Origin of the sequence: Vibrio pacinii DSM 19139 (genome assembly GCF_000711795.1) — a bacterium.
Taxonomy (GTDB): domain Bacteria; phylum Pseudomonadota; class Gammaproteobacteria; order Enterobacterales; family Vibrionaceae; genus Vibrio; species Vibrio pacinii.
Genome location: NZ_JONH01000015.1, coordinates 57,672 through 110,166, shown reverse-complemented (window position 1 = coordinate 110,166; position 52,495 = coordinate 57,672). Strand labels below are relative to the sequence as shown.

Annotated in this window: 40 protein-coding genes and 1 tRNA gene (1 of these 41 running past the window's edge); 16 read left to right on the top strand and 25 right to left on the bottom strand. The window is 46.6% G+C overall.

All coding sequences use genetic code 11. The annotated features are described in order from the left end of the window. From BS19_RS11185 to BS19_RS11155, 7 genes are all read right to left on the bottom strand, one after another. A tRNA-Ser gene (locus BS19_RS11185) sits at positions 1-93 on the bottom strand. A 183-nt stretch (positions 94-276) separates the two neighbouring features. Then, complete coding sequence (gene csrA, locus BS19_RS11180) at positions 277-474, bottom strand: carbon storage regulator CsrA (protein WP_038175355.1); 198 nt, start codon at positions 472-474, stop codon at positions 277-279. A 92-nt stretch (positions 475-566) separates the two neighbouring features. Next, a complete protein-coding gene (locus BS19_RS11175; RefSeq protein ID WP_038175354.1) occupies positions 567-1,754 on the bottom strand; it encodes an aspartate kinase in 1,188 nt (395 codons plus the stop codon). Between the two features lie 190 nt (positions 1,755-1,944). Continuing rightward, a complete protein-coding gene (alaS, locus tag BS19_RS11170) occupies positions 1,945-4,527 on the bottom strand; it encodes an alanine--tRNA ligase (RefSeq protein ID WP_038175352.1) in 2,583 nt (860 codons plus the stop codon). Positions 4,528-4,669: 142 nt separating this feature from the next. Further along, on the bottom strand, positions 4,670-5,134 hold the full coding sequence (recX, locus tag BS19_RS11165) for a recombination regulator RecX (RefSeq protein ID WP_038175351.1): 465 nt from the start codon (positions 5,132-5,134) through the stop codon (positions 4,670-4,672). 67 nt (positions 5,135-5,201) lie between these two features. Further along, positions 5,202-6,248, bottom strand: a complete 1,047-nt coding sequence (gene recA, locus BS19_RS11160; RefSeq protein WP_038175350.1) for a recombinase RecA — start codon at positions 6,246-6,248, stop codon at positions 5,202-5,204. Positions 6,249-6,442: 194 nt separating this feature from the next. Then, positions 6,443-6,922 (bottom strand): CinA family protein, encoded by a 480-nt coding sequence (locus BS19_RS11155; protein WP_038175349.1) that lies wholly within the window; start codon positions 6,920-6,922, stop codon positions 6,443-6,445. A 143-nt stretch (positions 6,923-7,065) separates the two neighbouring features. Between BS19_RS11155 and BS19_RS11150 the strand changes: the two genes are divergently transcribed. Continuing rightward, on the top strand, positions 7,066-8,592 hold the full coding sequence (locus tag BS19_RS11150; RefSeq protein WP_038175348.1) for a diguanylate cyclase domain-containing protein: 1,527 nt from the start codon (positions 7,066-7,068) through the stop codon (positions 8,590-8,592). A gap of 94 nt (positions 8,593-8,686) precedes the next feature. Continuing rightward, the gene (gene mutS, locus BS19_RS11145; RefSeq protein ID WP_038175346.1) at positions 8,687-11,248 is read left to right on the top strand and encodes a DNA mismatch repair protein MutS; all 2,562 of its coding nucleotides are present in this window, start codon (positions 8,687-8,689) and stop codon (positions 11,246-11,248) included. A gap of 70 nt (positions 11,249-11,318) precedes the next feature. On the opposite strand, the gene lptG is transcribed toward mutS, so the two are convergent. Together lptG and lptF are read right to left on the bottom strand one after the other, a co-directional pair. After that, positions 11,319-12,389, bottom strand: coding sequence for an LPS export ABC transporter permease LptG (gene lptG / locus BS19_RS11140; RefSeq protein ID WP_038175345.1), 1,071 nt, complete (start codon positions 12,387-12,389; stop codon positions 11,319-11,321). Between the two features lie 3 nt (positions 12,390-12,392). Beyond that, a complete protein-coding gene (gene lptF, locus BS19_RS11135; RefSeq protein ID WP_038175344.1) occupies positions 12,393-13,496 on the bottom strand; it encodes an LPS export ABC transporter permease LptF in 1,104 nt (367 codons plus the stop codon). 190 nt (positions 13,497-13,686) lie between these two features. Here lptF and pepA point away from each other — a divergent pair, with 190 nt between their 5' ends. The 3 genes from pepA to BS19_RS11120 all read left to right on the top strand — a co-directional run bounded on the left by pepA (position 13,687) and on the right by BS19_RS11120 (position 18,779). Beyond that, complete coding sequence (gene pepA / locus BS19_RS11130) at positions 13,687-15,207, top strand: leucyl aminopeptidase (RefSeq protein WP_038175343.1); 1,521 nt, start codon at positions 13,687-13,689, stop codon at positions 15,205-15,207. Positions 15,208-15,251: 44 nt separating this feature from the next. After that, the gene (locus BS19_RS11125) at positions 15,252-15,701 is read left to right on the top strand and encodes a DNA polymerase III subunit chi (protein ID WP_038175341.1); all 450 of its coding nucleotides are present in this window, start codon (positions 15,252-15,254) and stop codon (positions 15,699-15,701) included. Between the two features lie 207 nt (positions 15,702-15,908). Further along, positions 15,909-18,779 carry a valine--tRNA ligase gene (locus BS19_RS11120; RefSeq protein ID WP_038175340.1) on the top strand — a complete coding sequence of 957 codons (2,871 nt, stop codon included), beginning with the start codon at positions 15,909-15,911 and terminating at the stop codon, positions 18,777-18,779. 100 nt (positions 18,780-18,879) lie between these two features. On the opposite strand, the gene BS19_RS11115 is transcribed toward BS19_RS11120, so the two are convergent. The 3 genes from BS19_RS11115 to rapA form a co-directional block, all read right to left on the bottom strand. Beyond that, positions 18,880-19,842, bottom strand: a complete 963-nt coding sequence (locus BS19_RS11115; RefSeq protein WP_038175338.1) for a D-2-hydroxyacid dehydrogenase — start codon at positions 19,840-19,842, stop codon at positions 18,880-18,882. 31 nt (positions 19,843-19,873) lie between these two features. Next, positions 19,874-20,611: a bifunctional tRNA pseudouridine(32) synthase/23S rRNA pseudouridine(746) synthase RluA gene (gene rluA / locus BS19_RS11110; RefSeq protein WP_038175336.1), complete on the bottom strand. Its 738-nt coding sequence runs from the start codon at positions 20,609-20,611 to the stop codon at positions 19,874-19,876. A 131-nt stretch (positions 20,612-20,742) separates the two neighbouring features. Beyond that, the gene (gene rapA / locus BS19_RS11105; RefSeq protein WP_038175335.1) at positions 20,743-23,649 is read right to left on the bottom strand and encodes an RNA polymerase-associated protein RapA; all 2,907 of its coding nucleotides are present in this window, start codon (positions 23,647-23,649) and stop codon (positions 20,743-20,745) included. 465 nt (positions 23,650-24,114) lie between these two features. On the opposite strand from rapA, the gene BS19_RS11100 reads away from it, so the two are divergent. From BS19_RS11100 to BS19_RS11080, 5 genes are all read left to right on the top strand, one after another. After that, complete coding sequence (locus tag BS19_RS11100) at positions 24,115-25,491, top strand: PhoH family protein (protein ID WP_038175334.1); 1,377 nt, start codon at positions 24,115-24,117, stop codon at positions 25,489-25,491. Between the two features lie 118 nt (positions 25,492-25,609). Beyond that, the gene (gene argF / locus BS19_RS11095) at positions 25,610-26,614 is read left to right on the top strand and encodes an ornithine carbamoyltransferase (RefSeq protein WP_038175332.1); all 1,005 of its coding nucleotides are present in this window, start codon (positions 25,610-25,612) and stop codon (positions 26,612-26,614) included. A 255-nt stretch (positions 26,615-26,869) separates the two neighbouring features. Beyond that, positions 26,870-27,799: an aspartate carbamoyltransferase gene (gene pyrB / locus BS19_RS11090; protein ID WP_038175330.1), complete on the top strand. Its 930-nt coding sequence runs from the start codon at positions 26,870-26,872 to the stop codon at positions 27,797-27,799. A gap of 17 nt (positions 27,800-27,816) precedes the next feature. Continuing rightward, positions 27,817-28,278, top strand: a complete 462-nt coding sequence (gene pyrI, locus BS19_RS11085) for an aspartate carbamoyltransferase regulatory subunit (protein ID WP_038175328.1) — start codon at positions 27,817-27,819, stop codon at positions 28,276-28,278. Positions 28,279-28,411: 133 nt separating this feature from the next. Continuing rightward, positions 28,412-28,801: a RidA family protein gene (locus tag BS19_RS11080; protein WP_038175327.1), complete on the top strand. Its 390-nt coding sequence runs from the start codon at positions 28,412-28,414 to the stop codon at positions 28,799-28,801. Between the two features lie 71 nt (positions 28,802-28,872). On the opposite strand, the gene BS19_RS20425 is transcribed toward BS19_RS11080, so the two are convergent. Then, complete coding sequence (locus BS19_RS20425) at positions 28,873-29,049, bottom strand: hypothetical protein (protein WP_169739014.1); 177 nt, start codon at positions 29,047-29,049, stop codon at positions 28,873-28,875. Positions 29,050-29,146: 97 nt separating this feature from the next. Then, positions 29,147-30,079, bottom strand: coding sequence for a malate dehydrogenase (gene mdh, locus BS19_RS11075; protein WP_038175325.1), 933 nt, complete (start codon positions 30,077-30,079; stop codon positions 29,147-29,149). A gap of 334 nt (positions 30,080-30,413) precedes the next feature. On the opposite strand from mdh, the gene argR reads away from it, so the two are divergent. The 5 genes from argR to BS19_RS11050 all read left to right on the top strand — a co-directional run bounded on the left by argR (position 30,414) and on the right by BS19_RS11050 (position 36,057). Continuing rightward, the gene (argR, locus tag BS19_RS11070; RefSeq protein ID WP_038175324.1) at positions 30,414-30,884 is read left to right on the top strand and encodes a transcriptional regulator ArgR; all 471 of its coding nucleotides are present in this window, start codon (positions 30,414-30,416) and stop codon (positions 30,882-30,884) included. Between the two features lie 331 nt (positions 30,885-31,215). Continuing rightward, on the top strand, positions 31,216-32,184 hold the full coding sequence (locus BS19_RS11065) for a TAXI family TRAP transporter solute-binding subunit (RefSeq protein ID WP_038175323.1): 969 nt from the start codon (positions 31,216-31,218) through the stop codon (positions 32,182-32,184). 217 nt (positions 32,185-32,401) lie between these two features. Next, a complete protein-coding gene (locus tag BS19_RS11060) occupies positions 32,402-34,981 on the top strand; it encodes a TRAP transporter permease (protein WP_038175322.1) in 2,580 nt (859 codons plus the stop codon). A gap of 98 nt (positions 34,982-35,079) precedes the next feature. Next, the gene (locus BS19_RS11055) at positions 35,080-35,517 is read left to right on the top strand and encodes a universal stress protein (RefSeq protein ID WP_038175321.1); all 438 of its coding nucleotides are present in this window, start codon (positions 35,080-35,082) and stop codon (positions 35,515-35,517) included. A gap of 144 nt (positions 35,518-35,661) precedes the next feature. Then, complete coding sequence (locus BS19_RS11050) at positions 35,662-36,057, top strand: DUF2061 domain-containing protein (protein ID WP_038175360.1); 396 nt, start codon at positions 35,662-35,664, stop codon at positions 36,055-36,057. Here BS19_RS11050 and BS19_RS11045 read toward each other — a convergent pair. Both BS19_RS11045 and rraB read right to left on the bottom strand, forming a co-directional pair. After that, positions 36,045-36,848, bottom strand: a complete 804-nt coding sequence (locus BS19_RS11045; protein ID WP_038175320.1) for a glycosyl hydrolase 2 galactose-binding domain-containing protein — start codon at positions 36,846-36,848, stop codon at positions 36,045-36,047. The genes BS19_RS11050 and BS19_RS11045 overlap by 13 nt on opposite strands. 135 nt (positions 36,849-36,983) lie before the next feature. After that, positions 36,984-37,400: a ribonuclease E inhibitor RraB gene (gene rraB / locus BS19_RS11040; protein ID WP_038175319.1), complete on the bottom strand. Its 417-nt coding sequence runs from the start codon at positions 37,398-37,400 to the stop codon at positions 36,984-36,986. A 565-nt stretch (positions 37,401-37,965) separates the two neighbouring features. Between rraB and arcA the strand changes: the two genes are divergently transcribed. Further along, complete coding sequence (gene arcA / locus BS19_RS11035; protein ID WP_038175318.1) at positions 37,966-39,186, top strand: arginine deiminase; 1,221 nt, start codon at positions 37,966-37,968, stop codon at positions 39,184-39,186. 144 nt (positions 39,187-39,330) lie between these two features. Here the strand turns inward: arcA and tldD are convergent, their stop codons facing one another. From tldD to BS19_RS10990, 9 genes are all read right to left on the bottom strand, one after another. Continuing rightward, positions 39,331-40,776, bottom strand: coding sequence for a metalloprotease TldD (tldD, locus tag BS19_RS11030; protein ID WP_038175317.1), 1,446 nt, complete (start codon positions 40,774-40,776; stop codon positions 39,331-39,333). A 10-nt stretch (positions 40,777-40,786) separates the two neighbouring features. Continuing rightward, on the bottom strand, positions 40,787-41,608 hold the full coding sequence (locus tag BS19_RS11025; RefSeq protein ID WP_038175316.1) for a carbon-nitrogen hydrolase family protein: 822 nt from the start codon (positions 41,606-41,608) through the stop codon (positions 40,787-40,789). Between the two features lie 11 nt (positions 41,609-41,619). Next, positions 41,620-45,489 (bottom strand): YhdP family protein, encoded by a 3,870-nt coding sequence (locus BS19_RS11020; RefSeq protein ID WP_038175315.1) that lies wholly within the window; start codon positions 45,487-45,489, stop codon positions 41,620-41,622. A 9-nt stretch (positions 45,490-45,498) separates the two neighbouring features. Continuing rightward, a complete protein-coding gene (gene rng, locus BS19_RS11015) occupies positions 45,499-46,968 on the bottom strand; it encodes a ribonuclease G (protein ID WP_038175314.1) in 1,470 nt (489 codons plus the stop codon). 19 nt (positions 46,969-46,987) lie between these two features. After that, entirely contained in the window at positions 46,988-47,548 is a 561-nt protein-coding gene (locus BS19_RS11010) for a Maf family protein (protein WP_038175312.1), read from the bottom strand. A 3-nt stretch (positions 47,549-47,551) separates the two neighbouring features. Beyond that, positions 47,552-48,040, bottom strand: a complete 489-nt coding sequence (gene mreD / locus BS19_RS11005) for a rod shape-determining protein MreD (protein ID WP_038175311.1) — start codon at positions 48,038-48,040, stop codon at positions 47,552-47,554. Positions 48,041-48,045: 5 nt separating this feature from the next. After that, positions 48,046-48,915 carry a rod shape-determining protein MreC gene (gene mreC / locus BS19_RS11000; RefSeq protein WP_038175310.1) on the bottom strand — a complete coding sequence of 290 codons (870 nt, stop codon included), beginning with the start codon at positions 48,913-48,915 and terminating at the stop codon, positions 48,046-48,048. A 52-nt stretch (positions 48,916-48,967) separates the two neighbouring features. Next, positions 48,968-50,011 (bottom strand): rod shape-determining protein, encoded by a 1,044-nt coding sequence (locus tag BS19_RS10995; protein WP_038175307.1) that lies wholly within the window; start codon positions 50,009-50,011, stop codon positions 48,968-48,970. A gap of 152 nt (positions 50,012-50,163) precedes the next feature. Further along, positions 50,164-52,495 carry the 3' portion of a DUF6701 domain-containing protein gene (locus BS19_RS10990; protein ID WP_157631166.1) on the bottom strand. It continues 983 nt past the right edge of the window, so 2,332 of the gene's 3,315 nt are visible here — the last part of the coding sequence; the start codon falls outside the window, past its right edge — the gene reads right to left on this strand; its stop codon occupies positions 50,164-50,166.

Genomic DNA, 52,495 nt, shown 5'->3' with positions numbered 1-52,495 from the left:
TGGCGGTGAGGGAGGGATTCGAACCCTCGATACGGCTACAAACCGTATACTCCCTTAGCAGGGGAGCGCCTTCAGCCTCTCGGCCACCTCACCGTCTTGCGGAGGCACATATTACGATTTACCAAAAATATGTCAAACATTTTCTTGGCAAAAATAGCAAAAAGTCTTTCAACCGTTGGCTATTTAATCAAAGCGACGTTAATTCGCTCTTTTTACTATCAATAGTCATTTTTTGAGCACAAAAAAGGCCGACAATGTGTCAGCCTCTTGATGTAATTAGTAATTGCCTGAAGGAGCGTTACCATTACCTTTTTCTGCTTGAATGCGCATGTAGATTTCTTCACGGTGAACCGACACTTCCTTCGGAGCGTTAACGCCGATGCGTACTTGGTTACCCTTTACGCCAAGAACAGTAACAGTGACTTCATCACCAATCATAAGAGTTTCGCCAACGCGGCGAGTTAAAATTAGCATTCTGTGCTCCTTGAGTAATCTCTGATTTATCTTGCTACTAGGCTATTATCTAACAAAAGTTATATTTTCGTAAACTCAATTATGGCTCGAATTTAACCCAAAAACGCTTGTTTTTGCTGACATTCGACAGCCTGCGCAGAAGTTATGTAAGCATCATGCAGTATGTTAGCCGCTTTGTCGACATATTCAGGTGACAGTACTAACATCAGTGAACGCACGTTTAGCGCATAATGCTCGACATCGATCCCCTGCTCTGTCAGTAGAGTATGTGACCTTTCAATCAATCCCTCGACCTGAAGGCCAACGGCCGTTAACAAGCTTACCGATTCACTATTACGGATTTTATCGTTGAAAACCAGTTCAAGCTTTGCATAAGCGTCGTGTTTTATCACCACACCTACCCATTCTGCATGCTCGATCACATTCCAGATAGCGACGCCCAGCATTTGACACTGCTTCTTCAAGCTGGCCAGCACTTCTTTTTCAATTTTGATCACACACATATCACGTTGAATCGCAAGACCGCAAATATCTGACTGACACTCTTCGCCTTTGACCAAACTGCCATCATCGGTGTTAAACGTCGACAGCACTCGCAAAGGCACATTGTTTTTCCATGCATATTGCACCGATGGCAAATGGAGTACTTTGGCACCTTTGCGCGCCATCTCTTCCATCGAAGGAAAATCAATCACCGTCAGTTTTTGCGCCGATTTGACGATGCGTGGATCGCAAGTATAAACGCCGTCCACATCGGTGAAAATTTGGCATTCATCGGCACGCAGCGCTCCGGCTAACGTAACCGCACTGGTGTCAGACCCGCCACGGCCAAGCGTGGTGATATCCCCATTATCATTGATACCTTGAAAACCCGCGACGATCACTATCTGATTTTGTTCTAATAGTGCTTCTATCGTCGACGTATCAATATGTTTAATCGTTGCATCATTGTGTTGATTGTCTGTCACAATGTTTGCTTGTGCTCCGGTAAGTGAGCGTGCAGCATAACCCAACTTATTTAGCGTCATTGCTAATAGGGCCATTGATACTTGCTCACCAGCAGAGAGCAAAACATCAAGTTCTCGCGCGGTGGGGACACTGTCGACTTGTTTCGCCAGTCCCATCAATCTATTTGTTTCGCCAGACATAGCAGAAACAACGACAACAACTTGATTACCATCATTTTTCGCCTTAATGATGTGTTCGGCAACCGTATGAATTCGTTCAATTGAACCCACCGACGTTCCGCCAAACTTTTGCACGATAAGGGGCTTTTTCACCAGTCTTCACCTTCCCAAGACCAAAGTCTCATTAGAGCTGCGACGATATTGATTCTGTTCGCAGTCGTTTAACACAAAGACCAAGTCGCCTAACGGAGCACGATTGAATTGCTCAATTAAACCACTTGGTCGCATAAAAAATGACGCTCAACCAAAAACTGATTGAGCGTATTGATTACTTATTCCAATATTAGAGGCGCTCTTCAAGCCAAGGTTGAACCGTTTTGATTGCCGCCGGTAATGCTGCGACATCGGTACCACCCGCTTGAGCCATATCAGGTCGGCCGCCACCTTTACCACCGACTTGTTCTGCAACCATTTTCACCAAATCGCCCGCTTTGACTTTGCCGGTCAGATCTTTAGTGACACCAGCAATCAGGCCAACTTTGTCGCCCGTGGCATTGGCAAGCAGTACAACCCCGCTCCCCATTTGGTTTTTAATATCATCAACCATGGTGCGTAGGTTTTTGCTGTCAGCGCCATTGAGTGCAGCAATAAGGACTTTAGTACCATTCACTTCGATGGTTTTGCCCATGATATTGGCACTTTCTGCAGCCGCCATCTTGTCTTTCAGCTTTTGCAGCTCTTTTTCTAATGCTTTGGCTTTTTGTGCCGACTCTGCCAGCTTCTCTTCGTACTTAGCGTTTTGTGCTTCAATCGCGTCTAGCGCCGCTTCGCCCGTCACCGCTTCGATACGGCGAACGCCTGCAGCTATACCGCTTTCAGAGATAATTTTGAACAGACCAATATCACCAGTGCTCGATGCATGGATACCGCCACACAGCTCGGTAGAAAAATCGCCCATCGATAGAACACGAACTTCGTCATCGTATTTCTCACCGAATAACGCCATGGCTCCTTTTTGCTTAGCCGACTCAATATCCATGATATTGGTTTCAATCACTAGGTTACGACGTACTTGTGAATTAACCAGACGCTCAACTTCTTTCAGTTCAGCCGGCGTGACCGCTTCAAGGTGAGAGAAGTCAAAACGAAGATTGTCGGCTTTAACTAAAGAGCCTTTCTGGGTAACGTGCTCACCAAGTACTTTGCGTAGCGCAGCATGTAATAAGTGCGTCGCTGAGTGGTTCAGTGAAATAGCGGCACGGCGCTCAGCATCAACGATCGCCGTCGCTTGGTCGCCTTTGGCCACAACACCTTCAGCTAATAGACCGTGATGAGCAATCGCATTACCCAGTCTTTGGGTATCTTTAACCTTAAATAGACCTGATTCGGTCTTAATCACTCCGGCATCACCACACTGGCCGCCTGACTCTGCGTAGAACGGCGTTTCACTAAGAATAAGGATCGCTTTATCGCCAGCAGATAACGACTCTACCGCGTCACCGTCAACAAAGATTTCTGCAACCGTACTGCTGCCTTCTGTGCCGGTGTAACCGCAGAATTCAGATTGGGCGTCAGTTTTTATTACCGCGTTATAATCAGTACCAAACTGGCCTGCTTCACGAGCTCGTTGACGCTGCGCTTCCATCGCTTTTTCGAAGCCTTGTTCGTCGATAGCAAAGTCACGTTCACGTGCAACATCATTGGTCAGATCAGCCGGAAAACCGTAAGTATCGTAAAGTTTGAACACCGTTTCACCGTCGAGCACTTTACCGTCTAATTCATCTAACGCTTCGTTAAGAATCGCCATACCACGCTCTAGCGTGCGACCGAAGTTCTCTTCTTCGATACGTAGTACTTTCTCAACAATGGCTTGTTGTCTCGCGAGTTCTTCACCCGCCGTCCCCATAACATTGGCTAAAACACCAACGAGTTTATGGAAGAAAACACCATTGGCACCGAGCTTGTTTCCGTGACGGACCGCACGACGGATGATACGACGCAATACGTAGCCACGACCTTCGTTTGACGGCATTACGCCATCTACGATAAGGAACGCACATGAACGGATGTGATCAGCCACAACGCGCAATGACTGGTTTGATAGATCATCATGACCAGTTACTTCCGCAGCGGCTTTAATCAAGGTTTGGAAAACATCGATTTCGTAGTTTGAGTGAACGCCCTGCATGATGGCAGAAATACGCTCAATGCCCATACCGGTATCAACCGACGGTTTTGGCAGTGGCTCCATCGTACCGTCTGCATGACGGTTAAACTGCATGAATACGTTGTTCCAGATCTCGATGAAACGGTCGCCATCTTCTTCTGGCGTACCAGGACGACCACCCCAAATGTGCTCACCATGATCATAGAAGATTTCAGTACATGGGCCACAAGGGCCAGTATCACCCATTGTCCAGAAGTTATCAGACTCGTACTGCTTGCCGCCTTCTTTGTCACCAATACGAACAATGCGATCAGCTGGCACGCCGACTTTCTTGTTCCAGATCTCAAATGCTTCATCGTCTGTCTGGTAAACAGTAACGAGCAGGCGCTCTTTAGGTAGCTGTAGCGTCTCAGTCAAAAACTCCCAAGCAAACGCAATCGCGTCTTCTTTGAAGTAATCACCGAAGCTGAAATTACCGAGCATTTCGAAGAAGGTATGGTGACGAGCAGTGAAACCAACGTTTTCTAAATCGTTGTGTTTACCACCTGCACGTACACAACGCTGAGCCGTTGTTGCTCGAGTGTAGGCACGTTTTTCTGCGCCTAAGAAGCAATCTTTGAATTGGTTCATACCTGCGTTAGTAAATAGCAAGGTTGGGTCGTTATGCGGTACTAACGATGAACTTTCTACAATTTGGTGTCCTTTGCTCTCAAAGAATTTGAGGAACGCGTTACGAACCTCATCAGTGCTCATGTACATGCAGCTCTTCCTAAAAATAGTCGAGTTAGAATTTTGCGCTATTGTAGATCATGGTTAACGCTACGACTAGTTTTCTCGCAGAAAAGAACGGATAGGAACCAGAATTGACTTTGGATCATCAAATTGGGTAGTTAAGTGGAAATTACTCCGGATCCTCACTGCTTAATGCATAGTGAATTTGATCAAAGCTGTAACCACGGTATTGCAAAAAGCGCACTTGCTTGGCGTACTCTTTTTGATCGTTGGCTTTATGACCCTTGAACTTTTTCTCTGCCGCACTTTTTGCCCGCTCGAACCAATCTTGTGGCTCTTGTTGCAATGCACAAGCGATCACCGCTTCAGACACACGCTTTTGGCTTAATTCCTGACGAATACGTCGTTCACCGTGGCCTTTGTAGACATGTTGTCTAATCTGACTCTTAGCGTAACGAAGATCATTAAGATAATGATTATCGAGACAATAATTTACCGCCAGATCGATCTCATCCTCTGGATAACCTTTTAAGGCTAACTTCTGATACAGCTCATATTCGCCGTGATCACGACGACTTAATAGCTGCATTGCTGCGTCTTTACTCGACAGCGTAGTAGGTTTACGTTCAAACATATCTTTGCGACCTAATAAAACAAAGCCCCGCGTTAGCAGGGCTTAGTATTGTTAAGTTAAGTTTATTTTACAACTCTTCTTGCTCTGGCATTTTGCCAAGTTCTGCATCGTCAGACTTAACTTCAACCGGTGCAAGCAACATTTCACGTAACTTGGCATCAATGGCTTGCGCAGCCGCTGGATTTTCACGGAGATACTTGCCAGCGTTAGCTTTACCCTGACCAATTTTGTCACCGTTGTAGCTATACCAAGCACCCGCTTTTTCGACCAGCTTGTGCTTCACGCCTAAGTCGATTAGCTCACCTTCACGGTTGAAGCCTTGGCCATAAAGAATTTGTGTCTCTGCCTGTTTAAATGGCGCTGCGATCTTGTTCTTAACCACTTTGATGCGAGTTTCATTGCCCACAACTTCGTCACCATCTTTGATAGAACCAGTACGACGAATATCAAGGCGAACTGAAGCATAAAACTTAAGCGCATTACCACCCGTTGTCGTTTCTGGGTTACCAAACATCACACCAATCTTCATACGAATTTGGTTAATGAAGATACACATACAGTTAGACTGCTTGAGGTTACCCGTTAACTTACGCATTGCTTGAGAAAGCATACGAGCCTGCAAACCCATGTGGCTATCGCCCATTTCACCTTCGATTTCGGCTTTCGGGGTCAATGCTGCCACAGAGTCAATGACCATGACATCAATCGCACCTGATCGCGCTAACGCGTCACAGATTTCAAGTGCTTGCTCGCCAGTATCTGGTTGAGATACAAGTAGCGCGTCAATATCAACACCCAGTTTCTTCGCATAAATAGGATCAAGCGCGTGTTCAGCATCAATGAAGGCACAGGTTTTACCGACACGTTGAGCGGCAGCAATCAGTTCTAGCGTTAAGGTTGTTTTACCTGAAGACTCAGGGCCATAAACCTCAACAATACGCCCCATAGGAAGGCCGCCAGCACCCAGTGCAATATCAAGAGAAAGAGAGCCTGTAGAAATAGTCTCTACGTCCATTGTGCGGTTGTCGCCAAGGCGCATAATTGAGCCTTTGCCGAATTGCTTTTCAATCTGACCTAGCGCAGCGGCAAGCGCTTTCTGTTTGTTCTCGTTCATCACTTTCTCCAAATGATTCATCTGATGCTGATGACTATCAATCTAACTCTTCCGTTCAGCGGTATATTGCTAAACAATCAATGCAAGTCATTATACTGTTGATTCATACAGTGTCTATAGCTTGGCTAACATTTTTTGCTTTTTAAACCTATCCAACTGATTTAAATAACTTTAAAATACAAACACTTCAATTATCACTTAAGACGGTTTAGTTGTTCATACAGTACTTTTATGGCTAACTCGACCGCTTGCTGGCGCACCTGCTGACGATCACCATCAAGTTGGTAAGTACGTACCTCTAACCAGCCCTGCTTGTTTGCCCAAGCAAAACAAACACTACCAACGGGCTTTTGCTCTGTTCCTCCGCCAGGACCTGCAATCCCACTAATAGAGACCCCAATAGTCGCATTAGATCGCTGCAATGCGCCTAGTACCATCTCTTTGACCGTCTCTTCACTGACCGCGCCATGTTGGGCTAACGTCTCTGCGTGTACACCCAGCATTTCCATTTTCGCTTCATTGCTATACGAAACATACGCTCTATCAAACCACTGCGAACTGCCCGCAATATCGGTAATGGCCGTCGCAACGCCTCCTCCAGTACAGGACTCAGCAGTCACCAGTATTTCTCCGCTCGCCAGTAATCGTTCACCCAAACTCTTTGCACTGTCCATATTCATTTCTCATTATTGCTTGGTCAATCGAGACAAATACTCTATCACCATCACTGTTATTTTATGAAAAACTGTCGTTTGTCATCTAAACTCGAATTTGATATGCAACTAACAACATTCAATCATTTTGTCAGGGATAGGGAATGTATAATCAGTTTCGTCGTTCACAGCGCTCTTACCTTTTTATCGTTTTGATAGCTATTTTTGCTAATTTTCTGCTAGCCACTTACATCTATCACAAAACTCAATCGCTTAAGACACTACGTGACCAAATCAATGACCAATATGTTACTCAAATCACCATCAGCCAAACGATTTCGACCATAGAAAGAGAGCTCGGCTATGGGGGATTTATCCATCACTTTAAAAATTTCGTGATACGACGTGATAGCCAATACTTTGAACGTGCTCGTGATAAGTATCTGCTACTCAAAAGTAATATTTACCTGCTCGAGACGTTAATTAGCGACCCTATATTGCGAGCCAATGTTGATGTGTTGAACGCGACATTAGAGGAGTATTACCAAAAACTACTAATGGCCCAACAAACTGGTCTCGAAAAGCCAGTTGCCGAGCTTGATAATATGGTTTTAGTCAACGACTCTCGAGCTCTTAAAGCATTGACTGACATACAAGAGAGTGTGTTGCCTAAAGTAGACAAAATTCTGACGTCATCCAAAGGTAAACTCGATCAAATCAACGCCTATATGTGGCTATTTAACTTATTACTTTTTCCACTGATTATACTAACCACTTGGTTTATTTTACGTGCAATCAAACATTCAAATTATCTGCTACAAGAGTTGGGGGAAATCTTTGATGTTTCCCCTGACGGCATTCTTTATATCGATGAAGGTGGTCACATTCTTGCCGCCAACAAGATGGCCTGCCAGATATTTGAATACAATATCGAAGAATTTAAACACCTTCGTGTCGAAGATTTGATTGACCCAAACCTTAAGCACAAGCACCTCCAATATCGCCATGATTTTCAAGCGAAGCAACAGTCACGCTTGATGACAGATAAGAGACAAAAAATCTTGGGATTGACTAAAAGCGGTAAGCATGTCGAAGTACAGATCGCCATCTCTTCGACCATTATTGATGATAAACAGCGCACTGTGTGTGTCGTGCGTGACATGAGCGAGAAAAATGCCCTTCAACAAGTGGCTGAAGTGGACTACTTAACCCACCTGTTCAATCGACGTAATATCGATCAGTTGTTATTCAAGGAGTTGGCGCGTTCCGAACGCAACCAGACCCCCGTGTCACTGATGCTAATTGACTTAGATAATTTCAAACAAATTAATGATGAGCGGGGCCATGCCCAAGGCGATGAGATTTTGATTCAAGTGGCCAATTTTCTACGCGAAAATACTCGTAGCTACGATTCCATTGGCCGCTGGGGTGGAGACGAATTTGTCTTGATCTCTCCTGAGTTGCATCAGCAAGACGCCTTAAATTATGCCGAGCGATTAATTGAGTCCTTTCGCGCCTCGCCAATTGGACAAGGTGCTCTCAGTCTCAGCATTGGGGTTGCAACCCACACGCCTGATACCCCTTATGACCTCAATACCTTTTTTGAACACGCCGATCAGGCTCTTTATGCCTCGAAAGGGCGAGGGAAAGATTGCGCAACCCATATCAAAGATTTGCAACCAACAAAATAATTTCGTTGGCTGAATAGATTAAGCTTTAAATTGCTCTTACTAGGACTGTTTTGATACCCTGCGAGGTAATTTAAACCGTTCGTAAACGAGTCGTATGAAAGAGCAAAAACACACACCCATGATGCTGCAATATCTCAAGCTTAAAGCTGAGAACCCAGACATTCTGCTGTTCTATCGTATGGGTGATTTTTATGAGCTGTTTTACGATGATGCCAAACGTGCGTCTCAGCTATTAGATATATCCCTGACCAAACGTGGCGCCTCTGCGGGCGAGCCGATTCCGATGGCGGGCGTACCTTTTCATGCCGTAGAAGGTTATTTAGCTAAATTGGTTCAACTTGGTGAGTCTGTCGCGATTTGTGAACAAATTGGCGACCCTGCCACCAGCAAAGGACCGGTAGAACGTAAAGTGGTACGCATTGTCACGCCTGGTACTGTGACTGACGAAGCGCTGCTTTCTGAGCGTCTCGACAACCTTATTGCCGCCATTTACCACCACGATGGTCAATTTGGTTATGCGACGTTAGATATAACCTCTGGCCGTTTTCAACTGATGGAGCCACAAAGTGAAGAGGCGATGGCGGCAGAGCTTCAACGCACTTCACCACGAGAGCTGCTGTTTCCAGAAGACTTTGAACCGGTTGAACTCATGTCGGCACGCAACGGCAATCGTCGTCGTCCGGTATGGGAATTTGAATTAGACACTGCAAAACAGCAACTCAATCAACAATTTGGTACTCGTGATTTGGTTGGTTTTGGGGTTGAACAAGCTACTCTCGGCTTGTGCGCTGCGGGCTGTTTGATTCAATACGTTAAAGACACTCAACGTACTGCGTTGCCGCACATCCGTTCATTGACATTTGATCGCCAAGATCACTCCGTCATTCTTGATGCCGCAACACGTCGTAACCTTGAAATTACCCATAATCTTTCAGGTGGCATCGACAATACCTTGTCAGAGGTGCTTGATCATACCGCAACCGCAATGGGCAGCCGCATGCTCAAGCGTTGGTTGCACCAACCAATGCGTGATATCGACACGCTCAATCAACGTTTGGATGCGATTGGCGAGCTAAAGGATCTCACGCTATTTAGTGAGCTTTATCCGGTATTGAAGCAAGTCGGCGATATTGAACGTATTTTAGCACGCCTCGCATTGCGTAGCGCCAGACCGCGCGACATGGCTCGCTTACGTTTTGCTATGCAGCAACTGCCTGAACTGAGTGAGATCATGAGTTCAGTCAATCATCCTTACTTGAGTAAATTGGCCCAATTTACCGCACCGATGGATGAAGTTTGTCAGTTATTAGAGCGAGCCGTCAAAGAGAATCCTCCGGTTGTGATTCGTGATGGCGGTGTGATTGCATCAGGTTATAACGAAGAGCTCGATGAGTGGCGTAAGCTGGCAGATGGTGCGACGGAATACCTAGATAAAATGGAGCAAGAAGAGCGAGAACGCCATGGTATCGATACGCTCAAGGTCGGTTACAACAACGTTCACGGTTTCTTTATTCAAGTCAGTCGTGGTCAAAGCCATCTGGTTCCGCCTCATTATGTTCGCCGTCAAACGCTAAAAAATGCCGAGCGTTATATCATTCCTGAGCTCAAAGAACATGAAGATAAGGTGCTTAGCTCTAAGTCAAAAGCCCTCGCGCTCGAAAAGCAGCTATGGGAGGCGTTATTTGATTTACTGCTTCCACACCTAGAACAAATGCAAAACCTCGCGTCAGCGCTGTCGCAAATCGATGTATTACAAAACCTTGCCGAGCGTGCAGATAGCCTAGATTACTGCCGCCCAACACTGAGCAAAAAAGTGGGTATCCATATTCAAAATGGCCGCCATCCCGTCGTCGAGCAAGTGATGGACGAGCCGTTTATCGCCAATCCGATTGAGCTCAACCCGCAACGTAAAATGCTAATTATTACCGGCCCGAACATGGGCGGTAAATCGACCTATATGCGCCAAACCGCTTTGATTGCACTAATGGCACACATTGGCTCTTATGTTCCCGCCGAGTCAGCAACTATCGGTTCAATTGATCGCATTTTTACTCGTATCGGCGCATCGGATGATCTCGCCTCTGGCCGCTCGACGTTCATGGTCGAAATGACAGAGACCGCAAATATCTTGCACAATGCAACCGCAAACAGCTTAGTGTTGATGGATGAGATCGGCCGCGGCACCAGTACTTATGATGGTCTCTCTTTGGCTTGGGCAAGTGCCGAATGGCTGGCAAAGCAAATTGGTTCAATGACACTGTTTGCTACCCACTACTTTGAATTGACGGAATTACCTAACTTATTGCCAGACTTGGCCAACGTCCACCTTGATGCGGTTGAACACGGTGACAGCATCGCCTTCATGCATGCCGTGCAAGAAGGCGCGGCGAGTAAATCTTACGGTTTAGCCGTTGCAAGTTTAGCTGGCGTGCCAAAAAGCGTGATTAAAAATGCCCGCGCCAAGCTGACTCAATTAGAGCAAATTGGTCAAGTGACGGACGGCGCGCCGACAAACAGTAACGTCGATATTGCCAATCAACTTAGTCTGATACCAGAACCAAGCGAAATTGAGCAAGCATTGGCCAATATTGTCCCTGACGATCTGACGCCAAGGCAAGCTCTTGAAGAGCTGTATCGTCTGAAAAAACTCTTATAAGCATACAAAAACGGCAGCCATCAGGCTGCCGTTCTTCTATCAGGTCATGTCCGTTACCAAGTCATGTCCGTCACAATTTACGCCGCAGTAACAATAAGGCGATGGTCAAAAATACCATGCTTGGCATCACAGCCCCGAACACTGGCGGAATGTTATACACCAAGCTTAACGGCCCAAAGAACTCACTAGAAATATAGAAAGTAAAGCCAGCAATAACCCCTGACAGAATACGCGCGCCCATGGTCACGCTGCGCAGCGGCCCAAAGATAAAGGACAACGCCATCAGCATCATCACCCCAATCGAAAACGGCTGAGTCACTTTACGCCAAAATGCCAACTCATAACGCGCCGGATCTTGCTCTGAGGCTTTCAAGTAGGTCACATAGTCATATAATCCAGCCAGTGATAGCTCTTCTGGCTTTACCGTCACCACTGCAAGCTTGTCGGGAGCCAACGATGTAGTCCAACGATACTCAGGCAAGCTCTGCTTAGCGATTTCGATTTCGTCTGCCATCTCGGTGATCTGGACATCTTTCATTATCCACGTGTTGTTCGCGTCGTACTCCACTTCGGCAGCATGAACCACGCTCTTAAGATGTTTATTGTCATCGAAACGCCACATATTCATGACGTAGATCTTGTCATCTTCGACCTTACCAATAAAAATAAAGTCATTCGCATCTCGCGCCCACACGCCAGTACGCACCGATAAAATAGCGCCGTTCGAGGTCGCAAACGCACGTAAATCACGCGCCATTTTCTGCGCTTGTGGCGCGCCCCACTGGCCTAATAAAGTCACTGCAATCATTAACGGCACTGCGGTTTTCAGCACAGACATGCCGATGTTGAGTTTCGAAAAACCAGCCGCTTGCATTACCACCAGCTCTGAACTCGACGCTAGCATGCCCAAACCAATCAGTGCGCCAAGTAGCGCAGCCATTGGAAAAAACATTTCAATATCACGCGGAATACTGAGTAAAACGAACAACAACGCCTGGATGAGGTCATAGGTTCCCTCTCCCACTTTACGCAACTGCTCAACGTATTTAATGATTGCAGACAAGCCCACAAAGGTCGCTAGTACTAATGAAGTGGTCGCAATGATGGTTTTGCCGATATAAAGATCGAGAATTTTAAACACGACTTACGCTGCCTTTTTTCTTTGTCTTAATTTGTCTTTAAAGCGGCGAACAGGAATGCTGTCCATCGAGTTAATCCCAATTGCGGTAAGCAGTAATGCCGCATTAATTGGCCACATCCCTATTACCGCAGGGATAGTTCCATCTTCTAATGCTGACTTTGTCGCACTAATGGAGAGGAAGTAAGCCAGGTAGATCAGAATCGCTGGGCCCATTTTAGCAAAGCGCCCCTGACGTGGATTAACAGCAGACAGAGGTACAACCAACATGGTCAGCAAGGGAATACATACCACCAGCGAGATACGCCACTGCAATTCAGCTTGTGCACGCGGATCATGATTTTTGATTAGCTCCAGAGTCGGAATGGCTTCCCAGTCACGACCTTTGGGCTTAACGTCACGCTGACCTATCAAACCTTCATATTGATCAAACTCGGTAATCATATAATCAACGCGGGTCGGTACTCCTTCGTAGCGCGTCCCTTGGTACATACGAATCACTTGGCGACCATCACTAAGTTGTTTCACTTCTCCAGATTGAGAAAAAGAAACACTCGGTAAAATAGAGTCTCGCGGGCGCATTTGCGCGACAAACACATGTTTGAGCTGCTTGCCGTCAATATCATCAATAAACACCACAGAAGAGCCATCTGGTGTCCCTTGAAAGTGGCCTTTTTTCAGCAAATCTACGCTATTTTCTGCTTCGACTTCTTCTTGTAACTGCACTAGCTTGTCTTGACTGTAAGGTGAGAAGACAAACGAGTTAAAGCCGGCGATCACACCAGTAATCACCGCCAAATACAATGCAGCGCGAATCAAGAACTTATTGCCAATACCAGTGGCATTCATCACGGTAATTTCACTTTCTGCGTACAAACGGCCGAAAGTCAGCAAGATCCCTAAAAACAGGCTCAGAGGCAGCATCAATAATCCCATTGATGGCATACTCAAGGCGACGTAATGCATCACCAAACTAGCGGGAATATCACCATCAGATGCATCAGCCAGTACTTTGATCAATTTTTGGCTTAGGAACACGAGAAAAAGGATAAAAAATATCGCTAATTGGCTTTTGAGTGTCTCGCGGATCAAATATCTAACAATAATCACGCTGAAATTACCTATACAAAACTTGTTTTTTTAATTGAATCACTATAATTTCCCGTTAAACCTTTTATTTTATAAATTTTTGGCTAACTGTTAATGCGCTTATTTAAGGATAGTTCCGAGTAAGGAATCAACAAGTAAGATGCATTATCTAACATTTAGTTCTATTTGTCTTCAGGATGTAGGAGTACGCATGGAGTTCAGTGTAAAAAGTGGCAGTCCAGAGAAACAGCGCAGTGCATGTATCGTTGTGGGTGTGTTCGAGCCACGTCGCCTTTCTCCAGTTGCTGAGCAGCTCGATAAAATCAGCGATGGCTATATTAGTTCACTGCTTCGCCGTGGTGATCTGGAAGGAAAACCGGGGCAAATGCTTCTGCTTCATCAAGTACCAGGCGTGCTGTCTGAACGCGTTTTATTGGTCGGTTGCGGCAAAGAGCGCGAACTTGGTGAACGTCAATACAAAGAAATCATTCAAAAAACCATTAACACGCTTAATGAAACCGGTTCGATGGAAGCGGTGTGCTTCTTAACAGAACTGCATGTTAAAGGACGCGATACCTATTGGAAAGTGCGTCAAGCCGTTGAAGCAACCAAAGATGGCTTGTACACCTTTGACCAGTTTAAAACGGTTAAGCCTGAAACACGCCGCCCATTGCGTAAGTTGGTCTTTAACGTGCCAACACGTCGTGAGCTCAACCTAGGCGAGAAAGCAATCACACACGGGCTGGCTATCTCTTCTGGTGTTAAAGCCTCGAAAGATCTCGGTAACATGCCACCAAATGTGGCAAATCCTGCTTACCTTGCCTCACAAGCTCGCCGTTTGGCAGACGATTACGAAACCGTCACGACCAAGATCATCGGTGAACAAGAGATGGAAAAACTGGGTATGACGTCATACCTAGCCGTAGGCCGAGGCTCTAAAAACGACTCTATGATGTCAATCATGGAGTACAAAGGCAACCCCGATCCAGATGCCAAGCCTATCGTTCTAGTAGGTAAAGGCCTCACGTTCGATTCAGGCGGTATTTCTCTTAAGCCAGGAGAAGGAATGGATGAGATGAAGTACGACATGTGTGGTGCTGCATCTGTATTCGGAACCATGAAAGCGCTGGCTAAGCTCAACCTGCCAATCAATGTGACGGGTATCCTTGCCGGCTGTGAAAACATGCCTGGTAGTAATGCTTACCGCCCTGGTGACATCCTCACGACTATGTCAGGTCAAACCGTTGAAGTACTCAACACCGATGCAGAAGGCCGTCTGGTTCTTTGTGATGTGTTAACGTACGTTGAGCGCTTTGAACCTGAGTGTGTGGTTGATGTTGCAACGCTGACAGGAGCGTGTGTTATCGCACTCGGTCACCACATCAGCGGCGTTATCTCAAACCATAACCCACTGTCTCATGAACTCGTCAACGCTTCTGAGCAAGCCAGTGATCGTGCTTGGCGTCTACCAATGGCAGACGAATACCATGAACAGCTCAAGAGCCCATTTGCCGATATGGCAAACATTGGTGGTCGCCCAGGTGGTACCATCACAGCCGGTTGTTTCTTGTCTAAGTTCGCCAAGAAATACCACTGGGCTCACCTTGATATCGCGGGTACCGCGTGGAAGTCAGGTGCAGCGAAAGGGTCTACGGGTCGCCCAGTCTCAATGCTTGTCCAATTCTTACTCAACCGAAGTGGCCAAGAGACTGAGGAACAAACCTCAAAATAATCAAAAGGGCCGCAAGGCCCTTTTTTGTAGGCTTAGGAAAAGTCATGGCAAATGCAACGTTTTACATCGTTCCACCTGATTCCGCTCAAGCGAGTCCGGAAGGCTTTGCGCACTATGTCCTGTTTCTCGCGCAGCATTTCGCCAAGCAAGGCGCAAAGGTCTATCTTAATTGCAACGATAAGGTACACGCCGAGCAAATCGCCGAACGATTTTGGCAAGTTGATCCCGCGCAGTTTATTGCGCACAATTTGGTCGGTGAAGGCCCTAAGTATGCAACCAATATCGAAATCGGTTACCAAGCAGTCAAGCCTTCTTGGAACAGGCAATTAGTAATAAATTTGGCCGATAATAAGACAACCTTTGCGAACAAGTTTGCTGAGGTGGTAGACTTCGTGCCTTGCGAAGAAAAAGCCAAGCAACTGGCACGAGAAAGATATAAAATCTATCGCCAAGCTGGCTATCAGCTACAAACGGTCAATATTGACCACAACTAGTGGTCAATCCTTATAGTTAAGCTCTCCATTTAGAGAGTTCACTTATAATGATTGACTAAGATTTACCATCAACCAGAAAAGATTTCCTCCAACTAGTTGGGCGAAGAACAAGGCAACACGTGCGCAAATCCCTATCATCACACGAGTGGGCTTTTGAATGCCGTTAACGCCGCTACCCGTCCAAATACGTCGAGGAAAAAGGCGACTATGGAAAAGACATATAACCCAACTTCAATCGAACAAGCTTTATACCAAGCTTGGGAAGAGAAAGGCTACTTTAAGCCACACGGTGATACTTCAAAGCAAGCTTACAGCATCATGATCCCACCACCGAACGTCACTGGTAGCCTACATATGGGCCATGCGTTCCAAGACACGATCATGGATACTCTGATCCGTGCAGAGCGCATGAAGGGTAAAAATACTCTTTGGCAAGTCGGTACTGACCACGCGGGTATCGCAACTCAAATGGTGGTTGAGCGTAAAATTGCAGCAGAAGAAGGCAAAACAAAACACGACTACGGCCGTGAAGCTTTCATCGACAAAATCTGGGAATGGAAAGCTGAATCAGGTGGCACCATCACGAAACAGCTACGTCGCCTTGGCGCATCGGTAGATTGGGATCGTGAACGATTCACAATGGATGATGGCCTTTCGGCTGCCACTCAAGAAGTGTTTGTCCGTCTTTACGAAGAAGACCTCATCTACCGTGGTAAACGCCTAGTAAACTGGGATCCGAAACTGCACACGGCGATTTCTGATCTTGAGGTAGAAAACAAAGATAAAAAGGGCCACATGTGGCACTTCCGCTACCCATTAGCGAATGGCGTTAAAACCGCAGACGGCAAAGATTACATCGTTGTTGCCACGACACGTCCAGAAACCATGCTTGGTGACACTGGCGTCGCGGTAAACCCAGAAGATCCTCGTTACAAAGATCTGATCGGTAAAGAAATCCTACTTCCTATCGTTAACCGCCTGATCCCTATCGTTGGTGATGAGCACGCCGATATGGAAAAAGGCACTGGTTGTGTGAAGATCACACCAGCGCACGACTTTAACGATTACGAAGTGGGTAAACGTCACAGCCTACCGATGATCAACATCCTAACCTTCAACGCCGACATTCGTGATGCGGCTGAAGTGTTCACCACTAACGGTGAAGAAAGCGATGTTTACTCTAGCGAGCTGCCGGCTAAATACCAAGGTATGGAGCGCTTTGCAGCACGTAAAGCGATCGTAGCTGAGTTTGATGAACTGGGCTTACTCGAAGAAGTGAAAGATCACGACTTAACCGTACCTTACGGCGATCGTGGTGGTGTGGTTATCGAACCAATGCTGACTGACCAATGGTACGTTCGCACCGCTCCATTGGCTGAGCCAGCGGTTAAAGCCGTAGAAGATGGCCAGATCCAGTTTGTTCCTAAGCAGTACGAAAACATGTACTTTGCATGGATGCGTGACGTTCAAGATTGGTGTATCTCTCGTCAACTTTGGTGGGGACACCGCATCCCAGCATGGTACGACAACCACGGCAAAGTTTACGTTGGTCGCAGCGAACAAGAAGTTCGTGAAAAGAACAACCTCGCGCCTGTTGTTGTGCTGAAACAAGACGACGACGTGTTGGATACCTGGTTCTCTTCTGCCCTATGGACATTCGGTACACAAGGCTGGCCTGAAGATACTGAAGCGCTGAAAACCTTCCACCCATCTGATGTGTTGGTTTCAGGTTTCGACATCATCTTCTTCTGGGTTGCTCGTATGATCATGATGACGATGCACTTCTGTAAAGATGAACAAGGCAATGCGCAAGTACCTTTTAAAACCGTTTACATGACTGGCCTTATCCGTGATGAGAACGGTGACAAAATGTCTAAGTCTAAGGGCAACGTCCTTGACCCTATCGACATGATCGACGGTATTGATCTTGAATCTCTGGTTGAAAAGCGTTGTGGCAACATGATGCAGCCGCAACTTGCGAAGAAGATTGAAAAGAACACACGTAAAACCTTTGAAAATGGTATCGAACCCTACGGCACCGATGCCCTGCGTTTCACCCTAGCAGCCATGGCTTCAACCGGCCGTGACATCAACTGGGACATGAAGCGTCTTGAAGGTTACCGTAACTTCTGTAACAAGCTATGGAACGCGAGCCGTTACGTACTAATGAATACAGAAGAACACGACTGTGGTATGTCGCTGTCTGCCAAAGACCGTGCAAACATGGAATTCTCTCTGGCTGATAAGTGGATTGAGTCTCAGTTTGAAGTGGCTGCAAAAGAGTTTAACGCTCACCTAGACAACTACCGTCTAGATATGGCAGCGAACACTTTGTACGAGTTCATTTGGAACCAGTTCTGTGACTGGTATCTAGAGCTAACAAAACCGGTTCTTTGGAAAGGTGATGCAGCCCAACAGCAAGCAACACGCTACACCTTGATTACGGTTCTTGAGAAGACACTGCGTCTTGCTCACCCAGTACTTCCTTACATCACAGAATCAATCTGGCAGAGCGTTAAGCCGCTCATTGATGGTGTGGAAGGCGACACAATCATGCTACAAGCGCTGCCTCAGTACGACGAAGCCAACTTCCACCAAGAAGCACTCGACGACATCGAGTGGGTCAAAGCGTTCATCACTAGTATTCGTAACCTACGTGCCGAGTACGACATTGCACCAGGCAAACCGCTAGACGTGATGCTAAAAGCAAGCGAGCAAGATGCTGCGCGCCTAGAAGCAAACCGCAAAGTACTGATGGCGTTAGCTAAACTTGAGCAAATCACGCTGGTATCTGAAGGTGACACACTACCGGCATGTGCAACGGCACTGGTTGCTAAGTCTGAACTATTGATCCCGATGGCAGGCCTTATCGACAAAGATGCAGAGCTTGCGCGCCTTGATGGCGAAATCAACAAGACTCACGGTGAAATCAAACGCATCGAAGGCAAGCTAGGCAACGAAGGTTTCGTTGCTAAAGCCCCTGAAGCGGTTGTCGCTAAAGAGCGTGAAAAGCTTGAAGGTTACAAAGAGACGCTAGTGAAGCTTGAAGAGCAAAAGACCACCATCGCTGCACTATAATTGAGTTGCAACACGATAGTTGATCTGTAACATACTGAAATAAAAGGGCCAGTCATCGCGACTGGCCCTTTTTACGTGTGTGTCCCATTCTAAAATAGGATTACACCACTCGATTATGCTCTCGACCTTCAATAAAGGCGCCAATATTGTCGATAAGAATATTGGCTAAGTTTTGAATCGCAGAATCACTGCCCCATGCCACATGAGGCGTGAGAAGCAAATTTGGTAAGTGCATATTAGCAATTAAGGAGTTGGACTCATCAGCAGGTTCGTCGGTAAACACATCAATCCCTGCACCACGAATAGTGCCATGTTTTAACGCATCGACTAACGCCTCTTCATCAACCAAGCCACCGCGCCCAGCATTAATCACAATCGAGCTCGGCTTCATACTCGCAAGCTCATGACGACCAATCAAATGGCGCGTCTCATCATTGAGTGGACAATGCAGCGTCACCACATCTGACATCGTCAATAAACGCTCAAACGAGATATACCCCTGACGACACTGGCGTTGCCCTTTGCGTTCAGCAAACAGCACATTCATTCCCACTGACTTCGCCAACTCGGCCGTCGCTTGACCTAAAGCGCCACTGCCAATGATACCCAGTGTCGATCCTGCCACATCACTGATGGGATGAGTAAAGAAACAGAACTGCTTATGTCGCTGCCACTCTCCAGCGGCAATGTCATTATGATACCCCTTCAAATTGCGCTTGAGAGCAAAGATCATCGCCAGCACGTGCTCTGGAACCGACTGGGTGGCATACCCACGAATGTTGGTTACGGCAATCCCAAACTCTTGGCACGCTTCGATATCGACATTGTTAAAGCCTGTTGCGGCGATCGCGATCATCTTAAGATTCGGCAACTGCATCAATATCGCACGATCAAGAACCACTTTATTGGTGATCACGATATCCGCTTGCTGGAGACGATCAACAACCTCGCCAGGCGCGGTCAGATCATACTCTCGCCATTGATGATCAAAAGGCAGATGGGGCAAATCAATTCGAGTTGGGATCGTAGCACGATCAAGAAAGACAATAGTCGGCAGCGTCATGGAACCTCCGTGTCGCTGCCTTGGAAATAGGTTATGGGTGTGGCAGCGTTTTATAGTCTGGTAATTCTCGCACAGGTGCGAAAAAGTGAAAGATAATCGCTTCCGCTTCAAGATAGAAGTCACAAGGAACAAACAGACTACGCAAACTATTGCATTTTGGGTGGTAGAAACTCAGTTCAGCGGCGTGCAATTCTAATCGATTAGAAAAATCAAACGCCTCATCTTGGGCGTAAAACTCATCACCAACAATCGCATGTCCTAGCGCTTGCATATGAACACGCAATTGGTGTGAGCGCCCTGTAATAGGCAGCAAGCGAACCAAGGTGGTTTTTGCTTCACGTTTGACCACTTGATAGCGCGTTTTAGCCTGTTTGCCTGTTTCAAAACACACTTTCTGTTTAGGACGATTAGGCCAATCGCCAATAAGCGGCAAATTAACTTCTCCCTCATCCGCCACAACATGGCCCCATACCCGCGCATAATAAACCTTGTGGGTTAAGCGGTATTGAAATTGCTTTTTCAGCGCTCGTTCAGCAAGCTTGTTTTTCGCTAGCAGCATTAACCCCGAAGTGTCCATATCAAGGCGGTGAACCACTTGAACATCGGGGTAAATATCCACTAGGCGAGACCACATACTGTCGTAATGCTCAGCTAAACGCCCAGGAACAGACAACAATCCCGACGGCTTATTCACCGCCAGAATATGCTCATCTTCAAAGACAATATCAACCCAAGGCTCAGTTGGCGGGTGGTACTCTGTCATGGCCATAAAGAAATCCGCGAAATATCAAACCAAACGTCATGTCCAATCGCAACAAAAGGATGATGAGGGAGATCCTCCACTGGAGAGAGCCCTCATCGTTTTATTCGCCGCTAGATTTTGTAAGGACGTTTATTTTTCTAGTTATGAGAAACGACAATCATACGCAGAGAGTCCAATTGATACTGAGCTTGGCTAATATAGCCAGTCAGCTCTTTGATCTGCTCATCAATCGCGATAATCTCTTCATCACGAATATTTGGATTAACGGCTTTAAGTGCTTGTAAGCGTTCCAGCTCAGCATTGAGGCTAGTTTGCATCTCTTGTTGTGCTTGGCTGCGGATCGCGGCCACTTTATCAACAATCAGAAGCTCGCCAGCGGCAATCAATTGATGCACTTGCGCTTGCACTGACGCCACCAATTTTGTCGCAATATGACGACCGATTGGGCTTAATTGACGGTTGAAGCTTTCAAACTCCACTTGTTCAGAAAGATCATTGCCTTTGCCATCCAACATGATGCGAATCGGAGTCGGCGGTAAGAAGCGGCTGATCCCACTGCGTTTCGGCGCTTGAGCATCCACTTTGTAAATCAGCTCTAACAACATAGTACCGACTGGCAGGGCTTTGTTTTTCAGCAGTGATACCGCAGAGGTGCCCACGCCTTCACTCATCAGAAGATCAATACCACCTTGAATCATTGGGTGCTCCCAACTGATAAAGTTCATATCTTCGCGAGACAGCGCTGTTTCACGATCAAAAGTGATCGTCGCCCCTTCATAAGGCAAGCCTGGATAACTTGGCACCAGCATATGTTCTGATGGCGTCACCACTAAGGCGTTCTCGCCTTTATCGTCTTGATCAAGGCCGATAGTATCGAACAGGCTTAATGCAAATGTCACTAGGTTAGTATCGCCATCTGTCGCGGCAATTGTATCAACGATTGCTTGCGCTTTTTCGCCACCATTAGAGTGCATCTCTAACAAGCGATCACGACCTTGTTCAAGCTGCGCCTTAAGCGCCTTATTCATCGCCGCCGACTCGGTAATCACCTCATCGAGATCAGAGGTATCGCCCGAGGCCAACATCTCAATTAAACGCTCAGCGAACTGGTCATACACATTACGACCAGTTGGGCACGTCTCGGCAAATGCATTGAGACCTTCATCAAACCAACGCGCCAAAATCGCTTGCGAGGTACCTTCAAGATAAGGCACATGAATATCGATATCGCGAGTCTGACCAATACGGTCCAAACGGCCGATGCGCTGTTCAAGCAAGTCAGGGTTAAAGGGTAAATCAAACATCACCAGTTGATTAGCAAACTGGAAGTTGCGACCTTCAGAGCCAATTTCACTACAAATAAGCACTTGCGCCCCGCCCTCTTCCTGAGCAAAGTAGGCGGCCGCTTTATCACGCTCAATAATCGACATGCCTTCATGGAAGACCGTTGCACGGATCCCTTCACGCTCGCGCAGCGCTTGTTCTAACTGCAGTGCGGTGCTAGAGCGTGATGCGATCACCAAAATCTTCTCACTGCGCTTCTCTTTGATCTTCTCCAATAGCCAATTGACTCGGCTATCAAACTGCCACCAGCTCGACTCTTCGCCTTCAAATTCTTGGAAAATTTCTTCTGGATAGAGGTTTTTCATCGCTCGCGCTTGAGGGCTCATCTTACCGCCGATCAGACCTGACACACGCATTGAGGTCGTGTATTGCGCAGGGATAGCCATCGGCATCAAATTAACATTACGCGTTGGGAAACCTTTAATCGCAGCACGGGTATTACGGAACAACACCCGGCCAGTACCGTGACGATCCATGAGATTATCAATCAGCTCTTGGCGCGCCGCCGCTTTGGCTTCTTCGTCACTGTCACTTTCTATAATGCGGAACAGCGGCTCGACATCTTGCTCACACAGCAATTCACTGATTTGATTTTTCGCGTCATCTGCGAGCATTTTTCCAGAGAAGAGCGCACTGACAGAGTCGGCAACGGGCGCATACTGCTCTTCTTCTTTAACAAAGGTTTCATAGTCGAAGAAACGGTCTGAATCGAGCAGGCGTAAACGGGCAAAGTGGCTCTCACGCCCAAGCTGCTCAGGCGTCGCCGTCAATAGCAACACACCTGGAGTACGTTCCGCTAACCCTTCAACCACTTGATACTCACGGCTTGGCGCATCAACGCTCCACTCTAGGTGGTGCGCTTCATCGACCACCAGCAGATCCCACTCGCCTTCAAGTGCTTGTTCAAAACGCTGACGGCTCTTACGCAGAAAATCGAGCGAACACAACACATATTGTTGAGTATCGAACGGATTATCAGCATCGGCGAACGCTTCAATACAGCGCTCTTCATCGAAAATAGAAAAGTGCAGGTTGAAGCGACGCATCATCTCAACCAACCATTGATGTTGCAGCGTTTCTGGCACCACAATCAAGATACGCTCAGCTCGGCCAGCCAATACTTGTTGGTGAATGATCATCCCCGCTTCAATGGTTTTGCCCAAACCAACCTCATCGGCCAGTAAAACACGAGGGGCATGACGACGCCCCACTTCATGAGCAATATAAAGCTGATGAGGGATCAAACCTGCACGCATGCCACATAGACCACGCATCGGGCTCTTGTGTTGCTGATATTGATTGATCAATGCACGGTAACGAAGCACAAAGTTATCCATGCGATCAATTTGACCGGCATAAAGTTTGTCTTGAGGCTTATTAAAACGAATCTGGTTGCTAAGCATGATTTCACGCAGCACCACTTCCTCGCCATTGTCTTCACGCACACCAAGGTAGCTGTATAAGCCTTGATCTTCGACTACTTGCTCAACCTTGATTGACCAACCTTCTTGGCTATCAATCACATCGCCAACATTAAAAGTGACTCGCGTTACGGGCGCATCGTTTCGAGCGTAAACTCGGTTCTCTTCCGAAGCAGCAAACATTAAAGTCACAGTACGTGCATCTAATGCTACAACGGTTCCTAAACCTAGATCGCCCTCTGTATCGCTGATCCAGCGTTGGCCCAAAGCAAATGTCATGAATCGACTACCTCATCTATTTTCTAATCAAAAACGGGTCTATAAATCTTAGCGGTTTTCACGCAACTTGAAAGGCTACTGACGGGGAAAAAGGATGTCAGCGGCTGCGTCAAAAAAGGTCGCTAATCTTACTTGAAGCTGTGATATTGGTCACGTACAAAGGCCTCAAAACGCAATATTTTTTTATCCGACTTGGGGATGACATCAAAGTGTAAGAAATCAATGGCACTTCTAGCTAAGAGTGTAGAAAAAGCACCTTATACTTATTGATGAGCCGCATCATCGCGCGTCAAGTTTATGACTGGCACATGTGATGCATTCATTAGGATGACGATCAACACGGGTTTGCATTTTTGTAGTCAAACCATCCGTGATCTGGCTACAGCTGTGCAAGCAACCGCAAGTAAACCACTTCATGCGCAAGTATGAGGGGTAAGCAAGCCGCACCGCGGCAAGGAGACGCTTATGGGTGATACAGACCGGAAGCTATTTGTCCTAGACACAAACATTCTTCTTCACGAACCGCTCGCCATTTACTCTTTTAAAGAACATGACGTCATCATTCCGATGACCGTACTTGAAGAACTTGATCGTATCAAAGACAGTAAACGTGATGTCGCGCGTGATGCACGTGTTGCGATTCGCGCCTTAGAGGCGATGTTTAAAGACGCAACGCCAGATGAAATATCCGACGGCATTCCCATCAACAGAGATCATACCACCACAGGCCATGTCGCTATTTTAGCTGATTTTGAACTGCACGAGACCATCAAGGCCTTTGCCGACAAGGCTGGCGACAATCGCATTTTGAATGGTGTGCTTTACTTGCAAAACAAGCGTGCGCCGCGCGAAGTCATCTTAGTGACTAAAGACATCAACATGCGGTTACGTGCCAAAGGGGCTGGCGTGCGTTTTGTTGAAGACTACCGCACTGACCAATTGATCGATGATGTTCAGTACCTCACCAAAGGCTTTCAACAAATCGAAGGCGAATTCTGGAGTAACGTGCAAGACGTCGAAAGTCGCAACCTCGCTGGACGTACCTACCATACACTTGATAGACAAACGTTTGAGCCTACCTATATTAATCAATATGTGATTGATGAAGAGAGTGACTTCGCTGGCCGCGTCGAAGAGATTGAACAAGACAAAGTGACCATCAAAGATCTGAGTCGCGAAAGATTGATGCACCGCCGCGCATGGGATATCACGCCGAAGAATATCTACCAAGGCATGGCACTTGATGCGTTACTCGATCCAGATATTGATCTCGTGATCCTGACCGGCGCTGCTGGTAGTGGTAAAACCTTACTCGCGCTCGCTTCCGCACTCGAACAGACCATAGAGAAAGGTATGTTTGATAAGATCATTGTCACTCGAAACACGCCAGATATTGGCGAGTCGATTGGCTTCTTACCCGGTAGCGAAGAAGAGAAGATGCTGCCGTGGCTCGCCGCCGTGACCGACACGCTAGAGGCATTACATAAGCACGATCACTGCACTGAAGGCTCGCTCAAATACATTTGTGATAAAGCTAACATTCAGTTTAAGTCGATCAACTTTATGCGTGGTCGCTCGATCCAAAACGCTTTTGTTCTGCTTGATGAATGTCAAAACCTCACTGCGTCGCAGATCAAAACCATCATTACTCGCTGTGGTGAAGGAACCAAGATCGTCTGTTCAGGTAACCTAGCACAAATTGATTCTCACTACTTAACCCCGGTTACCTCTGGATTAACTTACATGGTTGAGCGCTTCAAAAGCTTTGAAGGCAGTGCCAATATCCACCTTAATGGCGTGGTACGCAGCCGCTTAGCTGAATTTGCCGAAGAGAATTTATAGTCACTTATGGTGAGATATAATTCATATCTCACCATTATTTTAAAATAAATATTCACAAACGCCGTTTAAATATGTTTAACTATCTCCATTAAATGAATTAGCATTCAAGGACTGGAGTATGGCCTTTAACCTACGTAACAGAAACTTCCTCAAATTGTTGGATTTCAGCCCTAAAGAGATCCAGTTTCTGCTCGATCTTTCTGCCGACCTGAAGAAAGCGAAATATGCCGGCACTGAGCAAAAGAAACTGGTCGGTAAAAATATCGCATTGATCTTCGAAAAGGCCTCAACTCGCACTCGCTGCGCGTTTGAAGTGGCGGCATTTGATCAAGGCGCGCAAGTCTCTTACATCGGCCCATCGGGATCGCAAATTGGTCAAAAAGAGTCAATGAAAGATACCGCTCGCGTATTGGGTCGCATGTACGACGGCATTGAATACCGTGGTTTTGGTCAAGAGATTGTCGAAGATCTCGGTCACTACGCCGGCGTTCCAGTTTGGAATGGTTTAACTAACGAGTTTCACCCAACGCAAATTCTGGCTGACTTCCTAACCATGCTTGAGCATGGACGCGGTAAACAGTTGCATCAGATTAAGTTTGCCTACCTTGGCGATGCACGCAACAATATGGGGAATTCTCTGTTAGTTGGCGCTTCCAAAATGGGCATGGATATTCGCCTTGTCGCACCAAAAGCCTTTTGGCCAGAACACGAGTTAGTCACTACCTGCCAAGCCATCGCCAAACAAACTGGCGCGAAAATCACCTTAACGGAAAACGTAGAGGAAGGAGTACAAGGGTGTGATTATCTCTATACAGATGTTTGGGTTTCTATGGGCGAAGCCCCTGAAGCTTGGGATGAACGTGTCGCCATGATGACGCCTTATCAAGTCAATATGAAGGTTATTGAGCAAACCGGTAATCCACAAGTGAAGTTTATGCACTGCTTACCGGCGTTCCATGATGATCAAACGGCGATTGGTAAACAAGTGGCACAAAAATATGGCATGAAAGGCCTCGAAGTGACTGACGAAGTCTTTGAGTCTGAGCATTCGATTGTCTTCGATGAAGCGGAGAACCGTATGCATACAATTAAAGCGGTGATGGTCGCTACACTCGGTGCGTAAACAAACAATAACCAGCACAACAAGGCCACAATGTAATCGCTTGCATTGGAAAAAGTTAGGCGTATAATGCTGCGCAATTTGTCTGGATATAGAGAAAAAAATGCCACGTAATTCGTGTTCTACACAACGTATTACACTGGGTAAGCGGAAATGCTTACCGTTGTTGGTTTTTTCTATTTCTAACGATTTTTAAAGCCTCCCGCAATGGGGGGCTTTTTTATTGCCTAAAATTCGTACTCAGATGGGAAGATGACTATGACAAACTCGCTTTACAACAAGCACATTATCTCAATTCCTGAGCTGTCGCGTGACGAGCTGGAATTAATTGTCAACACAGCAGGTGAACTGAAAGCCGAGCAAAAACCGGAGCTGATTAAGAACAAAGTGATTGCGAGCTGTTTTTTTGAACCATCCACCCGCACGCGTCTTTCATTTGAAACCGCCATCCAGCGTATCGGTGGCGATGTGATTGGTTTTGATAATGGTGGTAATACTTCACTAGCTAAGAAAGGCGAAACCTTAGCGGACTCGGTGCAGGTTATTTCTTCTTACGTTGACGCTTTTGTTATGCGCCATCCACAAGAAGGAGCCGCGCGTCTTGCCTCTGAATTCTCTAACGGCGTACCAGTCATTAACGCCGGTGATGGTGCAAACCAACATCCAACCCAAACGCTACTGGATCTGTTCTCGATTGCCGAGACTCAAGGGCGTCTAGATAACCTTAACGTTGCTTTCGTAGGTGATCTTAAATACGGCCGAACGGTTCATTCACTGACTCAAGCTCTCGCGAAGTTCAACAATATCCGCTTCTTCTTTGTTGCCCCAGAAGCATTAGCGATGCCAGATTACCTGTGTGAAGAGTTGGATGACGCCGGTATCGCTTACAGTTTGCATACCGATATGGAAACCGTGATCCCACAGCTGGATGTCCTCTATATGACGCGCGTACAGAAAGAGCGTTTTGATGAGTCAGAGTACGCTCATATAAAGTCAGCCTACATTCTTACTGCGGCGATGCTCGAAGGCGCACGTGACAATCTCAAAGTACTTCACCCGCTGCCACGCGTAGACGAAATTACCGTCGACGTCGATAAAACGCCACACGCGTACTACTTTCAGCAAGCGGAAAATGGCGTTTACGCTCGTGAAGCTCTATTGGCTTTAGTACTGAATCAAACACTGTAATCGAGGGAGAAACATCAATGGCTAAACAGACTCAATTGCAGGTTGAAGCAATTAAAAATGGTACCGTAATCGACCATATCCCGGCCCAAATTGGCATTAAAGTGCTCAAACTGTTCTCAATGGACAAATCACAGCAACGTGTCACGGTCGGCTTAAACCTTCCCTCTTCTGAACTTGGACACAAAGATCTACTTAAGATTGAGAATGTGTTTATTAGTGAAGAACAAGCCAGTAAATTGGCCCTTTACGCACCACATGCAACCGTCAATCAAATTGAAGATTATAAAGTCGTCAAGAAGCTAGCGCTGGAGCTTCCTGAGCAAGTTAATAATGTGTTTGAGTGCCCAAACACTAACTGCATCAGCCACGACGAGCCTGTAGAAAGCAGCTTTAAAGTGGTCGAAAAGAAACAAGATATTCGCCTCAAGTGTAAATACTGCGAAAAGGTATTCTCGCGCGATATCGTGACTGAGCGTTAAGCAACCCCGGCGCAATAAACCAACAAAAATGTCGATCCTTGCTCGTGATGAGTGAGGATTTTTTCTTTACCCCGACTGGGTTTCGCGGCACACTAAATGCCTGAATTTTGACCCTAACCGATGGAATATAATAATGACTAAAGTGCTTCACACAGAATCTGCCCCAGCAGCAATCGGCCCATATGTACAAGGTGTTGACCTAGGCAATATGGTCCTGACTTCAGGCCAAATCCCGGTGAATCCTGCCACTGGTGAAGTGTCTGCCGATATCGCAGAACAAGCACGTCAATCACTTGAGAATGTAAAAGCGGTTGTAGAAGCATCTGGTCTTTCAGTGACTGATATCGTAAAAATGACAGTCTTCGTTAAAGATCTAAACGACTTCGGTACCGTCAATGAGGTGTACGGCAAGTTCTTTGATGAGCACAACGTTGCCAACTACCCAGCACGTTCATGTGTTGAAGTAGCACGTCTGCCAAAAGATGTCGGTATCGAAATTGAAGCGATCGCAGTGCGCAAGTAAACAGCACACAAAAACCAAAAAGCGAGCCACGTGCTCGCTTTTAAACCACTACGATTTATTAATCCTAATTTTTAGCTGGGTTGACACCGAGAACTATCAATCAGTTGACTAACCTCGACAGCCAGTTGTCTCTGAGAAGACTGCTCTTCAATCAATACTGAATTGGTTGCTCTATCAACCACCAGCACCTTGCCAATTCCCTGCGCACACTCGACCAACATGCCTTGTTTTACCTGACAGATTTCCATCTTCACTCTCCTCTTGTCTACATTCCTTACGTGCGACAAAAGTAAAAGATCAAAAAAGCCGACGCGAACGTCGGCTTCTGATTGAAATCAATCTGGCTTACTTGACGAAATCAACGCCTGTTTGAATGTCGCCATTTAGCGTTTCAAGCATGCCATCCAGTGCAGATTTTTCGAAATCACTCAGCTCACCGTAGCTCAAGATCTCTTCAACACCTTCTTTACCCAGTTTAACGGGTTGCGCGAAGAACGGAGCGTGCTCACCATTACCTTCAATGTAGGCGTACTCTATAACTTCTTCACCTTGCAATGCTTTGACTAAAGCAAGACCAAAGCGACATGCCGCTTGACCCATAGAAAGGGTTGCACTGCCGCCGCCCGCTTTCGCTTCAACCACTTCCGTGCCAGCATTTTGAATACGTTTTGTTAGCGCTTCAATTTCTTCAGCGGTAAATTCAACACCTTCGACTTGAGAAAGTAGCGGTAGGATCGTCACGCCAGAGTGGCCACCGATAACAGGAACACGAACCTCACCTGGATCTTTGTCTTTTAGAGCAGCAACAAAGGTTTCAGAACGGATCACATCAAGAGTAGTAATGCCGAATAGACGGCGCTTGTCATACACACCGGCTTGCTTGAGCACTTCAGCCGCAATCGGCACAGTCGTATTAACAGGGTTGGTAATGATGCCCACGAGCGCTTTTGGACAAACATCCGCAATGCGTTGAGCAAGCGATTTAACGATACCCGCGTTAACGTTAAATAGATCTGCACGGTCCATACCTGGCTTACGCGCCACACCTGCAGAAATCAGTACCACGTCTGCACCTTCAAGTGCTGGCGTTGGATCTTCACCCGCATAGCCTTTGATAGATACAGGCGTCGGGATGTGGCTAAGATCAGCCGCTACACCAGGGGTCACTGGTGCGATATCGTAAAGGGCTAAATCTGAACCCGCTGGAAGACGGTTTTTAAGTAGAAGGGCGAGGGCTTGACCGATGCCACCAGCGGCACCAATAACAGCTACTTTCATCGTAGTTCTCCTTGAGAAGATTCTCTTATATATGTTTTGTAGGGCAATTTTTAATCGGGCACGCTCAAGCTAAACCAATCACATCCTGATTACAATCAATTAACGTCAGCTTTGCGACCTTGCGCAACCAGACAAAAACGTGCTACACAATAGGTGGCTATTATGTGCTTCTTCACCTTGAATGACAAAGGGTTAGGTCGTATTTCTTAGCGTGATATTGTGTCAATTTACAGTGATACGTTAGACAGATTTGGCTGTTACCATTGGCACTAACTGCATAGCTATGCGAGAATATTCACTTGCTTTTTATACCCACAAACATAGAAAGAACATCATGCGCCATTCTGAAAAACAAGATAACCTCGTTCGCGCTTTTAAAGCCCTATTAAAAGAAGAGCGTTTCGGTTCCCAAGGCGATATTGTCGAAGCCCTCAAGAATGAAGGATTCGACAATATCAACCAATCTAAAGTGTCACGTATGTTGACTAAGTTTGGTGCCGTTCGAACACGTAATGCCAAAATGGAAATGGTCTACTGCTTGCCAGCAGAATTGGGCGTGCCAACAGTTTCAAGCTCATTACGTGAATTGGTACTCGATATTGACCACAACAATGCACTGGTTGTGATTCATACCGGTCCTGGCGCTGCGCAACTGATCGCTCGCTTGTTAGACTCATTGGGCAAATCAGAAGGCATACTTGGCGTCGTTGCCGGTGATGATACGATATTTATTACCCCAACCTTGTCGATTACAACAGAGCAACTGTTCGCTTCCGTTTGCGACCTTTTTGAGTACACAGGCTAAGCAAAAATTGCCGCTCAAAGGGGTATACACGTCGTCGCTTTGACGGCGTGACTTAGATCACATCTTAAAAAAATCACACTTAAGCACTAACTAAGAGCTAACCTACTGATTTTAAATAAAGTAAATATTAAAACATTCCTACCACATTCACGTTGCATATAGGCATATTGACTATATTTTTTAACACGCGTGTAATTATGTGCCAATTTTTTGCTATTATTCAGCCACTTTTTCAACATACGGATTGAAAAAGATGCCGTTTCCAGCACGAGGAAACTCTCTAAGCAACTACACTTGCTTAGGGTTAATAATGAATAAGGAAGGGAAATTCATGGCATTGAACAAACTTATTAAAGTTGGTGCGATTGCAGCGGCCGTTATCGGCGCTGGCGCAGTTAACGCCCAAGAGTTCATCACTATTGGTACAGGTTCAGTTACGGGTGTTTACTACCCAACTGGTGGTGCAATTTGTAAGCTAGTTAACAAAGGTCGTAAAGAACACAATATTCGTTGTTCTGTCGAGTCTACGGGCGGTTCGATCTACAACGTCAACACGATTCGCGCAGGCGAACTCGACTTCGGTATCGTTCAGTCTGACTGGCAATACCACGGCTACAACGGTACAAGTAAGTTTGCTGAGCAAGGCCCGTACAAAGATTTACGCGCCGTGTTCTCTCTACACACAGAACCATTCAACATCATCGCACGTACAGACGCTGGCATTGAAAGCGTGGCTGACCTGAAAGGTAAGCGCGTTAACATTGGTAACCCAGGCTCTGGTGACCGCGCAACAATGGGCGTGGTAATGGAAGCAATGGGCTGGACCAACGCAGACTTTAAACTTGCGTCAGAACTTAAAGGTTCTGAGCGTTCACAAGCGTTGTGTGATAACAAAATTGATGCCTTTGTCTATGTGGTTGGTCATCCAAACGGATCAATCAAAGAAGCGACAACTTCATGTGATGCGAAGCTAATTCCTGCAACGGGTGCTAAGATCGATGCCATCGTATCGAATAACCCATACTACGCCTACAGCTCAGTACCAGCAGGCATGTACCGTGGCACTGACAAAGACGTAAACAGTTTTGGTGTTGCAGCAACCATGGTTACGACAACCAACGTTTCTGATGATGTTGCTTACAACGTAGCAAAATCTGTATTCGAAAACTTCGATACGTTCAAACGCCTACACCCTGCGTTTGCAAACCTGAAAAAAGAAGACATGGTGAAAGCGGGTCTTTCGATTCCTCTACACCCAGGTGCACAGAAGTACTACAAAGAGATTGGCCTACTTAAGTAAGTCACCTTTGACCACCGAGAAGGCAACGCCTTCTCGGTGACTAATTTTAATCACAACATCTGCTTTGAGTTTTGTCCTCTTGAAACTCACCTTTTCTTTATCTCTAATAAAACTAAACAACTGAGCAATATTTCATCTTTTCACTACAATGAAAGATGCTAAATACAGGTTCTGACAATCATAAATATACGGACCGTTTATAATAAGGATTTAGTACATGTCGAAGACAACCACTCCGTCTCAAGATGTGCAAGAAATGGTAGCTCAATCCGATACAGGTGCACGCGCCCCATCAGGGCTTGCGGGTAGCATCTTATGGTTTGTGCCACTTTGTTGGTCATTATTCCAACTTTGGTACGCATCACCTTTGCCATTCATTTTCAATTTTGGCGTACTTAACGACACTGAAGCACGATCTATTCATCTCATGTTTGCCGTTTTCCTTGCGTTTACTGCTTACCCAGCGATGAAGAATTCTCCTCGCGATCATATTCCAGCGGTTGACTGGTTATTGGCGCTTGCTGGCAGCTTATCTGCCGCTTACATTTATCTTTTTTATACCGAATTGGCGGGCCGTTCGGGGGCACCGACCTCACTAGACATCATTGTGGCAGTCATTGGCATGGTGTTGTTGCTTGAAGCCACTCGCCGCGCACTCGGTCCTCCTTTAATGGTCGTGGCCGCTGTTTTCATGCTTTACACTTTTGGCGGTCCATACATGCCAGACGTGATCGCCCATAAAGGCGCTAGCCTCAACAAAGCCATGTCACACCTTTGGCTAACCACGGAAGGGGTTTTTGGCGTTGCACTTGGGGTTTCTACCTCGTTTGTTTTCTTATTTGTCCTTTTCGGCGCCATGTTAGAGCGTGCAGGAGCCGGTGCTTACTTTATTAAAGTCGCCTTCTCACTGCTTGGTCACATGCGCGGCGGCCCAGCCAAAGCTGCCGTCGTTGCATCAGGGCTATCTGGATTAGTCTCTGGTTCGTCAATAGCCAACGTAGTGACGACCGGTACTTTTACCATTCCATTGATGAAGCGCGTTGGCTTCCCTGGAACCAAAGCCGGTGCGGTCGAAGTGGCCGCTTCAACCAACGGCCAGCTAACGCCACCGATTATGGGTGCCGCCGCTTTCTTAATGGTCGAATATGTCGGCATCTCGTATGTTGAAGTGATTCGAGCCGCTATTCTGCCCGCGCTTATCTCTTACATTGCGCTTATCTATATTGTTCACTTAGAAGCATGTAAAGCTGGAATGACAGGGCTTCCACGTCGTCATACTCCGAAGCTGATTCATAGTCTATTGTCATTCACCGGCACCATTTTAGGCTTGTGCATTCTCAGTGGCGCGGTCTATTACGGTGTTGGCTGGACCAAAGATGTGTTTGGTGAAGCCGCAACATCGATCATGACAGTGGCGCTGTTACTCACTTACGTTGGTCTGGTTTCTATCTCGGCCAAATACGCCGAAGAAGGCGCACTCGAGATTGATGCCGAACTAACTGAAGTGCCCGATCCTGGTCCAACGATCAAATCGGGGCTGCATTTCTTGCTACCGATCGTTGTGTTGGTATGGTGTCTAACCGTAGAACGCTTTTCACCTGGCCTATCTGCCTTTTGGGCGACCGTGTTTATGATCTTTATTTTGATCACTCAACGTCCTCTGCTGGCGATACTTTCCAAACAAGGTTCTATTGCTCAGCAAACCAAAGTTGGTTTTGTTGATCTGGTCGAAAGCTTAGTTTCCGGCGCGCGTAACATGATTGGTATCGGTGTTGCGACCGCAGCGGCTGGCACAGTTGTGGGTGTGGTAACCTTAACCGGTATCGGCCTAGTGATGACCGACTTTGTCGAGTTCATTTCTGGCGGTAACATCATACTGATGCTGCTATTTACCGCCGTGATCAGTTTGATATTAGGCATGGGCCTGCCAACAACCGCCAACTACATAGTAGTCTCCACCTTGATGGCTCCTGTGATTGTGACCTTAGGCGCACAAAGTGGCTTGATCATTCCATTGATCGCGGTGCATTTATTCGTGTTCTACTTCGGTATTTTGGCCGATGATACTCCGCCAGTTGGTTTGGCTGCCTTTGCCGCGGCAGCAATCGCAAAATCTGATCCCATCCGTACGGGTATTCAAGGCTTTACCTACGATATTCGTACCGCTATTTTGCCATTCATGTTTATCTTCAATACCCAATTATTGTTGATGGGGATTGATACATGGTGGCATTTAATGCTCACGATCATATCTTCAATTATCGCTATGCTGATATTCTCTGCAGCAACGCAAGGTTGGTGGTTTACCAAGAACAAGTGGTGGGAAACGGTTCTATTATTGGTTCTGACCTTTACCTTCTTCCGTCCTGGCTTTTGGTGGGATCAAATTTACCCAGCTAAATTGCTCTACCCTGGCACAGAGATCGCTCAAGTTGCAGGACAAATGAATGTTGGCGAAGAGATCGAATTGCTGGTTGCTGGTGAAAATCTTGAAGGTGATTACATCTCAAAAACGGTACGTCTTCCTTTCGATGATCAAGCGACAACAGCACAAGAACGCATTGCTTCGATGGGGTTGATGCTCAACAATACCAACGGACGAATGATCGTTGATATGGTCGAGTTTGGCAGTCCGGCTGAATCTTCTGGTGTCGACTTTGATTGGGAAATTCGTTCTGTGGTCGTCGAAGCAGATAGACCAATGAAAGAGTGGGTTTTCTTACCCGCCCTATTGATTTTGATCGGCCTAGGGTTAAACCAGAAACGCCGAATCCGCAAGGAACAACTGAGCGCGTAACTTAGTCTGCCCCGCACTGGGTGTGGGGCTAAACTAATAAGATGCAATCAATCCACTCTACCGTTTTAAGCGGTAAGAGATGACATAGAGATATTACAATGTATAAACAAATTCTCGTTCCGGTCGATTTAAACGACAAAGGCTTTTCAGACAAAGCCGTTGAGCTTGCCGTGTGGCAAGCGAAGCAATCCAACGCAGTCGTCCATCTGCTCAACGTTCTGCCGGGCATCCATATGTCGATGGTTGCGACCTACTTCCCCAAAGATGCCGCAATGAAAATGAAAGCAGACGTCGAAAGCCAACTGAGAAAGTTCGCTGTGCAGCATATTGCCGAAGATGTCGTGTATAAAGTGCATGTTGCGGAAGGGAAGCCTTATGCCACCATCCTTGATTATGCAGAAAAACTCGGTGCAGATTTGATCGTAATGCCAAGTCATAAACGCTCTAAGATTGATAAAGTCGTGCTTGGTTCAGTGGCCAGTAAAGTGGTGCATAACTCTCCGATTAACGTTCTTGTCGTTAAGCCGCAAGGGTAAATACAAGCTCAAATAACACCAAAGGCGCTCATTGAGCGCCTTTTTGATTGGTATTACCTATCAAGAGTATCGGTTAAATCCACTTCATTTAATGCGAATAGTTATCAATAATAGCCCTATCCCAACCAACGATAGGCCATGATGATGAAAAAGACCGCTACTTTCGCCGCCTTACACTTTACCATCGCCCTGACGGTAGCGTACTTGCTAACCGGTGATCTTCTGCTCGGTAGTCTGATTGCCATGATTGAGCCATCGGTCAACACCGTTGCGTTTTACTTCCATGAACGTGTCTGGAGTAACAGCGTCGCACTGCGCACACTGTCTCAATCAGCCAAAGTGAAGACAACCAGCTTTGCTATCGTACACTTTAGCGTTGCATTTAGCGTGGTTTACCTAGTCACCGGTGACGCGTTTGTTGGCGGAATTATGGCCACCATCGAGCCAACGATTAATACCTTTGCCTACTACTGGCATGAAAAAGTGTGGTTACGTAAACAACATGCACGCCTTGAATGGGGCTGTATTCACAGTGCATAGTGTGTGACGCACAGATCGCGACTCAAACCAATACGAAAGCATTGAGTTTGACCATCAAGCGTCACCTCAAGCAGATACAAATCTTCACGCTTAGGATGACTCACATCGGCATAAATGGGCGCATCAATCTGGAACAACGCACTAGTGTGATTATCTCGCACATCAATCGGCAAGTGGTAGGTCATAGCGTTAAATTTAACCGACGCCGACACAAGACCTGGCGAATACGTTTTATAGTAGAGATCAACAAGGAATTCACAGCCACCGCCATGGTGCCAAATCTGTTCTGTCGCCACATGCTCTAAACGAACATTGGCAATCAACTGCAGGTAAGGAACTTGCCACACGCCGATGCGTGAGTCAGATGGAGTGTCATCTTTTGCAATCAAAGGACAAAGTGGCGCGCTCTCTGGCTCGTCCAACAACCAATCTTGCTCCTCTTCCAGAAACAAAATCTCAAAACGGTTGCGGCCTAATTGCAGATAAGGACGAATATCTTTTTTATAAACCAGCTGAGACTTATCACAATCAAAAACGGCGACGCCATTAAGACGCACTTCTGCGTAATAGTCGATCCCAGCCATCACAAGATCAATTGATGGAAACGCCAACATCGACTCATCAACATCAATATCGTGCATTAAATGCCACTCTTGCTCAGCAATCTCGCTTTCAGACAGTGTATCAGGGAGTGCTTGGCTCAATGGGGCAGGAAACGTAATGTCATCCTGAGGGATAGATAAGTCAGTCAACGGTGAGACTTGCCACAGGCCAGCAAGAGAGAGTTGCATAGTTTCAAACTTGTCTTAGATCAAAGTTTGACGATTATAATGCCAGATGAGCGTCAAAAGATAGCCAACCAAGGGACCAAAACAAAAATATCAGCCAATTGGCTGATATTCAGATTCGGTCATGAGCTCGACGGCTTACTCTTCGTCGCTGTCATCTTCTTCTGGGTAAAGCGCATCTTCGCCTTCGTAGTAAGTGCCCCAGCCGTCATAGATGATGTCGTATTTTTCAGCAAGATGGATCAGTTTTTCAACTTGCGCATCAATCGCTTCTGCGTTTAGTGTCGACTCCATGGTCGCATCACAGCAGAGTAACTTTTTGCCATCTTCGTCTTCTGTCTCTTCAGCTTCAAGGACTTCAAAGCCCATCTTGAACGCTTCAACTACCGCTTTTTCTAGTGTGTTGAAATCTTCAGCAAAAAGATGATGTTCAATATCGTACAAAGCATCTGGATCACTGCCATCTTCCAATAAGGCTTGAATGATATCGCGAGTATCTTCTTTTTGAATTTCAATTAACGCTTCAACAGATAGATATTCATCTTCATGAGACATATGTCGTGCTCCAGATAGTGACAAAATTGATCATAAGTAACAGCGGTGAAATATCGCATGGATCCAGTGAAAATACTACCTGAAATCGGCCAAGATCCAGATCTTTATCCGCAGAATTGCTAGCGATCAAGTAAGATCCACTTCACAACAATGACAATTAACATTTTTTTAGCAATGTGGTAATTCAGAACATTCTATCTGTGCGGCTAAAGCTGGTTATGCTTAGGCTTTATGCGTTTTTATCTTGTCTATTTGCATATCCCAAGCAAGGTGGGAAATGAATAAAAACATGACTATTTTAATCCACCTTGCTGATATCTGCATAGCTATGCTCGATTATAGCGGCATTTCGCATTCATGACCGCCAATCGAGACGAATAGCAACGCAGTTCAACGCCTGAGTAACAAAAGTCAACAATAGTGATAGTTCTCATAAAACCACCACACATCAGAACATATGACTAACATATCCATTTTTAGCCACTCATCCATCCATTAAATAGGCTTGCATCTTTATAACAATCTTGACATAACTAGGCTCAGGAATAATAAGTAAGGATACATGATGAGTAAGTTGTACGTAGGCTCAGAAGTTGGTCAATTAAGACGAGTATTGCTAAACCGACCTGAGCGCGCACTCACCCACCTCACCCCTTCAAACTGTCACGAATTACTGTTTGATGACGTTCTCGCTGTCGAGGCCGCTGGTGAAGAGCATGATAAGTTTGCTCAGACACTGACAAACCAAGGCGTCGAGGTGTTACTACTGCACGATCTGTTGGTTGAAACCTTAGCCGTCGAGGAAGCAAAAAGCTGGCTACTCAATACGCAAATTTCAGATTTGCGCTACGGTCCCACTTTCGCCAGAGATTTACGCCATTACTTATTAGATATGGATAACGACCATCTCGCCACAATACTGCTTGGGGGCCTGGCTTACTCAGAGCTACCCATTCAGTCCGCCTCAATGCTACCAAGTATGCATCGGCCGCTCGACTTTGTGATTGAGCCGTTACCTAATCACCTTTTCACACGCGATACCTCATGTTGGGTATACGGTGGTGTGTCGCTCAACCCAATGATGAAAGCGGCCCGTCAGCGTGAAACCAACCACCTTCGAGCCATCTATCGCTGGCATCCAGTCTTTGCTGGACAAGACTTCATCAAGTACTTTGGCGATGAAGATCTGCATTACGACAACGCGAATATTGAAGGCGGTGATGTTCTGGTTATCGGCAAGGGCGCCGTTTTGGTCGGGATGTCTGAACGGACCACGGCTCAAGGTGTTGAAAACCTTGCGGCAAACTTGTTTAAACATGGTCAGGCCAAACAAGTGATTGCAATTGAGCTACCAAAACACCGCTCTTGCATGCACCTTGATACCGTTATGACGCATATGGATATCGACACGTTTTCTGTTTACCCAGAAATCATGCGTAAAGACCTTAACACCTGGAGTTTAACCGCTAAAGATGGCGGTGAGATGAAGGTCGAAAAAGTGCCAAGCTTTATCCACGCAATCGAACAAGCGCTTGATCTTGACTACCTTAAGATCATTACCACCGGTGGTGATAGCTATGAAGCTGAACGTGAACAGTGGAATGACGCCAATAACGTACTTACGGTTAAGCCGGGAGTGGTGATCGGCTATGAGCGTAATGTTTATACCAATGAGAAATACGATAAGGCAGGCATTGAAGTGTTGACCATTCCGGGCAACGAGCTAGGACGTGGCCGTGGCGGTGCACGCTGTATGAGTTGCCCTATTGAACGTGATGGGATTTAGCGAGAAAATTTAAAGGGTTGGCACTATGTGCCAACCCTTTTCTTTTACTTTCAGGCGATTAGGAATAAACGAGAACAGTCACCGTTAATAACTTTCAACGATATCGCCGCTCTCATCTCTCGAAAGGCGAAGCATGCTCTGGCTTTACTCAGTACCACCGACCGTAATTGAATCTAACTTAAGCGTCGGCTGACCAACCCCGACAGGAATACTCTGACCCGCTTTACCACACACACCAACACCACGGTCAATGCTGAGATCGTTACCGACCATAGAGACTTGCTGCATCGCTTCAATACCAGAACCGATCAACGTGGCCCCTTTGACGGGACGAGTGATTTTTCCGTCTTCAATCAAATACGCTTCCGATGCTGAGAACACAAACTTACCTGAGGTAATATCCACTTGCCCACCACCAAAGTTCGGTGCATATAAGCCCTTCTTCACGGTTGAAATAATCTCTTCAGGAGTATGCTGTCCAGGCAACATATAGGTATTGGTCATCCGTGGCATCGGCAGATGCGCATAAGACTCACGGCGGCCATTACCCGTTGGGCTAACTCCCATCAAACGAGCATTGAGCTTATCTTGCATATAGCCTTTTAACACACCGTTTTCGATTAAGGTGTTGTATTGACCATTCACCCCTTCGTCATCGATATTAAGTGAACCACGCAGATCTTTTAGCGTACCATCATCAACGATAGTACAAAGATCAGAAGTCACCTTTTGACCAATCTTACCGCTAAAGACAGAAGCCTCTTTACGATTAAAGTCGCCTTCCAAGCCATGTCCGACCGCTTCATGGAGTAATACACCAGGCCAGCCAGAACCGAGAACAACAGGCATCGTCCCTGCAGGAGCAGCATCCGCAGCTAAATTAACCAACGCGGTACGAATTGCTTCATCGGCATATTGGTAAGCGACTTTAGCCCCTTCACTCTCACTGAGGAAAAAGTCATAGTCAAAGCGACCACCGCCACCAGCACTACCTCGCTCGCGGCGCTCACCCTGTTGTGCCAGCACACTGATCGATAAACGCACCAATGGTCGAATATCACCAGCATAGGTGCCATCGGTTGCTGCAACCAACACTTGCTCATGCACACCACTTAGACTAATCGAGACTTCTTTAATCAACGGCTCTTTAGTACGAATATAAGCATCCAACTCTTTCAGCAGTTGTGTTTTTTGTTCTTTTGCCCAACTTTCCAGTGGGTTAACAGCAGCATAGTAATGCTGATTCTCATTGCGCTTAAACGCTTGAAGCTGACCATTTTGACCTTGCTGTGCGATACCTCGCGCCGCATGGGCACTCTGCTTAAGGCCTTCGAGTTGAATCTGATCTGAGTAAGCGAAGCCAGTTTTCTCACCAGCGACCGCGCGTACACCGACACCACAATCGATGTTAAACGAGCCATCTTTAATAATGCTGTCTTCAAGCACTAACGATTCATGCCAGCTAGATTGAAAATAGATATCTGCATAATCGATTTGACGAGTTGCAATACTCGCCAACGTGTCGATGATCTCTTTTTCTCCCAAACCGGCGGGTTTTAGCAACGCATTTTCTACGTGGTTTATAGTCATATATGTGCTCTTACTCTTTTTGTAACTGGTTGCTGAATCGAGCATGCTGACGAATCGGCATGGCTGCTCTTAATTGTTCTACTTGGCTTAAGTCGATATCGACCAATATATTACCGACTTGATCGGTCAGTGAAGCGATCACCTCACCCCATGGCGAAATCACCATTGAGTGCCCCCATGTTTCACGACCGCAGGGATGGGTGCCCACTTGATTGACGGCAATCACCCAAGCTTGTGTTTCAATCGCACGCGCGCGCAGTAATGTTTGCCAGTGGGCGCGGCCAGTGACAGCCGTAAAGGCCGCTGGGACAGTGATCACATTAGCGCCTAATCGCGCCAGTTCACTATACAGTGCAGGAAAGCGTACATCATAACAGATCGTCAGGCCTAGGTGGGCAAATGGCGTGCTGTAATCGACGACTTGCTGACCTGGCGTGAACGTTTCTGACTCGCGGTAACGTTGATGACCATCGGCGACATCAACATCAAACATGTGCAACTTATCATAGTGACACACCAACTCACCCTGTGGTGAAAACAGTAAACAGGTGGTTGTTACGCCATTATTTCGGCTTATCGGCATACTGCCGATAAGTAGCCACACACCATATTCATCGGCGATACTGGCAAGCGCTTTTTGTAGTGGTCCATCAGCCAGAGGTTCAGCCACTTGATGGTAATCACTACGACTACCAAACACTAAAGCATTTTCTGGCGTGACGATCAGTTCAGCTCCCTGCTGCGCAAGCTGCATCACCTGCTGTTTAATGTACGATAAATTGAGCTCAGGGTCGGGCCCTGAGGTCATTTGTATTAAACCGACTCGTTCCATGAGTATTATCCTTATTCAATCACTGTGCGCAGTTTCTCTGGTAATTTAAATTCACCTCTACTGCGTGACAGCTCTTTAACGACAGGTGCATCTAACGGCCCTTTGACTTGATAGTCAACCTGAGTAAACACTTCAACGACAGGTGAAATCACCGTGGTAATGGCCAAAACATACAAAGCGGTCTGTGGTGCCACTGCAAAAGCCGTCAGTACTGGCAGACCTGACGTTATATCCGGTACGAACTTCACTTCGGCATCGACCATACGGGTATTTAGATTGGCTAGACCTTTGATGGTCATTTCACCGGCCACTGCATCCATCTCGATATCATTAGTAAGAAAAATACCGTTACGAATCGAGCCACTGCCAGTAATCGAATTAAATGCCATCCCTTTGTCAAACACATCACTGAAATCAAGCTGCATTTTACGAATAATCGAATCTAAACTAAATAACCCCAGCAATCTTGCCGCGCCACTGACATCAGAAATGAACCCTTTACCTAGCTTAGTAGAGACCTCGCCCGAGAGGGTATCCATCCGCCCAGACCAAGGCGAGCCATCCCATTGCACATCGGCGGTGATATCAAAAGGCGCACGTTGAATTCCGCTGGTAATACCAAAGCGCTCCATCACGTCACTGTTATTTTCGCCCGAGATGTGGATATCAAATTGAGTGTGACTTTGTGTTTCATTCAGTAACCACCAGCCCTTGATATCGGCTCGGTTGGTGCCGCTTTCAAATGTGAGATTTTTCCACTCAAGTTTATCGCCTTGACGCTGTAAATCGAGATGCGCCTTGCCAACCCGATAGCCCTGTAGCCAAAAATCATCAATGGTCAGCGTGATATTAGGAATTTGTTGATGAACCTGACGCTCAAACGCACTGATCAGTGGTCGGTCAGAATTTTCTGGCTCAAACATCAATGGTTCTTGACGCTCTTCATCCAATGCCGGGACGTAGACATGCAATCGTTCTAGCGCCACAGACAAGTCATACGGATCCAGATAATTCGCCTCGCCTTTGGCTTCTTGGCTATCCAAGCTGAGATACCAACCCAACCCTTTGCGCTTAGCGCTAAAGTCGACATCATTCCAGTCGATGCCTGCAATACGCAACTCCTTGGCATCAATATCAATTCTTGCAGGAAAAGGGATTTCAGGCGTTTTTAACTTTGCCAGTATCGCTTGAGACGGTCCTTGATCTGCACTCAACATTTCAAGCCAATCATCTAAGTCGAATGAGTCGAGCCTGATCTGCGCTTGATGACCCACCACAGGACTAATTTTAAAACTACCTTTGCCAAGTACTAAATTGGTATCGGTCAGAACAGGAACGTTCGGTCGAATATCAATTTCAGCTTGATATTTAAAGTTGGGAATTTGCACTCGCGCCGTAATGCTTTCTTGATTACCCGAAGCTTGCAGGCGAGCTTTCCCTGCCTCGCCAAACGATTTCGCTAAAGGCTGTGGTAAGTGACTACTTACCAACTTTAAATCTGCTTCGGTATCAACTTGATAGGTAAAACCGACATCATTAAGCTGGATGTCGACATCCATGCGCCATGGTGCATGACCATCAACCGGGCCTAACCAATGTTTACCAAGGTATGGCGTCAGTGGTTTGATGTCCCAATCACCAACAACATCAATTGCCACACCATAACCTTGTGCAATGTTTTCACCACTAAAATCAATCGCCACTGGCTGCGTCAGCAGTGTCGCTTCAAGGCCTGCCGCACTGACAACGTCGTTATCAAATTTCACTCGGCCCGATACCGTTTCCAGTGTCATTGGCGGCGCTTCAATCGTAACGTGATTATCGGCAAGATCGGCATAACCCCAAGCGCGAGCTTCCTTTGTACTGTCAAACGGAATATTAAGCTGAAAGCTCGACTCAACCAGACCATCGACTTGTACTGCGGTCAATGCAGCGCCAACCGAATCCACTAACGGAGATGCGGTCATGTAATCACGTACCGCATTCCCCTCGGCAACCGCTTGGGCTTCTATTTCAATATGCCCGCCCGGAGCTAAGTGTGGAATACGGCCAGTAATACGCTTCGCATCGACATCCATTAAAGTGGCACTATGAGAGTCCAAGTACATGGCGTCATTTTGGAACAGCAAATCGAGCTGAAGATCAGTAATCGATGGCCACGCGGTATCAAAGCTGAATTTTGCTTGTTTTAAGCCTACCCACGCTTGGAACATGCCATTGTTATTTTGATAGGGAAAATCGCCCAATTCCCCATACCACAGCAGTTTTGCGGTATTGACCTTACCAGCCTGAATCGCAGTACTTAAATAATCCGTGAGACTTTGACCAAGCGCTAAGGTCGGCAGATAACGCCAAGTTTCACCCGCGTTGTATAAGTCGGCTTCGGCATAGAAGGAAAGAAATGGGCTTTGGTGGTCGGGAAAATCAAGACGAAATGCCCCCAACACTTGCAGATCTGGGGTGGCGGCAGTGACTTTATCAGCCCACAAACTCCAGCCATGTTGACTATTTTGCCACACCAGATCAACTTGTCCTTGTTTGATATTCAGCGGGGCTTGAAACACCTCACCATAAGGTAACGTATCGTCAATCAATGTGACATGGGCCTGCGCCTGTTGCAGGTTACCTGCGATCGACGCTGATAACTGATGTACCTCTGGCAGCAATTCCCATTGCGACATACTGCCCTGACTAAGCTCAGCCGAATAGTGCAGATTCTCCCAGCCTCCATGAGCGGAGATCCGGATATCTTCGACCAATCCACCCAGCGACAATTTTTCGAGAAACTCATTGGCAGTATTGGATTCTGGCACCAGTTTGACGAGTGGTGTAATGGCCGCAACATCAAGCTGAGAAACGTTGATACGCCAAACATCCGGCTGCCAATCAAATGCCATGTCGAGTTCTGGCCAGGCTTTGTCATCGGTATATAAATTAAGTGAGTAAGCATTTACTTGCCAACCGCTTTTACGCGGCTCAAGTTCTAAAACACCTGACTCTAGAAACAGCTCATGGCGTTTGCCTTCTTGCCAAATCAACTCGGATGACTGCAATTCAACATAAGCGCTAACTGGTTGATTTCGTTCTAATGTTAACCAACTACTAAAGCTTACTTGGCCTTTATCAATTCCCATTTCACTTTGGAAATACTTAGTCAGCCACGGAGTAATAAGAACATTTTGCGCAGAGGCATAGAATTCACCACTGACCTCACTGAGTGAACCGTGATCGATGAAGTCAGCTTTGACTCTGGCTGAGTTAACATTACTTTGCGCAAGATTAACTTCACCATCGGCCAAATGGCGGCGGCCATCGTTTTGCCACTGTAAGTGGGTAATTTCAAGGTCGCGCGGTATACCATCAATACCTAAGAAGTGAATTTTTGACTGCTTCAGAGAAAAGCTATCTAGCTGACGCAACAGCAATTGATCAAGTTGCTCGATAACAGTTTTTTGCTCTCCCTGAGGATTAAGCTCCGGCGTATCGCTGTCAGTGACCCACTCAACTGAACTAATGTCGAGGTTAAGCTGATGAATACTCAGATCCGCCACCACAGGTTGGCGTTGAATCAGCGATTGAAAGAGGTCGAGTTCAATCTCGACATTTTGAGCAGAAAACTCAATTCCACTGCTTTTCGGCGTATTAGCCTTAGCCCCACGCAGCGAAACTGACGGATGGGTATTGCGCCAGAAACCGTGAATTTCACTGATTTCAAACTCAAGTCCTGAGCTTTGATTGATCCAAGCTTGGATCTGAGGTTGAAAGTGGTTGAGCTGCGGCAAGGCGATACGGAGCCCAGTGACGGTAATCGCCAATAGCACCAGTACCGACACTGTAAACCAGAGAAAAAATCGCGTTAAGCGCGTAAGCGTGGAATTCACAACCTGCCTTTACATCATGACAACGTCAAATTGCTCTTGGATGTACAAAGGCTCAGCTTGAATTTTAACTTGCTTACCAATAAATACTTCCAACTCAGCCAATGCATGTGACTCATCGCCCTGCAAAGCATCGACCACGGCAGGTGCAGCATAAACAACAAATTTATCAGCATCATAAGCACGATTAACGCGGGTAATTTCACGTAAAATTTCATAACAGACAGATTCAACCGTTTTGACGCTACCTCGGCCTTCACACGTTGGGCAGCTCGAACACAGAACATGTTCAATGCTTTCTCGAGTGCGTTTACGTGTCATTTCCACCAACCCCAGCTGAGTGAAACCGTTAATATTGGTTTTGACTCGGTCTTTATCCAGCGCCGTTGCCAATGACACTAATACTCGATTGCGGTGCTCATCTGAAATCATATCAATAAAGTCGATAATGATGATCCCACCAAGATTACGCAGTCGCAGTTGGCGAGCGATAGCCTGAGTCGCTTCGATATTGGTATTAAAGATGGTCTCTTCGAGGTTGCGACGCCCGACAAACGCACCTGTATTGATGTCGACAGTGGTCATGGCTTCGGTTTGATCGATGATCAAATAGCCACCCGATTTAAGTTCAACTTTACGATCCAGAGAGCGTTGAATCTCGTTTTCGGTGTCATACATATCGAAGATCGGTTTATCACCTTCGTAAAGCTCAAGCTTGTCCGTCAGTTCAGGAACATACTCAGAAGTAAACTCTTTGAGGTTTTCAAATTCTTGGCGTGAATCGACTAAGATCTTATTTAATTCGGTGCCAACAAAATCACGCAAGATACGCTGTGATAAACCAAGCTCACCATATAAGGCAGAACGGGTTTTGTACTTGCTGCGACGTTCATTGACTTTTGACCATAAACGCTTAAGAAATGCGGCATCTTGAGAAAGCTCTTTGTCGTCAGCGCCTTCTGCAGCGGTGCGAATAATAAAGCCACCATCTTCATCACAATACTTGCCGACCACTTTCTTCAAGCGGTTGCGTTCACCTTCACTTTCGATACGCTGAGAGACCCCAACATGGCTTGCCCCGGGCATAAACACCAAATAGCGTGAAGGCAAGGTGATGTCCGTGGTTAACCGGGCACCTTTGGTGCCGAGTGGATCTTTAACCACTTGCACGACGATATCTTGCCCTTGACGAACTAACTCTGAAATATCACGCACTTGAAACTGCTGCTTTTCGTTCTCTGCGACACATTCAGTATGCGGGACAATATCGGAAGCATGTAAAAAAGCGGCTTTTTCTAAACCGATATCAACAAAAGCCGCCTGCATACCCGGTAGCACTCGACTGACTTTACCTTTATAGATATTTCCAACAATACCGCGCTTTGCTTCACGTTCGACGTGGATTTCTTGAAGGGCTCCCCCTTCAATCATGGCCACACGAGTTTCACTCGGGGTCACGTTGATCAACAACTCTGCACTCATGAGCGCACCTCAAAAATAATTATAAGAATTTGTGCAAGAGCTGGTCAGTTTCATAGAGAGGCAAGCCGACGACGGCGTAATAACTACCTTCAATCCGAGTGACAAATCGTCCACCGAGACCTTGAATTCCATAACTACCAGCTTTATCGCATGGCTCACCCGTTTGCCAATATTGTTCTATTTCTTGCTCTGACAAGGGTTTAAACCATACGTCTGTGGTCACAACCACAGTCTCTTGAATCTCTTTAGTCATGACAGTCACGGCTGTCATCACTTGATGTGCTCGATCTGAAAGCATCATCAGCATCTGTTTAGCATGCGCTAAATCATCCGGCTTTTCCAATACCTTCTCATCGCAGACGACAATCGTATCAGAGCCAATCACTACCGAATCTGGCTGCAGCTTCACCGCCGCTCTTGCTTTGTCTTGCGATAATCGCGCAACGTAGTTGTAAGCGCCTTCACCAGATTGGCGCTGTTCCTCAACATCCGTTTTGATGACATCAAACTGATAGCCCAGTTGAGTCAGTAGCTCTTTACGGCGCGGCGAGGCCGAAGCCAGAATCAGTGTTTGCTTCATTTTCTATCTAATATGCCAATGGCGTCGTACCCGACGCATTAATAAGAACATCCACGGCCACAAAATGCAGTTAATTAGACCGCTCCATAACGAGACTGGATTAAATGTGACATCTTGAATCAGGTATTCGCCGAAAAAGATCAAAATATCCAACATCACGGATATCGTGCCAATGACAATCGCTTGCTGCCACAAGGCCATATTGCGTAAAACGAGGAAATTGAGCGCGACCAGATAAATGACAATCGACATCATCATGCCGCGAATTCCTAGCGTTGAACCAAGCAGCAAATCCCACAATAAGCCCAACACCAAGGCTGAACCAACATTCACTCGATGCGGCAGAGCCAGCACCCAGTAACAGGTCACCAGTAGCAACCATGACGGACGCAGTAAGTCCAACATGCCTGGCCATGGAATAGTTTGCAGCGTCAGAGCAATCAAAAACGAGCCAGCAATGACAAGTTTACCTTTTAGTACACTATTTGCCATTGCGGTTACTCCTCAAGATTCTCAGGCAATACTTGTTGAACTTTCTCCTGACGAGAATCGTTTGGCCAGATCAATAACAGGTAACGCAGACGTTCAAAGTCGACCACAGGTTCGGCCTCAATCACGGCAAATTCACGTGCCGTATCTCGCTCAACTTTCGCTACATGTGCCACCGGAAAACCTTCAGGATAGATACCGCCCAAGCCCGAGGTGACTAACAGATCGCCCTCTTCGATATCGAGGCTAATCGGGATATGGTCAAGGTTAATGCGATCGCTTTTTCCCGTGCCTGACGCAATTACTCGAATGTCGTTACGAATCACTTGTACCGGAATCGCACTCAGGCTATCGGTGAGTAACAGTACACGGCTATTGTGCGCCGAAACAAAGGTCACTTGACCGACAATGCCTTTCTCATTCGCCACAGGTTGGCCAACGTAAACACCATCAATCATGCCTTTATCAATAACAACTTGGTGACGATAAGGTGAGGTATCTACCGCCATTACTTCCGTCACGACCTTGCGCTCATCTCGAATAAACGATGAACCCAATAACTTACGCAGTCTTTGGTTCTCTTCACGATACTGATCAAGCAGTAGCAGATCGTTTTTAAGGCGCAGAACTTCACGCTTTAGCACCCGCGTACTTTCCATATAGTCTTGGCGTACGTTAAAGCGCTCGTAAGCGCCATCAAACATCACCCGCGGAACATCGGCTAAGTACTGAATCGGCGCAACTAAGCTATTGAGTAAATAACGCACTTGAGCAAATGCACCTAAACGACTATCAGCCAGCATAAAGCTGGCTGATAGAATAATGGCAAAAAATAGGCGTAACTGAAGTGAAGGTCCCCGGCCAAAAATAGGCTTCATAAACTATGAGATCCTTATCTTACTGCTCTTGGCTTTCACCAAGAGAATTCGATTATTCTTCGCTAAACAGATCGCCACCATGCATGTCGATCATCTCTAGAGCTTTACCGCCGCCACGTGCAACACACGTCAATGGCTCTTCAGCAATCACCACTGGGATCCCTGTCTCTTCGGTTAGAAGGCGATCAATATCTTTCAGTAGTGCACCACCACCTGTTAATACCATGCCGTTTTCAGAAATATCTGATGCCAACTCAGGTGGACATTGTTCTAGTGCCACCATAACGGCAGACACAATGCCCGTTAGTGGCTCTTGCAATGCTTCAAGAATTTCGTTTGAGTTGAGGCTAAAGCTACGTGGTACACCTTCTGCAAGGTTACGTCCGCGCACTTCGATCTCTTCAACTTCATCACCTGGATAGGCTGAACCGATCTCATGTTTGATCTTTTCCGCCGTCGCTTCACCAATCAAGCTGCCGTAGTTACGACGAACATAATTGATAATCGCTTCATCAAAACGGTCACCACCGATACGGACTGACGACGAATAAACCACACCATTGAGTGAGATGACTGCCACTTCCGTGGTACCACCACCGATGTCGACCACCATTGAACCTGTCGGTTCAGAGACACGTAAACCAGCACCGATCGCCGCCGCCATAGGCTCATCAATCAGATAAACTTCACGCGCACCCGCACCAAGCGCCGATTCACGAATAGCACGACGTTCAACTTGAGTGGAACCACATGGTACACACACCAAAACGCGCGGGCTTGGTTTGAGTACGCTGTTGTCGTGCACTTGCTTAATGAAGTGTTGCAGCATTTTTTCGGTCACATAAAAGTTGGCAATAACGCCATCTTTCATTGGACGGATCGCAGAGATATTCCCTGGCGTACGGCCTAACATTTGTTTTGCAGCATGACCAACCGCAGCGACGCTTTTTCCGGCGCTTTTGCGATCTTGACGGATGGCTACAACGGAAGGCTCGTCGAGGACAATGCCCTGTCCTTTTACGTAGATAAGAGTGTTGGCAGTACCTAAATCGATAGATAGGTCATTTGAAAATATGCCACGAAGTTTTTTGAACATATTCTTCGCTCGTCCTGAAAGAATTAGAAGATAGAAAATTGCACTAAATGTACCAATGCCTTGCCTCCGCAGCAAGGCATTGAAGTGTAAACATGGGCTGAAACACGCAATTTCTAACAGATTCCTAACGATGGGCAAATAATTGACAATAATTACAGCCCGGTTAGGCCCGGTTCACCACGAAAAATTACTCGGTCGTTACCGCGGAAAATACCAAACGTGACCACTGCTGACGGATTTTCTTCGCTAGTTTGATCCTGATCCCAATCGTACATCAACCAAACTTGCCCATTATTGACGCCATTACAGTTTGTCGATGAAGCACTATCATCGAGCCTCAACCACAACTCAACCTGTTCGCGCGCGGCAATAGTTTGGGTTGCATTCAGCGCTAAAGAAGTACCTTGCTCGAGCACGCCGTTGCCACTTAAACGCACATTATCACCAGACTCCCCCGCGTTAGGCCAAACCATCTCACTACAGTAATGTGAACCATCAAAGATAGAGAAACTGTCATCAGGATTAATGACAAATCGCGAACCATTCCAATACTGAACCTGCAGCGGTACCGTCAGTGTCGCATCTTCGACACCACCGACATCGGTAAGATCATATCGGCCAAAAACCAATCGCGGTTGATCATCAGGAAGCACTTGGGTGGTGGTGGCATTGCTATCGCTTGCTGAAAGCTTGAATTGCACCGGATCGCCAACCACCGACTCCGCAACCGTCAAACTCACATCAAGGCTCTGACCAGAAAAGTAGTTAAACGGGCCGTCTGGGGTTAAGTCAGATAATTTAGCCCAGACAATTTCATTACTATCTAATACCCACTGATGTCCTTGATAATCCGATTGGGTCGCCAAGCTAGCGACATCAGCGTTTTCCAATCTATCTTGATTGTCCATGGCGAACACGGCCTGCAGTTCCTCAGCAAACAATCCGTAATTACTCACTGGTCCCCCTTGCACATTAAATGCCCCCACCGTTGCAGTGACACTCTCAAACGGCTGGTTCATATAAGTGAAGCCTTGGTCACCCACTCCTGTCGTTGGATCATTCCACGCGTTGGTTTCGATGGTGAAAAAGTCGGGATAGAAACGACCAATATTTTGTTGGTCAGGCATAACCGCTAAATTGAGGTAACTGGCGTTGGTTTCAAGCTTAAGAGTACCGACCTGAGTCCAGCGGTGGCGCACTGTTTTGTCCAGCCCATCATTAGGGATAAAGCTCGTCACCCCAGGGCTGATGGCGCCACTATCACCATTGTTCGGATAGGCTAACTGGGTTGATAATTCGAGTGGCCCATTATCAAGTGGGTAATTCCCCGTCACTGGATAAGCACACTCGTTCGTCGCGCCATTGCGAGAATCACTGTGTACAATCGGACGATAGGTCACATCAAACTCAGCGCCTGCGGCAAGAAAGCCAGGTGCAGCAGTCGTCGTGGCCGGATTGGCAATCGTAGCTGTACTATCAGCGACATCACAAATGGCGATTTTCCATGGCCTTGAGTAGACGGCAAATTCGCCTTTGAGCGCTCCTCCTTCAGCAGGACAGTCATCTTGCCCTGAGCAGTCGAATCCTTCATCCTCCACGCTCACCGTGATATGTCCTGACTCTTTAAAGTTCATCACCGCGGTACGGTTATTGTTGTTAAGATCGGCGCTAAAAGAGAAGTCACTTGGATCAACAACCGCGTTATTAGGTCGATTATAGATAAACGCAGCGCTCGGCGAACCGCTGTAGCCGAGATCAATCACATTCCCATTGCTACAAGCTTCAACCTTTACGGCGACATTCGTATTTTGCCCAGCAAAGACCGCTTGATCGTCAAGGCGAAATCGATACGGTACGTAACGAACAAAATCACTATCTGCATAGGTGTCGCCATCGATATTGAGCGTGGCTTTTAATAGATAGTCACCTAGCGAGGCTGGCGTAGAGGTACGCACTCGAAACCGTGCGATCCCATTCGCTTCACCAAGACTGGTGATCACTAAGTTACTGCCAGCCTCCTGAGTTAACGTCGGGCTGTGGCCCGAAACCAAGTTGCTATCGCTATCTAATATATGCACTTCGATAATATCTTGCGGATCGTTTTCGCAGGTTAAATGGTAATTAAAGGGTTTAATGTCGATACTGTTAACGATTGGATTTTCTGGAGGCAAATAACAACCACTAACGGGTTTGGTTTTGATATAACTATTGTCTGTCGCTCGGAAGTTAACCACTGGTGCACTGATCGAACCTTGCATTTGAAAGCGATCCACCGCGTTAACATCAAACCCCGCCGACGCCTGTATAGATATATAAATATTGCCATTCATTCTGATATCACTACCGCGTTGCGGATAAAATTGGGCATTACTTCCATGGCCAATAAGTGACAGGTTATTGTGATCAAAGCTTCCGTCTTCCGCCTCATTCTTCGCCGCATTGAGGTAAACACGACTATTTTGACTAAAGTTGATTTGGTTGTAG

Bases quoted from the DNA above. Each gene is read 5' to 3' on its own strand.
- mdh (WP_038175325.1), bottom strand. From the start codon at position 30,079: ATGAAAGTAGCTGTTATTGGTGCCGCTGGTGGCATCGGTCAAGCCCTC.
- BS19_RS11100 (WP_038175334.1), top strand. From the start codon at position 24,115: ATGGGTGATACAGACCGGAAGCTATTTGTCCTAGACACAAACATTCTT.
- BS19_RS20425 (WP_169739014.1), bottom strand. From the start codon at position 29,049: ATGGAAATCTGTCAGGTAAAACAAGGCATGTTGGTCGAGTGTGCGCAG.
- BS19_RS11155 (WP_038175349.1), bottom strand. From the start codon at position 6,922: ATGGACAGTGCAAAGAGTTTGGGTGAACGATTACTGGCGAGCGGAGAA.
- BS19_RS11115 (WP_038175338.1), bottom strand. From the start codon at position 19,842: ATGACGCTGCCGACTATTGTCTTTCTTGATCGTGCTACGATCCCAACT.
- BS19_RS11060 (WP_038175322.1), top strand. From the start codon at position 32,402: ATGTCGAAGACAACCACTCCGTCTCAAGATGTGCAAGAAATGGTAGCT.
- BS19_RS11125 (WP_038175341.1), top strand. From the start codon at position 15,252: ATGGCAAATGCAACGTTTTACATCGTTCCACCTGATTCCGCTCAAGCG.
- rluA (WP_038175336.1), bottom strand. From the start codon at position 20,611: ATGGCCATGACAGAGTACCACCCGCCAACTGAGCCTTGGGTTGATATT.
- rraB (WP_038175319.1), bottom strand. From the start codon at position 37,400: ATGTCTCATGAAGATGAATATCTATCTGTTGAAGCGTTAATTGAAATT.
- pepA (WP_038175343.1), top strand. From the start codon at position 13,687: ATGGAGTTCAGTGTAAAAAGTGGCAGTCCAGAGAAACAGCGCAGTGCA.
- BS19_RS11010 (WP_038175312.1), bottom strand. From the start codon at position 47,548: ATGAAGCAAACACTGATTCTGGCTTCGGCCTCGCCGCGCCGTAAAGAG.
- recA (WP_038175350.1), bottom strand. From the start codon at position 6,248: ATGAACGAGAACAAACAGAAAGCGCTTGCCGCTGCGCTAGGTCAGATT.
- pyrB (WP_038175330.1), top strand. From the start codon at position 26,870: ATGACAAACTCGCTTTACAACAAGCACATTATCTCAATTCCTGAGCTG.
- rapA (WP_038175335.1), bottom strand. From the start codon at position 23,649: ATGACATTTGCTTTGGGCCAACGCTGGATCAGCGATACAGAGGGCGAT.
- tldD (WP_038175317.1), bottom strand. From the start codon at position 40,776: ATGACTATAAACCACGTAGAAAATGCGTTGCTAAAACCCGCCGGTTTG.
- BS19_RS11050 (WP_038175360.1), top strand. From the start codon at position 35,662: ATGAAAAAGACCGCTACTTTCGCCGCCTTACACTTTACCATCGCCCTG.
- argF (WP_038175332.1), top strand. From the start codon at position 25,610: ATGGCCTTTAACCTACGTAACAGAAACTTCCTCAAATTGTTGGATTTC.
- BS19_RS11080 (WP_038175327.1), top strand. From the start codon at position 28,412: ATGACTAAAGTGCTTCACACAGAATCTGCCCCAGCAGCAATCGGCCCA.
- pyrI (WP_038175328.1), top strand. From the start codon at position 27,817: ATGGCTAAACAGACTCAATTGCAGGTTGAAGCAATTAAAAATGGTACC.
- mreC (WP_038175310.1), bottom strand. From the start codon at position 48,915: ATGAAGCCTATTTTTGGCCGGGGACCTTCACTTCAGTTACGCCTATTT.
- argR (WP_038175324.1), top strand. From the start codon at position 30,414: ATGCGCCATTCTGAAAAACAAGATAACCTCGTTCGCGCTTTTAAAGCC.
- arcA (WP_038175318.1), top strand. From the start codon at position 37,966: ATGAGTAAGTTGTACGTAGGCTCAGAAGTTGGTCAATTAAGACGAGTA.
- csrA (WP_038175355.1), bottom strand. From the start codon at position 474: ATGCTAATTTTAACTCGCCGCGTTGGCGAAACTCTTATGATTGGTGAT.
- mreD (WP_038175311.1), bottom strand. From the start codon at position 48,040: ATGGCAAATAGTGTACTAAAAGGTAAACTTGTCATTGCTGGCTCGTTT.
- BS19_RS11045 (WP_038175320.1), bottom strand. From the start codon at position 36,848: ATGCAACTCTCTCTTGCTGGCCTGTGGCAAGTCTCACCGTTGACTGAC.
- BS19_RS11025 (WP_038175316.1), bottom strand. From the start codon at position 41,608: ATGGAACGAGTCGGTTTAATACAAATGACCTCAGGGCCCGACCCTGAG.
- alaS (WP_038175352.1), bottom strand. From the start codon at position 4,527: ATGTACATGAGCACTGATGAGGTTCGTAACGCGTTCCTCAAATTCTTT.
- BS19_RS10995 (WP_038175307.1), bottom strand. From the start codon at position 50,011: ATGTTCAAAAAACTTCGTGGCATATTTTCAAATGACCTATCTATCGAT.
- rng (WP_038175314.1), bottom strand. From the start codon at position 46,968: ATGAGTGCAGAGTTGTTGATCAACGTGACCCCGAGTGAAACTCGTGTG.
- BS19_RS11055 (WP_038175321.1), top strand. From the start codon at position 35,080: ATGTATAAACAAATTCTCGTTCCGGTCGATTTAAACGACAAAGGCTTT.
- recX (WP_038175351.1), bottom strand. From the start codon at position 5,134: ATGTTTGAACGTAAACCTACTACGCTGTCGAGTAAAGACGCAGCAATG.
- BS19_RS11120 (WP_038175340.1), top strand. From the start codon at position 15,909: ATGGAAAAGACATATAACCCAACTTCAATCGAACAAGCTTTATACCAA.
- BS19_RS11150 (WP_038175348.1), top strand. From the start codon at position 7,066: ATGTATAATCAGTTTCGTCGTTCACAGCGCTCTTACCTTTTTATCGTT.
- BS19_RS11065 (WP_038175323.1), top strand. From the start codon at position 31,216: ATGGCATTGAACAAACTTATTAAAGTTGGTGCGATTGCAGCGGCCGTT.
- mutS (WP_038175346.1), top strand. From the start codon at position 8,687: ATGAAAGAGCAAAAACACACACCCATGATGCTGCAATATCTCAAGCTT.